At 60.4% G+C, this 57,130-nt stretch carries 50 protein-coding genes, 1 tRNA gene and 2 pseudogenes (1 of these 53 cut by a window edge); 21 read left to right on the top strand and 32 right to left on the bottom strand.

What is annotated here, in order from left to right:
* The 4 genes in view from Q355_RS0103795 to Q355_RS0103780 are tightly spaced (at most 26 nt apart) and all read left to right on the top strand, a layout consistent with a single transcriptional unit that may run on beyond the window.
* Positions 1-137, top strand: the end of a protein-coding gene (locus tag Q355_RS0103795) for an aldose 1-epimerase (RefSeq protein ID WP_027876566.1). 778 nt of this gene lie to the left of the window's left edge; 137 of the gene's 915 nt are visible here — the last part of the coding sequence; the start codon falls outside the window, past its left edge; it ends in the stop codon at positions 135-137.
* A gap of 26 nt (positions 138-163) precedes the next feature.
* Positions 164-925: a 50S ribosomal protein L11 methyltransferase gene (locus tag Q355_RS0103790; RefSeq protein ID WP_027876565.1), complete on the top strand. Its 762-nt coding sequence runs from the start codon at positions 164-166 to the stop codon at positions 923-925.
* A gap of 6 nt (positions 926-931) precedes the next feature.
* On the top strand, positions 932-1,630 hold the full coding sequence (locus Q355_RS0103785) for a 16S rRNA (uracil(1498)-N(3))-methyltransferase (protein WP_027876564.1): 699 nt from the start codon (positions 932-934) through the stop codon (positions 1,628-1,630).
* Positions 1,627-2,016 (top strand): hypothetical protein, encoded by a 390-nt coding sequence (locus Q355_RS0103780; RefSeq protein WP_027876563.1) that lies wholly within the window; start codon positions 1,627-1,629, stop codon positions 2,014-2,016. Before Q355_RS0103785 ends, Q355_RS0103780 begins: the two co-directional genes overlap by 4 nt.
* 5 nt (positions 2,017-2,021) lie before the next feature.
* Here the strand turns inward: Q355_RS0103780 and Q355_RS0103775 are convergent, their stop codons facing one another.
* The 3 genes from Q355_RS0103775 to Q355_RS0103760 form a co-directional block, all read right to left on the bottom strand.
* Positions 2,022-2,915, bottom strand: a complete 894-nt coding sequence (locus tag Q355_RS0103775) for an AEC family transporter (protein WP_027876562.1) — start codon at positions 2,913-2,915, stop codon at positions 2,022-2,024.
* Between the two features lie 287 nt (positions 2,916-3,202).
* Entirely contained in the window at positions 3,203-3,631 is a 429-nt protein-coding gene (locus Q355_RS0103765; RefSeq protein WP_084496047.1) for a DUF4864 domain-containing protein, read from the bottom strand.
* A gap of 220 nt (positions 3,632-3,851) precedes the next feature.
* Positions 3,852-5,021, bottom strand: a complete 1,170-nt coding sequence (locus Q355_RS0103760) for a M20 metallopeptidase family protein (protein ID WP_027876560.1) — start codon at positions 5,019-5,021, stop codon at positions 3,852-3,854.
* A 299-nt stretch (positions 5,022-5,320) separates the two neighbouring features.
* On the opposite strand from Q355_RS0103760, the gene Q355_RS0103755 reads away from it, so the two are divergent.
* Positions 5,321-7,006, top strand: a complete 1,686-nt coding sequence (locus Q355_RS0103755; RefSeq protein WP_027876559.1) for a long-chain-fatty-acid--CoA ligase — start codon at positions 5,321-5,323, stop codon at positions 7,004-7,006.
* Here Q355_RS0103755 and Q355_RS0103750 read toward each other — a convergent pair.
* From Q355_RS0103750 to Q355_RS0103670, 15 genes are all read right to left on the bottom strand, one after another.
* Entirely contained in the window at positions 7,003-8,127 is a 1,125-nt protein-coding gene (locus tag Q355_RS0103750) for a cysteine desulfurase family protein (RefSeq protein WP_027876558.1), read from the bottom strand. The two genes, Q355_RS0103755 and Q355_RS0103750, sit on opposite strands and share 4 nt — an antisense overlap.
* Entirely contained in the window at positions 8,124-8,603 is a 480-nt protein-coding gene (locus Q355_RS0103745; protein ID WP_027876557.1) for an RrF2 family transcriptional regulator, read from the bottom strand. Before Q355_RS0103745 ends, Q355_RS0103750 begins: the two co-directional genes overlap by 4 nt.
* Positions 8,604-8,660: 57 nt before the next feature.
* Entirely contained in the window at positions 8,661-9,452 is a 792-nt protein-coding gene (locus Q355_RS0103740) for a metal ABC transporter permease (RefSeq protein ID WP_027876556.1), read from the bottom strand.
* Positions 9,452-10,222, bottom strand: coding sequence for a metal ABC transporter ATP-binding protein (locus Q355_RS0103735; RefSeq protein WP_027876555.1), 771 nt, complete (start codon positions 10,220-10,222; stop codon positions 9,452-9,454). The genes Q355_RS0103740 and Q355_RS0103735 overlap by 1 nt, the downstream gene beginning before the upstream one ends.
* 45 nt (positions 10,223-10,267) lie before the next feature.
* Positions 10,268-11,668, bottom strand: coding sequence for a M16 family metallopeptidase (locus Q355_RS0103730; protein WP_027876554.1), 1,401 nt, complete (start codon positions 11,666-11,668; stop codon positions 10,268-10,270).
* Positions 11,665-13,137 (bottom strand): M16 family metallopeptidase, encoded by a 1,473-nt coding sequence (locus Q355_RS0103725; protein ID WP_036258618.1) that lies wholly within the window; start codon positions 13,135-13,137, stop codon positions 11,665-11,667. Before Q355_RS0103725 ends, Q355_RS0103730 begins: the two co-directional genes overlap by 4 nt.
* A gap of 354 nt (positions 13,138-13,491) precedes the next feature.
* Positions 13,492-13,914, bottom strand: coding sequence for a hypothetical protein (locus Q355_RS0103715; RefSeq protein ID WP_027876552.1), 423 nt, complete (start codon positions 13,912-13,914; stop codon positions 13,492-13,494).
* Positions 13,911-14,984, bottom strand: a complete 1,074-nt coding sequence (locus tag Q355_RS15340; RefSeq protein WP_036258616.1) for a cytochrome-c peroxidase — start codon at positions 14,982-14,984, stop codon at positions 13,911-13,913. Before Q355_RS15340 ends, Q355_RS0103715 begins: the two co-directional genes overlap by 4 nt.
* A gap of 13 nt (positions 14,985-14,997) precedes the next feature.
* Entirely contained in the window at positions 14,998-15,741 is a 744-nt protein-coding gene (locus Q355_RS0103705) for an MbnP family protein (RefSeq protein ID WP_027876551.1), read from the bottom strand.
* 56 nt (positions 15,742-15,797) lie between these two features.
* The gene (locus Q355_RS0103700; RefSeq protein ID WP_245597478.1) at positions 15,798-17,009 is read right to left on the bottom strand and encodes a copper resistance D family protein; all 1,212 of its coding nucleotides are present in this window, start codon (positions 17,007-17,009) and stop codon (positions 15,798-15,800) included.
* 50 nt (positions 17,010-17,059) lie between these two features.
* Positions 17,060-17,497, bottom strand: a complete 438-nt coding sequence (locus Q355_RS15335; RefSeq protein WP_156941865.1) for a copper resistance CopC family protein — start codon at positions 17,495-17,497, stop codon at positions 17,060-17,062.
* A gap of 651 nt (positions 17,498-18,148) precedes the next feature.
* Complete coding sequence (locus tag Q355_RS0103685; RefSeq protein WP_027876549.1) at positions 18,149-18,847, bottom strand: gamma carbonic anhydrase family protein; 699 nt, start codon at positions 18,845-18,847, stop codon at positions 18,149-18,151.
* 2 nt (positions 18,848-18,849) lie between these two features.
* On the bottom strand, positions 18,850-19,275 hold the full coding sequence (locus tag Q355_RS0103680) for an NUDIX hydrolase (protein ID WP_027876548.1): 426 nt from the start codon (positions 19,273-19,275) through the stop codon (positions 18,850-18,852).
* Positions 19,272-20,138, bottom strand: coding sequence for a DUF1028 domain-containing protein (locus Q355_RS0103675; protein WP_027876547.1), 867 nt, complete (start codon positions 20,136-20,138; stop codon positions 19,272-19,274). Before Q355_RS0103675 ends, Q355_RS0103680 begins: the two co-directional genes overlap by 4 nt.
* A gap of 60 nt (positions 20,139-20,198) precedes the next feature.
* Positions 20,199-20,678: a DUF456 domain-containing protein gene (locus tag Q355_RS0103670; protein ID WP_027876546.1), complete on the bottom strand. Its 480-nt coding sequence runs from the start codon at positions 20,676-20,678 to the stop codon at positions 20,199-20,201.
* A gap of 101 nt (positions 20,679-20,779) precedes the next feature.
* Here Q355_RS0103670 and Q355_RS0103665 point away from each other — a divergent pair, with 101 nt between their 5' ends.
* Entirely contained in the window at positions 20,780-21,439 is a 660-nt protein-coding gene (locus tag Q355_RS0103665; RefSeq protein ID WP_027876545.1) for a DUF502 domain-containing protein, read from the top strand.
* Here the strand turns inward: Q355_RS0103665 and Q355_RS0103660 are convergent.
* Entirely contained in the window at positions 21,436-21,642 is a 207-nt protein-coding gene (locus Q355_RS0103660) for a hypothetical protein (RefSeq protein ID WP_027876544.1), read from the bottom strand. The genes Q355_RS0103665 and Q355_RS0103660 overlap by 4 nt on opposite strands.
* 283 nt (positions 21,643-21,925) lie before the next feature.
* Here Q355_RS0103660 and Q355_RS0103655 point away from each other — a divergent pair, with 283 nt between their 5' ends.
* The 3 genes from Q355_RS0103655 to Q355_RS0103645 all read left to right on the top strand — a co-directional run bounded on the left by Q355_RS0103655 (position 21,926) and on the right by Q355_RS0103645 (position 26,779).
* A complete protein-coding gene (locus Q355_RS0103655) occupies positions 21,926-23,296 on the top strand; it encodes an acetyl-CoA hydrolase/transferase family protein (RefSeq protein ID WP_051529293.1) in 1,371 nt (456 codons plus the stop codon).
* Positions 23,297-23,766: 470 nt separating this feature from the next.
* Positions 23,767-26,514, top strand: a complete 2,748-nt coding sequence (gene topA, locus Q355_RS0103650) for a type I DNA topoisomerase (protein ID WP_027876542.1) — start codon at positions 23,767-23,769, stop codon at positions 26,512-26,514.
* Positions 26,515-26,518: 4 nt separating this feature from the next.
* Positions 26,519-26,779: a cupin domain-containing protein gene (locus Q355_RS0103645; protein WP_027876541.1), complete on the top strand. Its 261-nt coding sequence runs from the start codon at positions 26,519-26,521 to the stop codon at positions 26,777-26,779.
* 123 nt (positions 26,780-26,902) lie between these two features.
* Here the strand turns inward: Q355_RS0103645 and mfd are convergent, their stop codons facing one another.
* Positions 26,903-29,866, bottom strand: coding sequence for a transcription-repair coupling factor (mfd, locus tag Q355_RS0103640; RefSeq protein ID WP_027876540.1), 2,964 nt, complete (start codon positions 29,864-29,866; stop codon positions 26,903-26,905).
* A gap of 167 nt (positions 29,867-30,033) precedes the next feature.
* Here mfd and Q355_RS0103635 point away from each other — a divergent pair, with 167 nt between their 5' ends.
* The 6 genes from Q355_RS0103635 to Q355_RS0103610 all read left to right on the top strand — a co-directional run bounded on the left by Q355_RS0103635 (position 30,034) and on the right by Q355_RS0103610 (position 36,418).
* Positions 30,034-30,642, top strand: coding sequence for a pyroglutamyl-peptidase I (locus tag Q355_RS0103635; protein ID WP_027876539.1), 609 nt, complete (start codon positions 30,034-30,036; stop codon positions 30,640-30,642).
* Positions 30,639-31,814: a lipid-A-disaccharide synthase-related protein gene (locus Q355_RS0103630; protein WP_027876538.1), complete on the top strand. Its 1,176-nt coding sequence runs from the start codon at positions 30,639-30,641 to the stop codon at positions 31,812-31,814. Before Q355_RS0103635 ends, Q355_RS0103630 begins: the two co-directional genes overlap by 4 nt.
* On the top strand, positions 31,811-32,692 hold the full coding sequence (locus tag Q355_RS0103625; RefSeq protein WP_027876537.1) for a glycosyltransferase: 882 nt from the start codon (positions 31,811-31,813) through the stop codon (positions 32,690-32,692). The genes Q355_RS0103630 and Q355_RS0103625 overlap by 4 nt, the downstream gene beginning before the upstream one ends.
* A gap of 246 nt (positions 32,693-32,938) precedes the next feature.
* Positions 32,939-34,117, top strand: a complete 1,179-nt coding sequence (locus tag Q355_RS0103620; RefSeq protein ID WP_027876536.1) for an MFS transporter — start codon at positions 32,939-32,941, stop codon at positions 34,115-34,117.
* Between the two features lie 145 nt (positions 34,118-34,262).
* Positions 34,263-35,654 carry a class II fumarate hydratase gene (fumC, locus tag Q355_RS0103615; RefSeq protein WP_027876535.1) on the top strand — a complete coding sequence of 464 codons (1,392 nt, stop codon included), beginning with the start codon at positions 34,263-34,265 and terminating at the stop codon, positions 35,652-35,654.
* A 158-nt stretch (positions 35,655-35,812) separates the two neighbouring features.
* A complete protein-coding gene (locus Q355_RS0103610; RefSeq protein ID WP_027876534.1) occupies positions 35,813-36,418 on the top strand; it encodes a superoxide dismutase in 606 nt (201 codons plus the stop codon).
* A gap of 69 nt (positions 36,419-36,487) precedes the next feature.
* On the opposite strand, the gene Q355_RS16360 is transcribed toward Q355_RS0103610, so the two are convergent.
* The 3 genes from Q355_RS16360 to trpC form a co-directional block, all read right to left on the bottom strand.
* Positions 36,488-37,735 carry a carboxypeptidase regulatory-like domain-containing protein gene (locus tag Q355_RS16360; RefSeq protein WP_245597477.1) on the bottom strand — a complete coding sequence of 416 codons (1,248 nt, stop codon included), beginning with the start codon at positions 37,733-37,735 and terminating at the stop codon, positions 36,488-36,490.
* 445 nt (positions 37,736-38,180) lie between these two features.
* Entirely contained in the window at positions 38,181-41,450 is a 3,270-nt protein-coding gene (locus Q355_RS0103605) for an ATP-binding protein (protein ID WP_027876533.1), read from the bottom strand.
* A 147-nt stretch (positions 41,451-41,597) separates the two neighbouring features.
* A complete protein-coding gene (trpC, locus tag Q355_RS0103595) occupies positions 41,598-42,377 on the bottom strand; it encodes an indole-3-glycerol phosphate synthase TrpC (protein ID WP_027876532.1) in 780 nt (259 codons plus the stop codon).
* Between the two features lie 321 nt (positions 42,378-42,698).
* Between trpC and Q355_RS0103585 the strand changes: the two genes are divergently transcribed.
* Entirely contained in the window at positions 42,699-43,616 is a 918-nt protein-coding gene (locus Q355_RS0103585) for a patatin-like phospholipase family protein (RefSeq protein WP_027876531.1), read from the top strand.
* On the opposite strand, the gene Q355_RS0103580 is transcribed toward Q355_RS0103585, so the two are convergent.
* From Q355_RS0103580 to Q355_RS0103570, 3 genes are all read right to left on the bottom strand, one after another.
* Entirely contained in the window at positions 43,530-43,952 is a 423-nt protein-coding gene (locus Q355_RS0103580) for a hypothetical protein (RefSeq protein ID WP_027876530.1), read from the bottom strand. The two genes, Q355_RS0103585 and Q355_RS0103580, sit on opposite strands and share 87 nt — an antisense overlap.
* A gap of 18 nt (positions 43,953-43,970) precedes the next feature.
* Positions 43,971-46,016, bottom strand: coding sequence for a TRAP transporter permease (locus tag Q355_RS0103575; protein WP_027876529.1), 2,046 nt, complete (start codon positions 46,014-46,016; stop codon positions 43,971-43,973).
* Positions 46,017-46,264: 248 nt separating this feature from the next.
* Positions 46,265-47,212, bottom strand: coding sequence for a TAXI family TRAP transporter solute-binding subunit (locus tag Q355_RS0103570; RefSeq protein WP_027876528.1), 948 nt, complete (start codon positions 47,210-47,212; stop codon positions 46,265-46,267).
* Positions 47,213-47,309: 97 nt separating this feature from the next.
* Between Q355_RS0103570 and Q355_RS0103565 the strand changes: the two genes are divergently transcribed.
* The 4 genes from Q355_RS0103565 to glpX all read left to right on the top strand — a co-directional run bounded on the left by Q355_RS0103565 (position 47,310) and on the right by glpX (position 51,130).
* Positions 47,310-48,548 carry a class I SAM-dependent RNA methyltransferase gene (locus Q355_RS0103565; RefSeq protein ID WP_027876527.1) on the top strand — a complete coding sequence of 413 codons (1,239 nt, stop codon included), beginning with the start codon at positions 47,310-47,312 and terminating at the stop codon, positions 48,546-48,548.
* Between the two features lie 75 nt (positions 48,549-48,623).
* On the top strand, positions 48,624-49,400 hold the full coding sequence (hisF, locus tag Q355_RS0103560) for an imidazole glycerol phosphate synthase subunit HisF (RefSeq protein ID WP_027876526.1): 777 nt from the start codon (positions 48,624-48,626) through the stop codon (positions 49,398-49,400).
* A gap of 62 nt (positions 49,401-49,462) precedes the next feature.
* Positions 49,463-50,080: a bifunctional phosphoribosyl-AMP cyclohydrolase/phosphoribosyl-ATP diphosphatase HisIE gene (hisIE, locus tag Q355_RS0103555; protein WP_027876525.1), complete on the top strand. Its 618-nt coding sequence runs from the start codon at positions 49,463-49,465 to the stop codon at positions 50,078-50,080.
* Between the two features lie 81 nt (positions 50,081-50,161).
* Complete coding sequence (gene glpX / locus Q355_RS0103550) at positions 50,162-51,130, top strand: class II fructose-bisphosphatase (RefSeq protein WP_027876524.1); 969 nt, start codon at positions 50,162-50,164, stop codon at positions 51,128-51,130.
* A gap of 72 nt (positions 51,131-51,202) precedes the next feature.
* Here the strand turns inward: glpX and Q355_RS0103545 are convergent, their stop codons facing one another.
* On the bottom strand, positions 51,203-51,652 hold the full coding sequence (locus tag Q355_RS0103545) for a hypothetical protein (RefSeq protein WP_027876523.1): 450 nt from the start codon (positions 51,650-51,652) through the stop codon (positions 51,203-51,205).
* A 140-nt stretch (positions 51,653-51,792) separates the two neighbouring features.
* Here Q355_RS0103545 and Q355_RS0103540 point away from each other — a divergent pair.
* Positions 51,793-52,044 (top strand): annotated as a pseudogene (locus Q355_RS0103540) (IS4 family transposase); the annotation flags it as partial.
* Between the two features lie 299 nt (positions 52,045-52,343).
* Here the strand turns inward: Q355_RS0103540 and Q355_RS0103535 are convergent.
* The 5 genes and pseudogenes from Q355_RS0103535 to Q355_RS16850 all read right to left on the bottom strand — a co-directional run.
* Positions 52,344-53,342 (bottom strand): aspartate-semialdehyde dehydrogenase, encoded by a 999-nt coding sequence (locus tag Q355_RS0103535; protein ID WP_027876521.1) that lies wholly within the window; start codon positions 53,340-53,342, stop codon positions 52,344-52,346.
* Positions 53,343-53,646: 304 nt separating this feature from the next.
* Positions 53,647-55,893, bottom strand: coding sequence for a transglycosylase domain-containing protein (locus Q355_RS0103530; RefSeq protein ID WP_027876520.1), 2,247 nt, complete (start codon positions 55,891-55,893; stop codon positions 53,647-53,649).
* 89 nt (positions 55,894-55,982) lie between these two features.
* Positions 55,983-56,375, bottom strand: coding sequence for a response regulator (locus Q355_RS0103525; RefSeq protein ID WP_027876519.1), 393 nt, complete (start codon positions 56,373-56,375; stop codon positions 55,983-55,985).
* Between the two features lie 225 nt (positions 56,376-56,600).
* Positions 56,601-56,674: transfer RNA gene (locus Q355_RS0103520), tRNA-Gln, on the bottom strand.
* 118 nt (positions 56,675-56,792) lie between these two features.
* Positions 56,793-57,130 (bottom strand): annotated as a pseudogene (locus tag Q355_RS16850) (hypothetical protein); the annotation flags it as partial.

The following is a 57,130-nucleotide window of genomic DNA, read 5'->3' as shown; positions in this document are numbered from 1 at the left end:
CCCTCGAGCCCGTCACTCACGCCACCGATGGCTTCAACCTGTTGAGCCAGGGCTGGGAAAATACGGGGGTGCGGGTGCTGGAACCGGGCGAAAAGCTTGCGGGAAGCCTGCGCCTGACCTTAGTGCCCAGCGGTTGAAGAGCCTTCAGCAGGTAAACTATGGTATGCACGTTTTTCGTTTACGTGGAGACTTTCAAACCCTCGACCTATACTCGGCCTTTTTGTTCGAGCAAGGGGCCAGGGGCCTCGAGGAGAAGCCCGGCGAGGTCTGGGCTTATTTTCCCGAGCGGGTTGAACTGCCCCTGCCGGGGGAGTGGCTCGAGCTGCCCGATACCGACTGGCTCGAGGCCTACAAGCGCGACCTGAAGCCGGTACGGGCCGGGCCTTTTGTGGTGCTGGCCCCCTGGCATGAGTGGGAAGGCCAGGAAAAACGCATTGTCATCGAGCCGGGCATGGCCTTTGGCACCGGCCATCACGAGACTACCCGTATGGCCCTGGAAACCCTGGCCCAGCGAACCGAGCCCGGGATGCGGGTGCTCGACCTAGGCACGGGTTCGGGCATTCTGGCCATTGGGGCGGCCCTGCTGGGAGCGGAGGCGCTGGGAATAGACATCGACCCAACTGTCATCCCCCAGGCCGTCGAAAATGCCCGGTACAACCAGGTCGAGGCCTCGTTTAAGCAGGGCAGCCTGGACGACATAGAAGGCCCCTTCGACCTGGTAGTAGCCAACCTCTTTGCCGAGCTGCACGCCTATTTTGCCCAAAAGTACCGCGAATTGTTTGGGGTTTGTGGAACCCTGATCCTCTCCGGCATCCTGGCCGAACGTGAGCCCATCGTTCGCAGCGCCCTCGAGGCCAACCGCTTCGAGCTGCTGTCACGCAGGCAGGAAGGCGAGTGGGTCTGCCTGACCTATGCCGCCTGCTAAAGAGCTATGCGTCCCCACCGTGCTTTTGTTCCCATCATCCAGCCCGAAGTCGAGCTGGGCGGACGGGAGGCCCACCACCTGCTGGATGTGCTGCGGGCCCGGGTGGGCGACACGCTCACGGTATTCGACGGCAAGGGCACAGAAGGCCGCGCCCGGGTGGTGCAAACCGAGCCAGGCTGGGTGCGCCTGCAGGTGGAAGAAACCTGGCCGGCCAGCAAAGAGCCCCCACACCCTGTCAGCCTGTATGTGGCCCTGCTCAAGGGCGACCACCTGGCCGAGGTGGTGCGGGCCGCCACCGAGCTGGGAGCCAGCACCATTGTGCCCATCCTGACCCAGCACTGTGTGGTGCGGGAGATAAGCGAGAACAAGCTGCTGCGCCTGCGCCGGATTGCCCTCGAGGCGGCCAAGCAGTGCGAGCGCAGCGTGGTTCCCGAAGTAAAGCCACTCCTGCCGCTCAAACTGCTTCCCCCAGTGTCGCAGGGGCTGGTAGCCCAGCCCAGAACCTCGGCCCGGGTGCGGGAGGTGTGGGACCCCCAGAAGCCCACCGCCCTGCTGACCGGCCCAGAAGGGGGCCTCAGCGACGATGAGATACAGCTACTGGAAGAGCGGGGTTTCACCCCCATCACACTGGGGCCACGTATCCTGAGGGCCGAAACCGCGCCGGTGGCCCTTTTGAGCCTGGTCACAGCCGGTGAAGGACTATGAAGCTCCTACATTGGCTTTTACTAGTTGGCCTGCTGTTACCGGCTTGCCGCTACACCTTTGTGCCGCTCGACCCGGGTCGCGCCACCCTGCCCAACCGCACCAGCCTCAGCGGAACCCTGGAACCCGCTGAAAGCGCAGCGGTAGCCCGGCTGACGGTGCGGCACCTGGCCGAGCCGGTGTACCTCGAGCTGCGCTGGTACAAAGGCGATCAGCTATTTCAGGAGCGCTCCATCTGGGTTGAAAAGCCGGGCACCTACCAGGCCCGCTTCGAACGCCTGGATGATGGTTATTACCGCCTGGTGGTGCTGGTGCAGAATAGCCCCTTGCTGCAGCTCGAGGTGGGTTCGCCGTTTTTTCCGCCCCCTCCAGCCCCTCCTTCCGGCTAAAAGAGCTAGCCCACCCCAATCAACAGCAGCACCACTGGAATCGTTACAAATGAAAGCACCGACGAAGCCACCACCGCCCGGGCGGCCCGGACACCGTCGCCACCAAATTCCCCTGCCATCAAAAAGGCGTTGACGGCAATGGGCATGGCGCTTTGCAGCACCAGAACCTGAATGTCGAGCCGCTCTAGCCCCAAAACCCACCCTGCCAGGGCCGCCAGCAGGGGGGCGGCCACCAGGCGCAAAGCGCTGGCCTGAAGCTCAAAACCGCCCCACTCCGGTTTGGAGCGAGCGATCTGAATGCCCAGGGTCAGGAGCATCACCGGGATGCAGGCCTGGCCTAAGAGGTGCACCCCTTCGCCCAACCCCAGCGGCAGGGGAATGCTCAACCCCCGCACCAGCAACCCCCCAGCCAGGGCCCAGAACAGAGGCAGCTTCAGGGTGAACCAGAGGCTTTGCAAAAAACCGCCCCCGCGCAAAAACGCAGGCCCCAGGCCAAACATCAACACGCTGCTGGCGATAAAAAAAACAATGGCCCGATCCAGGCCCGGCTGCCCCAGGGCGAAAAAGGTCAGCGATAGGCCCATGTTGCCCGAGTTGGGAAAGGTGGCCGAAGCGATCATAGCCTTGGCTGTACCCTGCTCAAAGCGCAGCCAACGGCTCAGGCCCAGCGCCAGCAAGTAAAGCCCGAGCGATGCCAGAAAAAAGCCGGCGGTAATACCAAGCACGCTGGCGCCAGTCAGCTTGGCCCGGAGCATTGCGTCAAATATCAGCACCGGAACCAGCACATATATCGACAGCTTGGAAAGGGTTTGCAGGTCGAAGTCGATCCGCTTTCCCACCAGGTAGCCCGTCAGGACAATAAAGGCCACCGGAACCACCGTATTGAGCAGGGCTTCCATACCTGGGGTAGCTTACCTGATGATGGGTTTCCAGGCCATTCAAGTAGGGTTCGTTCTGGGCTGGGCCTTTGGCGGAAGCGGCGGCCAGCACTTTGCCCGCCTGATGTAGAAGATCAGGGGTTTTCCTGTTATACCAGATTCGGTTAGTTCGTCACCGAACGGTGACGAACTAACCCGACCGAAGGGATACGCTTTCTTCGCCGAGCGCAGCGAGGGGTGTGCTCTAGGATTCAAAAAGATAGCCTCTTAGCGCTTTTTGTTTGAAGATTATCTTTTTGAATCCGGTATTAGATGGTCTGGTCGTCAGTGACGAGCTCGAGGTACACGCCAGCAATCACCCAGCTTCCGTCCTCCAGGCGCTCCATCAGGTAATAGGCCACCGCCTTTTGACCATCGAGGCCCACCAGGTTGACCACCTGCCGCACCTGCATGAGCGCGCCAACCGACCGCTGTGCCGAACCAAATGTCACCTTGAGGGGACGGTAAATCTGGGCATACGACGACCTGACCATCTCCAAAAAGCGCGCCGGGGTCTGAAAGGCCTGGCGAATACCAGGTGAGGCAAAGGAAAAAGCCCTCGCAGCATCGTCCCGTTTAAAGGCTTCCATCTGGGCCAGGATTACAGCCCGGATTGCCGCCTGATCCCGGGCCGGGACATCCTGTAAGCGCTGCGCCCCTGCCCAGGACAAAAGCAAAACCAGCAGCAATAATGGCATATCCTAGTGTGCCCGTCTGTAGAGCCGCTTTTTGTGGTAGCTCCCACTATCGCGGTCTTGACCATTCTTACTGCTCCGAGAAAACAAGGGGGCGCCTACCAGGAAATGCCGCGATGTGGCCTACCTAGCCCAGGCACATGTTTTCGAGCTTCTCAGCAGCAAAAACGAACCCACAGCCCTTCTCCCGATTGGGGTCGGGCCATTCTTTCCGAAGACCACCCTATGCCAGGAAATCTAGCACGGTACGGGTAATGAGTTCTACCCCCAGTGGTAGCGCGCGCGTATCGTCGATCCAAAAGCCAGGGTGGTGGTGGGGCCGGTTTTTGCCCAGGTCGGGGTCGCCAGCCCCCAGCCAGAAGTACACGCCCGGCCGGCGGTTCAAAAACTCGGACATATCATCGCCGCCCATTACCGGAGGCACTTCCAGCACTGCGCTCTCCCCCACCACCTCACGGGCTACCCGCCGAAAGCGCTCTACCATCTGGGGGTCGTTGACCACCGCCGGAGAACCCGGTAACCAGTTCACAGAGGCACGCCCGCCCATCGCGGCAGCTATGCCTTGCGAAAGCTCGTTAATGCGCCGTATAAGCTTTTCCCGCAAAGTCGGGTCGAAGGTACGCAAGGTGCCTTTGAGGATGGCAGTCTCGGGAATAATGTTGTGTGCTCCCTCGCCAGCAGAAACCGTGGCAATGGTGATTACGGCTGTTTGGATGGGGTCGGTCTCGCGGCTGACCAGGCTTTGCAGCGCCACGATGAGTTGTGCGGCCATCAGCACCGTGTCCACACCCTCGTGGGGCATGGCCGCATGGGCCCCCTTGCCGGTCAGCTCGATGGTAAAAGCATCGGCGGCAGCCATGGAGGGCCCCGGCCGCACGCCCACCTTGCCTGTCGGCATCAGGCTATAGAGGTGCAGACCCACCACCGAGTCCACCCCTTCCAGCACGCCCGCCTCCACCATGGGCTTTGCCCCAGAAACAATTTCTTCGGCTGGCTGAAAGGCAAATCGCACCTCACCGGCAATCTGGTCTTTGAAGCGAACCAGCACGGCTGCCACGTGGGCGGCAATTGCGGCGTGGCCGTCGTGGCCGCAGGCGTGCATTACACCGGGCGTCTGGGAGCTGTACTCCACCCCGGAGGCCTCCTGTATCGGCAGGGCGTCAATGTCGGCCCGCACCAGCACGGTTTTACCCGGCCTCGCACCTTTAAGCCGTGCCACCACACCCGTCTGGGCTACCCCTCGAGTAACCTCGAGGCCCAGCCCCTGCAAAAAATCGGCCAACCTGGCGCTCGTTCGCACCTCTTGAAAAGCAAGCTCGGGATGGCGGTGAAAGTCCCGGCGCATCTCAATCAGACTGGGGGTAATTGCGGCGATGGCTTCTTGAAGGTTCATACGCCATAGTCAAACACCGCAGGGGCAGCCCGTCAACTGCGGGCGCTGGACACCGTTCCCCAAAGGCCAGGGCCGAGCCTGTTTGCCCCGATGACTTCGCACGTGCCCTTCAGCGCAGCGAGCCAGGCAGCACTGCCAATCTCCTTGCCGGATACCTGCCACAAAAGGCTGTGCTGGGCCGGTTGGCTACCTGGCCCAAAGTCTGTTCAGGACACAAATAGCAGCCGCAGCTTGAACTCGGTATAGGTTTTGCTAGACTTGGAGCAAACCAAGCAGGACTCCAACGCAGGAGCGTGATGATGATGAAACCCTGGCTAAAACACTACGATAAAGGCGTCCCGGCGGATGTTCAGTTCCCCGAGGCGCCGCTTTGGAAACTGCTGGCCGATAGTGCGCAAAAGTACCCCGATAACGTAGCCCTCGAGTTCATGGGTAAAGTCATCGGCTACCGTCAGCTCTGGGAATCGGTGCTGAAGTTTGCTGGGGCCCTAAGGGCCCAGGGCGTGCAGCCGGGTGATAGGGTCGCCATCATGCTGCCCAACTCCCCCCAGTTTGTGATTGCTTTTTACGGAACGCTGGCGGCTGGGGGCATTTGTGTAAACGTCAACCCCCTGTATACGCCCCGCGAGCTACGCCACCAGCTTTCCGATGCCGGGGCCGAGACCCTGATCATCCTGGATATGCTCTGGCCCCGCTACGCCGAAATTGAGGAGGACGTGCCGGTCAAGCGGGTCTTTACCACCGGCATCCAGGACTACCTGCCCTTCCCCAAAAACCTTCTCTTCCCCCTCAAAGCCCGGCGGGAAAAGCGCTGGGTCACACTTCCCCAGCATCCAAAGCGTTTGGACTTTAGCAAAGCCCTGCGCAGCGCAACCCCGGTTGCCGAGCCCTACCCTGCCAAACCCGACGATGTAGCCCTGCTGCAGTACACCGGGGGAACCACCGGCCTTTCCAAGGGGGCCATGCTCACCCACCGCAACCTGGTGGCCAACACCTACCAGGTTATTGCCTGGGGTGGCGAGGAGGTAAAGGAATTCGAAGGCAAGGGGGTCATGCTGGGGGCCATTCCCTTCTTCCACGTCTACGGCATGACTGTGGGCATGAACTACGGCCTGGCAGGTGGGTACAAGATCGTGCTGCTGCCCCGCCCCGAGGTCAAGCCCTGCATCGAGGCCATCGAGAAGCATGGGGTTACGCACTTTCCTGGGGTGCCCACACTCTACATTGGCTTCATCAACTTCCCTGGCATAGAAAAGCGCAAGGTGGGCACGGTGAGGGTCTGCATCTCCGGTTCAGCGGCTTTACCGGTGGAGGTAGCCAAAAAATTTGAAGCCCTCACCGGAGGCAAGCTGGTGGAGGGCTACGGCCTTACCGAAGCGGCACCCTGCACCCACTGCAACCCCCTTTCGGGCCTGCGCAAGATGGGCAGCATTGGTATTCCCATGCCGGGCATCGATGCCAAAGTTCTGGACGAGAACCTGCACGAGCTGCCACCGGGCGAGGTGGGCGAGCTGGCCGTGCGGGGGCCCAACATCATGCTGGGCTACTGGCAGCGCCCCGATGAGACCGCCAAGACCATCAAAATCGACTGGCTCCTCACAGGCGACATGGCCCGCATGGATGAGGACGGTTACTTTTACATTGTCGATCGCAAGAAAGACATGATTATCGCCGGGGGCTACAACATCTACCCGCGTGAGGTGGAGGAGGTGCTGTTTGCCCATCCCGGCGTGGCCGAGGCCGCCGTGGTGGGGCTTCCCGATGAGTACCGGGGTGAAACAGTGGCGGCTTTTGTGGTGCCCAAGCCCGGCATTACCCTCTCCAGCGAAGAGCTGGACAAATACTGCCGTGAGAACCTGGCCGCCTACAAAGTGCCACGCATCTACGAGATTCGCAGCGAGCTGCCTAAAACTGCCGTGGGCAAAGTTTTACGGCGTGAGCTGCGCGAAGCCGCCCTCAAGCAACGGCAAAAAGTAGGGGGTTAGGTGTAGACCCTCGAGCGCCCCACGGCCTCGGCAAAGGCCCGGGCGGCCTGATCCACCTCGGCCTCGGTGGTGAAGCGCCCCAGGCTAAAGCGCACCGAGGCCCTGGCCTCTTCCCTGCTGCGTCCAATGGCCAGCAGCACATGGGAGGGCTCGAGGCTCCCGCTGCTGCAGGCTGAGCCCGAGGAAGCGGCCACGCCCAGCAGGTCGAGGTTGAGCAAAAGCCCTTCACCGTCGGCCTCTTTGACCGTGACGTTTACATGCCGGGGGCTGCGTAGCGTGGGGTGGCCGTTGAGCTCCACTCCAGGCAGGGCCAGCAGCCGGGCCTCGAGCCGCTGCCGCAAGGCCAAAAGCCGCTGGGATTCCTCGGCCAAAAGCGCCACCGCCTTTTCGGCAGCCAGGCCCATCCCATACACCGCCGGCAGGTTCTCGGTACCGCCCCGGTAGCCCTGCTCCTGCTTGCCCGGCACAATCGGGAAAAGCTCCACCCCCTTGCGCACATAGAGGGCCCCAGCGCCTTTGGGGCCGTAAAACTTGTGGGCCGCCAGCGAGAGCAGGTCGGCCCCCAGATGCTCGAGGTGGCAGGGTACGCTCCCCAGCGCCTGCACCGCATCGGTATGAAAAAGTACACCCCGGGCCTGGCAGACCTGGGCAATCTCTTGAATGGGGTACAGGGTGCCAATCTCGTTGTTCACCGCCATAACCGAGACCAGCACGGTATCGGCGCGGATGACCTCGGCCACCTGTTCGGGGTAGACCAGACCGTGCTGGTCGGGCTGAAGCAAGGTAACCGCAAAGCCCAGGCGCTCGAGGTTCTTCAGGGCCAGCAGTACCGCAGAATGCTCTACCGCAGTGCTTACCAGATGCCCCCGCCCCCGGGCCAGGGCGACCCCATACAGAGCCAGGGCGTCGGCCTCGGTGCCCCCACTGGTCAGCACGAGTTCTCGAGGCTTAGCCCCTATCGCCCGGGCCAGCCGCTCGCGCCCTTCCTCAAGCAGGCTTCGGGCCTCCCGCCCTGGACTATGCACCGAGCTGGGGTTGCCGTATACCCCCAGTACCCCCTCCACCATGGCCTTTACCTCGGGGTCGAGGGGCGTGGTCGCGGCGTAGTCGAGGTAAATCATGGCTGGAGCGGCGTGCCGCCCTGCGTCAGGGACATGGTTGGCTCGAGCTGCACCAGCTTGCGGGACTCGATCAGCCGTCGCTCTTCGATTAAGTCCTTCAGGGTGGTGCTGCGCAAAACCCCCCGCATGGCCTCATCCACTCGCTTCCAGAGGTTCTCGGTGGAACAGTGCCCGGTCTGCCAGCACAGCTCGGGGTCATCCAGGCAGATCACCGGCGCCAGGCTTCCTTCCAGCGCCTCCACCACCTCGAGGGCATCGATTTTCTCACTGGGGCGGCCCAGCTTATAGCCGCCACGGGCCCCCCGCACGCTACGGATAAACCCCGCCCGGCGAAGCTGGGCCGCGATCTGCTCGAGGTAGTGTTGGCTAATGCCCTGGGCCTCAGCGACGTCCTTGAGGGGTACGGCCTGCGGCTGGCGCAGGCCAATTTCCACCAGCGCCCTCAGACCATACTGCGCCTTCGTCGAAACCCACATGCCCACAGTATAATTTCCTAAAACCCGTATGGAATAGGGGGGTTTTCACCTTTGCCCCTATCGGCGCAGCAACAGGGCCAGCACAAACAGCAAGGCCTGGATCAACACAATGGCGCTGCCGGCAGGCAGATCAAACAGGTAGGCCGCCGCCAGGCCCGGCAGCACCGATAGCGTGCCAATCAGAACAGAAACCAGGGTCATGGCCGCAAAGGTCTGGCTGAGCAAGCGGGCTGTGGCCGCTGGAATCACCACAAAAGCCGCAATGAGCACGATTCCCACCACTTTCACCGAGACCACCACCACCAGCGCAATCAAAGCCGAGAGCAGGTAGTCGTGCCGGATCACCGGCAGCCGGTCGGCCAGGGCCAGCTCCCGGTCGAAGGTGGCATAGGCCCAGTAGCGCCACAAGGGGGCCAGGAGCACCACCCCCAGGGCGATCAGGCCCATCAGCCCCAGGTCGGTGGAGGTAACGGTCAGGATGGAGCCAAACAGGTAGGCCACCGCATCGGGGGCAAAGCCCTGCCGCAGGGACATGAACAGCACCCCCAGCGCGACCGAGACGGCAAAAAATATCCCGATGGCGGTGTCGTCACCCAGGCTGCTCTTTTCCCGTACCCAGGTGATGAGCAGCGAGACCCCCACCGCAAAGGGGATGGCTACCCACAGGGGATCCTGCTGAAGCAGAAGGCCCAGGGCCACCCCCGCAAAGGCGGCGTGGGCCAGGCCATCCCCCAGAAAGGAAAGGCGACGCTGCACCACCAGCACCCCCAGGTAGCTGGCCAAAGCCCCCACCAGCAAACCGGCCAGCAGGGCCCGCTGCATAAAGGGAAGTTGCAGGGCCTCGAGCACTAGCGTCCCCCCAAAATCACCTGGTGTGCATGGCCCACGTGTCCGAAAGCCTGGCTCAGGCACTCGTGGCACAGCACCTTTTCGGGCGGACCATAGCCAATCACCCGCCGGTTGAGCACCAGCACCGCCGAGGCGTGGTGCTGGGCTGCTTCCCAGTCGTGCGTGATCATCAGGATGGTAGCCCCGCTCTCGGCCTGGTAGGCCTCGAGGTGGCGGTACAGATCGGCCTCCCCTACCACGTCCACACCGGTAGCGGGCTCGTCCAGGAGCAAAAGCCGGGGACGGCGGATCAGGCTACGGGCCAGGTAAACCCGCTGAAGCTCACCCCCAGAAAGCCTGCCCAGGCGGCGGTTTGCTAAGTGCAAAGCACCCACCTTTTCTAGCACTTCGCTGGCGCGTCTACGCTCTTCTCGGCTAACAACGAAAGGCCAGTGCCGCCGCAACCCCGATACCACCACCTCGAGGGCCAGGGCGGGAAAACTGCGGTCGAAGCCCTTGACCTGTGGCACATAGCCCACCCAGCCGGGCGGAACCTCCCGGGGGGGGTGGCCCAAAACCCGTACGCTGCCAGCAATCCGGGTAGGGCCGTCGCGCAGCAAGCCCTGCTCTAAGCCAAGAAGGGCCTTAAGCAAGGTGCTCTTGCCGGCTCCGTTGGGGCCTACAATAGCTACGAAGGCCCCCTCGGGCACGCTCAGGCTCACATCGTGCAGCGCCTGGAACTCACCAAAGCGCACCGAATACCGCTCAATCTCCACCGCAGGTGCGGTCATACCTACTGATAATATGCTATCAATAGGGCTTTGGATAGGGGCCTGCTATTCCAGCGGAACTTCGACCACGTTGCCCAGGCTTTGCAACGGCTTGTCGAACTGGCGTTTATCCCCCACCACCACAATCACAAACTGCTCCGGACGCACATACTGCTGCACCACCCGTTGCAGGTCGACAGGGGTGGCGGCCTGAATCTGGCGGATGTACTGCTCGTAGTAGTCGGGCGGGAGACCCAGCATCTGGGTACGGGCGATGCGCTCGGCCACGGCCTGCTTGGAGGTGAAGCGAAAAACCTCGGCGTTGAGGATGTTGTTGCGGAAGAGCTCGAGCTCTTCCTGGCTCACCGGACGTTCGCGCAGGTCGCGGAATTGGGCCAGCATCAACTCAATGACTTCAGCGGTTTTCTCCACCCTGGAGATAGACGCACCGTAGAAAAAACCGGGCCAGCCAAAGCCCTGCGACTGGGCCCCCCCGGTGGCATAGGCCAGACCCCGCCTGGTGCGCACCTCCACAAACAGGCGGCTGTTGAAACCATCGCCCAGCACCCGGCTGGCCAGGTCAAGTTCGCTGTAGCCCGGGGCAAAAGCCGTGACGGTGGGGTTGCCCATGTAGATTACACTCTGGTTGGTCTCTTTTTGCAAAAAGTAGATGCCGGGCTTGGGGCTGGGGGGTGCGAAGGTAGGCAGGCTCACTGGGCCCTGCTGCCAGCCTTGCAGCACACGCTCGAGCCGGGCCACCATCTCCTGGGTGTTGAAGTCGCCGGTGATGGCCAGCACCGCCCCGTTGGGTTTAAAGAAGCGCTGGTGGAAAGCTAGCAGGTCGTCGCGGGTGATGGACTGCACCGAGGCTGCGCTGCTAATGCGCCCTGCGGGGTGGCCCTCGTTGATGCGGCGCACGAACTCCCGCACCGCAATCTGGGTGGGCTGGTCGTTGCGGCGGCGGATGGCTTCCAGGGCCCGCCCCTTCTCCAGATCCAGCCGTTCCTGGGCAAAGCGCGGGTGCACCAGCACATCGGCCCAAATTTGCAAAACCTGGTCCAGGTTCTCGGTCAGGGTGTTGAAGGCCACCGAGGTGAAGAGGTTGTCAATGCTCACGCTCACCGAAGCCGCCAGGGTCTCCAGGGTTTCGTCCACCTGATCGGGGGTGCGCTCGCCCGCTCCACCGGTACGCAGGACGCTAGAGAAAATCCCACTCAGGCCCACCTTGTCGTCCGGTTCATAGATGGCCCCCGCCCGCAGGTAGACCCGACCGCTTACGAACGGCAGCGCACGGTCTTCAATCAGCAACACCGTCAGCCCGTTGGAAAGCTGAACGCGGGTGGGCTGAATGGCCGCAGGCTGCAGCCGCTGGAACTGCATCTTGAAGGGGTCGGGCCAGTCGGCGGGCACCCCCTGGGCCAGACCCAGGGTCAGAAGGCCTACAAGCAGACTCCAAATCGCTTTCATCGGCTACCTCCACGGGTGATGAGGGTGGCCACGGTGCGGTTTTGCGGGGTGAAGTATTTGCGGGCGGCCTGCTGAATTTCCTCGGCGGTGATGGTGTTGTAGATGGCTTCCTCCTCGAAGATGCGCTGATAGCCGCCGAAGAATAGCTCGTAAAAGGCCAGGGCCTGGGCCAGGCCGGGCCCCCCCTGCAAGACCCGCAAATAGGCCGCTCGGGTCTGGTTACGCACCTTTTGCAGTTCTTGCGGGCTCACCGGCTCGTTTTTGAGGCGTTCCAGTTCCTCGTAGATGAGACGCTCGAGGTCCTGGGTGGTGCGGGGGGCGCGGGGCTGGGCCGAGATGGTAAACAGGTTGGGGTAGCGGAAGCCCGGCGAGGCCGAACTGGCGCTCACGTTCAGGGCGGCCTGCTCCTGGATCACCAGGCGGCGGAACAGCCGGCTGGTGCGGCCCTCGGTCAGGATCGAATCAATCATGTCCATCACGTAGGCCTCGCGGTTGGGGTAGGTGGGCTTGTGAAAGCCAATGAGCAGGCTGGGCTGGGCGTTGTACTCGATGCTTGTGCGGCGTTCGGCAGTCTGGGGCGGCTCGGCGGGAATGTTCAGGCTGGGACGCTCCGGGCCTCTGGGAATGGCCCCCATGTAACGGCGCACCAGCTGGATATCCCGCTCGGGTTCGACATCCCCCACCAGCACCAGCACCGCCCGGTTGGGGTGGTAGTGGGTCTTCCAGAACTCCAGGGCTTTGTCGACCCGGTAGCCCTGAATTTCCTCGCGGCTGCCAATCAGGGGACGGCCATAGGGGTGCACCTGAAAAGCAGCCCGCAAAAAGGCCTCGCTCAAAGCCCCGTTGGGATCGTTTTCGGAGCGCTGGCGGCGCTCCTCCAGCACCACATCGGCCTCTTCATAAAAGCTGCGAAAAACAGCGTTCATCAGCACATCGGCATAGACCCGTAGGTAGAGCTCGAGCCGGTTGGAGGGCAGCGAAACCCGGTAATCGGTGCGGTCGTAGCCCGTCGAGGCGTTGAGCCCCTGCTCGCCGTTGTTGGTAAAGAGCTGGTCAATGGCGTTGGGCAAGGCCAGTTTCTTGGCTTCTTCGCGGGCTTCGTTGAACCTCGCTGTAAGGCGCTGGATCTCTTCTTGCGATGCCCGGTTGGCGATGGCCCGATCCAGCTCGGCGCGGGCTTTGTCTATGGCCTCGAGGGCGGCTTTTTCCTTAGGCCAGTCCAGGCTGCCGATGCTCTGCGTACCCTTGAAGGCCATGTGCTCGACCATGTGGGCAATCCCCCCCAGGCCCGGCGCCTCGTCCACACCCCCCACATCGAACATAAGGTTGAAGTGGATGACCGGGGCGGTTTTGTCCGGCACCATAAGCACCCGCAGGCCATTGTCCAGGGTGTACTTGCGTATCTGCTCGCGGAGCTGCTGGGCCATGGCCCCGGGCAACAGCAGCACCAGTAAAAGCAACCAGACCATTCGTCTCACCGTGTACCTCCTCCTTTTATCCCAGCTACAAACCATTACGCCGCAAATTCTGGGGTCAGACTGAAGGAAGGTCTACAGTTCGGCAAACCGCACCCCATGCCGATGCCCATCCTGCAGGGGCAGCCCCTTAAGAAAGGCTTTCGCTTCGCTCATCCCTCTCCCACAGGGAGAGAAGACTTAATCGGATTGGAACGGCACTCTTTTGTTCCCTTCTCCCAGTGGGAGAAGGGTTGGGATGAGGAGCGTTTAGGCAACAAAAAAGCTTACTGTCTATGTATTACGGCACGCCAGCAACAACCAGGGCCAGTCTGTTATTCGCAGACCTCGAGGTTCCAGACCCTACCCTCAGCGCGGCAGAACCTGGATGATGCTTTGCATAATAAAGGGCGGAATCTGCTTGCCTGGCATAGGCCGCCCCATCAGCACCAGGAAATAAGGGCCCGGCTTGGGAAACTTCACCACCCCCTCCACCCGCCCGGTGCGCGGGTTGAGTTGCATGCGCACCTGGGCATCGGGCTGGGCGGTGGCGCTGACCCGGCCCTGATAAAACAAGAGCGTGCAGAAGCAGTCCTGCGGGTTGATGGGCAGGCTGCCCACCCGAATGTACTCAATCCAGGCCACCGTGGCCCTCCCGGCCACCGGCGGCGCGTCGTTGGGCTCAAAGTCTACCTGTCCCTGAACGTAACCCCCGTTTCCTTCAAAAGGATGCCCCCAGACCCATCCCGCGCTGAGCAGCAGAACAATCCAGCCAATCCACACGTACCTCATGGCGTACTCCCCTTTCCCCTGGGCGGCAGCAAGGCCGGGTTGGTAGTAAAGCTCCTATCGGTCAGGGACTCCAGAAACGCCACCAGATCCTCTACCTCCGGGTCGGTCAGGCCCAATGGCCGAATCAGGGCGTCGGCGTTCAGGTTGGGCTCGCCGCCCCGGTTGTAGTGTTGCACCGCCTCCCGCAAGGTTTGGATGGAGCCGTCGTGCATGTAGGGTGCGGTCAGGGCCACGTTGCGTAAGGTGGGGGTTTTGAATTTGCCCACGTCCTCGTCTTTGCCCGTTGCGCGGGCCAGCCCGATGTCTTTGTAGACCGTGTAGAGGGCGGTGTTGCGGGGTTCGTCGTCGGTGAAGTCGGGGCCGACGTGGCAGTGGAAGCAGTCGCCCTTCTCGCCGAAGAAAAGCTCCATCCCGCGCAGGGCCGCCTGGCTCATGGCCGAGTCGTCGCCGGCCTGGTAGCGGTCGAAGGGGCTGTTATAAGACACCAGGGTACGCTCGAAGGCCGCAATGGCGTAGGTAACGGTTTTGAGGCTGGGGGCCTCGCCGAAGACCTCCTGAAAGGCCCTGGCATACTCGGGAATGGCCCCTAGCTTTTGCGCGAGCTCCTCGGGCTCGAGGCCCATCTCGTCGTGGGCCGTGAGGGGGCCAACCGCCTGCAGCTCGAGCCGCGGCGAACGCCCTTCCCAGAACAGGTGGCGGCGGAAGGCCACGTTGGTCAGGGTGGGTGCGTTGCGGAGACCTTTTCGGCCAAAGATGCCGGTGCTTACTGGCTTTCCCCCATCGCTAAAAGCGAACTCGGGCTTGTGGCAGCTTGCACAGGCCACGGTGCCGTCCTTGGAAAGCCTTGTGTCGTAAAACAGCCGCCGCCCCAGCTCCACTTTGGCCGGGGTCTGGGGGTTGTCCTCTGGGATGGGCACGGTGCGTTCGGCAAAAAGAATGGGGGGGCTGGCCTGGTGAGGGGGGGGTGGCGCTGCTTCGGGGGCTGGTGGCGTTGGCCTGGGCCAGAGAGAGTAGCCCAGCACCCCCACCCCCAGAAGGAGCAGGCCCGCCCATACCCATCGCCGTCGCACCTTACCTCCCTTGCTACGGGGCCAGCGAGAAGGCCGACTGCATGTTGAAGTACACCACCGACATCAGCAGGCTGGTTTCGGGGCTGAGACCGTGCAGCTGGCGCAGTGACTGCTTACGCCAGTCCACAAAAGCCCCGCCTGGCCCCGACTCAAAGGCCTTGGCTACATCCAGGTTGAGCGAGATGACCCCCCCACCGGGCGGGATGTTGATCTGCACCCGCCGGGTCTGGAGGTCGTGCAGGCGCACCGGTAGGCGGAAGGTGTCGGTTCCCATGTGAATCACCCATTTTTGGTTGCCTTCCGGGAGTAAAGCGGTGCCCTCGAGGCGGTAGAAGATATAGCCGGGGTTCCAGGCCCAGTACATGCCGGAGTTGACGCCCAGGGGTAGCTGCTGGGTACCCGCGTCGAGGTGGTTGAGCTCGCGCGGCACACCCACATTAAAGCGCAGCCCGCGGTATTGGCCCGGCGGCACGTCCATCATCATGACGCGCACCCCCTGGGTGGGGCCATCCCGTTTGAATTCGGCCAGGGATAGACCGTCTAAGCGCACCTCGCGGCCATCCGGGCGCACCAGGGCCACTTCCGAGATGTAAAACTTCAGGAGGTCAATCTGGTAGCGCAGCCCCTGGGGGGTCTGGTAGGTCTGGCCCCACTGCAAGGGCTGACTGCCCACCCGCAGGTTCACTTTCAGCTCGACGGGGGCAGAGAGCGCATAGGCACTTATACTGAGCAAAAAGACCAGCCAGCATTTTCTCATAGCCACTCCTTCTTAGAGGTTAGCAGAACCCCTGCGGTTTTCGCGTGAACCGGCGCTCAAGGGGCCACGCTTAGGGTGTACTCGAGGGTCTTGTCCGGCAGATCTAACGTCACCAGCCATTCGCCGGGCGTCTCGGCAATGAGCACAATGTGGTACTGCGACTTGTAAAAGGGGCCCTTGGCGTCCTGCAAAAGCTGCGTTCCCTGCAGGGCCTCTAGCCGCAGGCTGGGGCCGGTTGGCAGCAGGTTGCCCTCAGCATCGCGCAAGTCGAGGTAGAGGTGAATTAGACCACCCTGGCTGAACAATTGACCCGTGTAGCGCTTATCGCCCTCGGTCTCAGCGATGTTTATCACGCGGGGTGCAGATTGGCTGGCCGGCGGAGGTGGTTCGGTGGTAGCCAGAAAACCGCTGGCTAAAAGCACACCCAGAATCAAAGCGGCCTCGAGGCTCACCGTCTGTAATCCCTTAGCCTGCTTGGCCTGTAAACGCGGCAAAAGCCACAGCCGGTTCACCGCCGCCACCCCTACCACCAGCCCCACCAGCCCCAGCTTTAGAAGCAGGCGTTGACCGTAAACAGCGTTCCATAGGTTCGAGAACTCGCCCAGGCGAACCCAGGACAGGTACACACCCATCAGCGACAAAAGTATGACCGCAGCAAGGCCCAGACTCGAAAGACGTTGAATGGCCCGCAGCACTGCGTCGTACTTTGTGCCGGGCCAGACCACCGCCAGCGCCAGCACACTTCCCCCCCAAACCACTGCAAAAGCCAAGTGGGCCAGGCCAGTGGCCAACTGCCCCGGCCCGCCCCCGGCAGCATGCGAGGTGAGGGTAAGGGTAAACAGAAGCCCCAGAACCAGCGGGGGGTACAGCCAGCGGTCCAGGCGAAACCAGCCCATAGACATAAACAGCAAACCCACCAGCAAACCCATCCGCAGCAACAACCAGTTCCCTTGCGAGGTCTCGAGCAGGTAGCTCCCCACAAGGGCGGTGTCGCCGAGCATCCAGGTCAGGTGATACACCCCGTAGAGGGTAGCCCCCAGGGCCAGCAGAAAGCCCCCCGAAAGCAGGTACCATAGCCGCCAGCGCTGGGTACGCGCAGCCTCCGGCCCCACGTAGCGGACAAACACCCCGGCTCCCAGCAACAAAAAAACACCCACATAAAGGAGTGCCCGCAGGACGGGCTGGGTACTGTCGTGTTCGTGCGGCATGGTCGCAAGCGGATTTAGGTTCGACAGGCTAAAAACCGTCGGCTCTTTACAAATGGGCATAACCCCTCAAGCAAGGCTGCTTTGACCACTGCTTACGCCCGATCAAAAACCTATGGCCTGTAGACGAATACAAAGAAATCACTCTCGGTGTGGCCGTCCACAGCCAGATTCTTCCACATCACCACATAGGCCCCCGGATTCAGGCCCGGCTTGAGCGCCAGGGTTACGGTTCGGCTGGTACGGGCAGTGGTGGCAAGGCCTGCGTCTGCCCGCCGGGCGGCATCGTTTTTGAGCAGCAACACCCGGCGCACCAGGGGCTGGGCCAGCCGGCGCAGGCGGGTCGAGCTACCCCAGGCCTCCGGGGGGGCCTCGAGGGGATAGACCTTGAAGGTCGAGAGCCGCACCTCCACAGCCTCGGTAAAGTTGATAACCACGGTCTGGGGCATGCTTTTGACGGTCGAGTTGGATGCTGGGGTGGAGCTTTTGTACTCGGCATGGGCCAGCACAGGCCCTAGCAGCACCAGCATGAAGAAAAAAAACCTGTCCACTACAACTCCCGAGCACGAGGCAAAACCGAGGGCTTTGCCAAAATCGTCCTGATTCGATTTGCCTGCTGAGGCCCCTACCCAAAACACCCGCAGGTGGAGCGCTCCTTTTCAGCCAGTTATACCCGGCCTTCGCGTAGCCTCAGGAAGGGTTCGGATATCCGGGCAGTCTGGCTTGCTGGGGGCCCCCTGGCCGCAATAGCTTTCAGAAACTCGTCTTTGGCCCGGGGCGCTCCCATCCACAGCCAAATAACGATAGATGGCGACCAAACCCCATTCAGCGCTGGCGTCAGGTGAGGGGCCAGCAACAGCAAAAAGCAAAGGGGACAGTGCCCCTGGTGCGATTCGTCGGTGTCGCTCGAGCCTGGGTGGTGATGTTCCACACCGATGGTCTGCGAAGGGTACATCAGCATCCCCCGCAACCCAAACAGCAGTGAGGTAAGCAATACCATACATATCAACCCTGAAACTGCGATGGGTTGGTATGCTGACAGGTCACGCGCTGCCATCCCGCAAAGCTTAATCTACGGCGAGGTTTTGCCTTTGCAGCTTATCGCACTCTTCACAGACATTGCTTACCATCCGGGAGGCAACTATGCTGTGCCGAACTCGGCAATTCAAGTTGTGGGTGGTTCAGAGGCTGTGAAGAGCGCTCTATATAGGTCGGATTAGCCCCTCACGAACCAGCTCATGCAGCACCTCGGGCTTGGCCTCCTGGGCCCGCCCCTCCACAATGGCCTTCAGGGCCGAAAGGGCTTCGGGCTCCCCCCGCTTGAGCTGCAGGTGCAGGTCGCTAAAGGGGTTCAGGGCGTCCTGCCCGCGCAGGGTAATCTGGTAGCGGCCAATCGGGGCAATGGGTGCAAGGTGTGCCAGGTAGCGGCGCGATAGCTCCACGTAGCGCTCGGCATTCTGGGTAGGTTCCACCGGGCCGCGGATCTTGGCCGGGATGCCAATCGCCAGCATGCCCGCCGGAATTTCCATCCCCGGCGGCACCACCGCACCAGCCCCCACCATGGCCCCCTTCCCTACCCTGGCCTGGTTGAGCACCACTGCGCCAATCCCGATCAGCGCTCCATCCTCCACCAACGCACCGTGAACCACCGCCCGGTGGCCCACCGTCACGTTTTGCCCCAGTATGCAGGGGTCGCCGGGGTCGGCGTGCAAAATCGCGCCGTCCTGCACGTTGCTACCCGCACCTATTACCACCTTCTCGGTATCCGAGCGCACCACCGCACCAAACCAGACCGAAGCGTTCTCGCCGATTTCGGCCTGCCCAACAATAAGCGCGGTGGGGGCAATAAAGGCGCTGGGGTGAATCTGCGGTACGTGTTCATCCAGCCGATAGACTGCCATACTCACTCCTTGGGTCTGCCTAAGTCTATGCCCAAATCTGGCGCTTGAACATGCGCAGAGGCTTCGTGCAGCAGCCGCACATCCTCGGGAAAGGCCAGAAGCCGTTTTGCTTCTGCCAGGTCGAAGAAGCCAGCACCGCAGAGGCCTTTTTCGAGACGTATATTGCCTTGGCCCTCCAGCAAAAACCAGTGAATCTCCCTCAAGACCCCTTTATTGTTGCGGTAGCGCGTAGTCGAAAGCTTTTGCTTCACAGCTCCTTTGATACCCGTTTCTTCCTCTACTTCACGTAAAGCAGCCTGCTCGAGGCTCTCCCCGGGGTCTAAATGCCCCTTGGGGAAACACCAGAAACCCTGCCGGTCGCGAATCAGCAAAACCTGTCCTTCGGGGTTGAAAAGCACCCCGCCTGCACCCAGTACCGGCTGGCTCATGCAAACTTCTCCTGCAAATAGCGTAGGGTGGCTTCGTCCAAGACCGGGCCGCCCCGGTAACGCTCCTCCAGGTTTTCCATGCCGATAAGCGCTGCAAAAGCGCTCTCGGTAGCCTCGTCCCACACGCCGTTGACCAGGCCAGCATAGAGGCCCTGGCGGTAAAGCAGGGTCTGAAGCCAGGCAATCTCAGCCGGCTGCAAGGGGCGACCAGGCTCACCAGTACCAAAAAGCAGCCGGTGAATACCCAGCAACCGCTGCAACTCCACCACCGGGTCGGGGTGGTCGTCTACCCGCAGGTCAATCCAGCGCTCCATGCCGCCGTAGCCCTTCCCCTCGCCCACCACCAGCAGGGCCGCCGACTGCCGTCCGCGCCGGTCGCCCCCGGCCCGGTCGGCCTGAAACAACGCCTCCAAAAGCCGTTCAGGAAAGGGCAGCTCGCTCTTTAGAAAGGTGCGCTCGAGCGCCTCCAGCACCTCGGGGCCTGTCAGCAGATTGCCCTGGGCCGCATAGTTGGGCCCCCAGCGGCTGCCCGCCCAGGCATGGCAGGCCTGGCCGGTGTAGCTCAGGCTCTCGCCGCTGGCCAGCACAAAACCAAACTGGCGCTTGGCAAGATCGGGGTCGTTGCGGGCGAACACCGACAGGATGTCTTCCGGACCTGCCCCGGCTTTCATCAGGGCCAGGCCCATTGGGCCAAAATGGGGATTCGCGTAAGACTGAGTGGCTAGAGCCCCCACCTTAGCCCTGGCCCAGGGCACCACCGACCCCACAGCCAAAAACTTGCTGGCCACAGCAATTCCCAGGTCTTTGGTATCGGGGTCGCGGGCCACCAGTGAGAAGGTGCTGATGGGTAGATTCGCATTCATGGGCCATATCCTACGCTGTAAAAAGGTTGGCGAGTACCCTGCCCGGCCGTTGCTCTGGGTCTAAAAAATGGCCTGAATGACCAGAATGCCCATCAGCAAGTGGATTAGAAACTTGCCTGCCAAACCTCCCAACAAACCCAGCACAGCCCCCCAGGCCCCCCGCAGCGCATTCTCTGGCGAACGCCCTGCCACAAGTTCCCCCACATAAGCCCCGACAAATGGCATCAGGAACAGGCCCAGTGGAGGCAAAACAAAAATACCCAGAATGCCGCCCAAAAATGCCCCCCACACCCCCTGCCGGCTACCACCAAAGTGCCTGGCACCCATTGCCCCGGCGATGTTATCAACCAGCGACGACAGCAGGGTCAAAACCGCCAGGGCAATCCAGATGGGTAGGGAAATTTCGCCGAACCCCACCAGCAGCTCGTGCAGGAAAGCCATCCCAACGATAACAAACCCAGCCGGGACCACCGGAATAAAAGTGGCAACCAGCGCCACTGCCCACACCACCACAAACAGCCAGTCTGCAAAAGCATTCACAGGCTCTTAGTGTAGCAATGCGCAAGGCAAAAGCGCAGACCAGGCATCGGTCAGGAAAGTCTCTTTTCAAAGCCACCCGGGCCAGTACACTCTTGAGATATATGGCTGCTCGACTCCGCCGCTACTTCCTGACCGGATTGTTGTCCACGCTGCCCATTGCGGTAACGTTTTACTTTTTGTGGTGGGTATACAACTGGTCGAACAACATCATCGGAAGCATCCTGCGGGCCATAGACGCTGAACCTTCGCGCTGGCTTTTGCCGTTTCTGCCTATTTTAGGTATCCTGGCCACCCTTGGCCTGGTGGTTCTGGTGGGTGCACTGGCTAATAACTACGTAGGGCGGCTAATTTTGGGTGCCATTGACCGCAGCATCAAAACCATCCCCCTGGTGCGCGAGGTCTACAATGCTGTGCAGCAAATCGCGCACACCCTGCTGGGCCAGCCCGAGGTGCAGTTTCAGCGTGCTGCACTTATTGAGTATCCCCGCAAAGGCCTGTACACCCTCTGTTTTATAGCCACCCCCAAGGTTGGTAAAAACCTATCACCGCTACCCGAAGGCTACACGGTGGTACTGGTACCTACCAGCCCGGTTCCGGCCTCCGGAATGGCCATTATTGTGCCAACTGCGGACATCATTCCCCTGGATATTAGCATTGAAGAAGCCCTCAAGTACGTGGTGTCGGCCGGTTTTATTTTGCCCAACAACCGGGCCAAGCAGTTAATTGAAGCCAGCGCAGTTCCACCCAAACCCAGTAACTAGCGCAAGCCCTGGGACGGCAGGGGGATCTCCTCGATTTTTTCCTGGGCCTGCTCGAGGTAATGCAATAGCGCCACGAGGTTGGGGAAGTAGCGGGTTGGCCCACCCTCGGCAGCCTTGACCGAAGCTTTGACGGCGCCATCGGAACCTCGCCACATGCGAACAATTAGAGTCACCGCCTTTGGGCGCACAACACCCCCTTTCATGTCGCCAGGGTAGCGGCCATAGCGTTACATTTGCGTTATATGCAGCCTACTTCCCTGGCTAGCGGTACCAGGGTCAGCTCATAAGAAATGTCTTTTTCTGGGGCCCCCGCCTGAAGCGTGGGCAGCAACAACCTGAAGAACGATGGTGCTCAAGCCTGTCCCTAGCGGACGATTCAGGCGGGGTTCATATCATCTATCAACCCGGCTTGCATGGCATCCAGTACTTTTTCCTGCTAGCGCTTACGGGCATCTGTCCTGTTTGCGCCGCGTTAGTATGGAGGCTATGGAAGCGATTTCACGTACCGGAAAAGCCCTTGGGCGCAGCGAGGCAGAAAAGGTTTACCAGAGCAAGCTAGCTAGCCTGGAAGCGGCTGCAGGCATGATCAAAAGCCACTCGAGGGTTTTCGTTTCGGGCAACGCTGCTACACCCACGCCCCTTCTAGAGGCTCTGGCCCAGCGCAAAAATGAACTGGAGGATGTCGAGCTGGTTCACGTGCTACAGCTTGGCTCCGACCCCTTCCTGGCCCCCGAGATGGAGGGGCATTTCCGCAGACGCTCCTTGTTTGTGGGCCCTGCCGACCGTGAGGCGGTCAACTCAGGTCGGGCCGATTACGTACCCATTTCCCTCCACCAGGTGCCTTGGTTGTTCAAGCGCGGTGTGCTGCCCCTGGACTATGCCCTGGTACAGGTTTCACCCCCAGATGAGTTTGGCTTTGTGAGTCTGGGTGTGGAGGTTATTGCAACCAAGGCCGCAGTAGAGACCGCCCGGCGGGTTATCGCCCTGGTCAACCCCCAGATGCCGCGTACCCTGGGCGATACCTTCGTGCATGTTTCCAAGTTTGCAGCCTTCGTGGAAATAGATTTTCCGCTACCGATGCTGCCTCGAGACAAGTATGGAGAGGTAGAGGCCAAAATTGGCAAATACGTGGCCGATCTCATCGACGACGGATGCACTTTGCAGCTGGGCATTGGGGCTATCCCCGATGCAGTTCTGGCCAATCTGACGGGACGGCAAGACCTGGGCATTCATACCGAAATGGTTTCCGATGGGGTGATGGAAGCTCTGGAAAGAGGCATCGTGACCGGCCAGCGCAAGACCCTGCTGCCCGGCAAGGTAGTAGGCACTTTTGTACTGGGCTCCGAGCGGCTGTATCGGTTTGTGCACAACAACCCCCTCTTCGAGATGCGGCCCGCCGACTGGATCAACAACCCCTTCAACGTGGCCCGCAACGACAACATGATCGCTATTAACTCGGCCCTCGAGGTAGATCTCACCGGCCAGGTCTGTGCCGACTCGATCGGGACTCGAATCTATTCGGGCTTTGGTGGCCAGCTCGACTTTATCCGCGGAGCCGCAGCCAGCAACGGCGGCAAGCCCATCATCGCCCTGCCCAGCAGCGGCAAGAACGGCGCATTTAGCCGCATTGTCTCCCTGCTCAAAACCGGCGCTGGCGTGGTGACCACCCGGGCCGATGTGCACTACGTGGTAACCGAATACGGCGTGGCCGAACTCTTCGGCAAGAGCCTGCGCGAGCGGGCCCAGGCCCTCATCGGCATTGCCCACCCCAATTTCCGCGAAGAACTCAGCCAGGCTGCTTTCGAGCGCGGTCTCCTGCCCAAAAGCTACCCTGGGTTCTCCCCTCCTCGCCAGTAAGGCCGGGTTTGGCTGAACAGTTGCCGTTTGCTCTTCACAGATATTGAGCTGCTCACAGCTTGATTGCTTTGTCCTGCACAGCACAGTGGCCTCCCGCATGGGAGGCCACGTCTGTGAAGGGTGCCATAAAATAGCCGAAATTGCCCCACGCATGGCGTAGGCCAGCTAATTATTTGGCGTAGCCCCGGGAATACCTCATAAGAGATGTCTTTGATTTGTTCTTTTTCTGGGGCTCCCACCTGAAGCGTGGGCAGCATCAGCTCGAATAACCAGGGTGCTCTGACAATCCCTAATGAAACGATTCAGGCGGGGTTCATATCAGACTTTTCTCACAGTTTACTTCGACTGCCAGGGTGGGTGGGTTTGTCAAAAAAACCCGTTTAGCACTTGCTTTTTTATAGTGGGCTCGAGGCCTTGTGTCAGGTACGCCCTTGACAAACCACCCGCGCCTCGTCCATATACTTAGCCGTATGCCGGATTCAACGTTAATTGTAGTGGAATCTCCCGCCAAGGCGAAAAGCATTCAAAAAATGCTGGGTGCCGGGTACGAGGTGCGGGCCAGTAAAGGACATGTGGCCGACCTACCCGAACGCGAACTGGGCGTGGACACCCAGGCCGACTTTACCCCGCAGTATGAAGTCAAAAAAGACAAGCAGCCCGTGGTGAATGAGCTCAAGCGGGCTGCTAAGGGAAAACGGGTACTGATCGCCACCGACCCCGACCGTGAAGGCGAGGCCATTGGCTGGCATGTGGCCCGCCTGCTGGGGCTCAACCCACAAACCCCCCTGCGGGTGGAGTTTCACGAAATCACCCCCAAGGTGGTGCGTGCGGCCGTGCAGAATCCCCGACCCATAGACCAGAGCCTGGTGGACGCCCAGCAAGCCCGAAGGGTGCTGGATCGGCTGGTGGGCTACCAGCTTTCGCCGGTACTCAGCATGGAGTTTCGGCGCAGGGCGCTATCGGCAGGCCGGGTGCAGTCGGTTGCGCTAAGGCTGCTGGTAGAGCGCGAACAAGAGATAGAGGCTTTTGTTCCACAGGAATACTGGACGGTTGAGGGGCAGTTTGAGTCGGAGGGCCAGCAGTTCAGGGCCATGCTCTATAGTGTGGGCCAGGAGCGGGTTCAGACCAGCGAGAGGTTTCTCATTACCAGTGAAGGCCAGGCCAAAGACATCACCCGCCGGGCCGAAGGCATACAAAACTACCGCATCAGCAGCATCGAGCGCCGCGAACGCCGCCGCAACGCCCCCCCGCCCTTCATCACCTCTACCCTGCAACAGGCCGCCAGCAGCCGCCTGGGCTGGACAGCCAGCCGCACCATGCGAATCGCCCAGAAGCTCTACGAAGGCATAGACCTGCCCGAAGGTGCAGTGGGCCTCATCACCTACATGCGAACCGACTCCACCAGGGTCTCACAGGAGGCCCTGGCCGAAGTGCGCGAGTTTATTCCGAGCCACTTTGGCCCGGCTTACCTGCCGGAGAAACCCAACTTTTTTGCCAGCAAAAAAGCCGCCAATGCCCAGGATGCCCACGAGGCCATCCGCCCGACTTCCACCCTGCGCACCCCCGAGGCCCTGCGCAAACACCTGACCGACGAGGAGTACAGGCTTTACCAGCTTATCTGGCAGCGTTTTGTGGCCTCCCAGATGGCCCCCGCCGTCTTTGACCAGACCACCGTGAACATCGCTGGCGGTGAGATGGTCTTCCGGGCGGTGGGCTCAGTGCTGAAGTTCGATGGCTATTTGCGAGTGTATGGGCGCGAAGAGGGCGACGATGCCGAGAACCAGCTACCCTCCCTACGTGAAAATGCCACGGCCCGACTGCTTAAGGTTACGCCCGAACAGCACTTTACCGAGCCACCCCCACGCTATACCGATGCCAGCCTGGTCAAGACCCTCGAGGAGATGGGCATCGGAAGGCCCTCCACCTACGCCCCCACCATAGACACCCTCGAGCGCCGGGGTTATCTGGAGCGGGCTGGTAAAGCGCTAAAGCCCACCCCACTGGGCCGCGAAGTGACCGGGTATCTGGTCAAGAGCTTCCCCGATGTGGTGGCCTACGACTTTACTGCCCAGCTCGAGTCCCGCCTCGACGAAATAGAGGAAGGCAAGGCGGCCTGGCCCAGGGTTGTGCGCGAGTTTTACGAGCCTTTCCTCAAGGACTTTGCCCGGCTTCCCCAAAAAACGTGTCCCCAGTGCGGGCGGCCCATGGAGCTAAAGGTTTCCAGGTTCGGGCAGTTTCTGGGTTGTACCGGCTACCCTGAGTGCAAATACACCGAGCGGCTCGAGCAGAAAAAAGAACCCGAGCCAATCGGTGAAGCCTGCCCGGCCTGCCAGGAGGGCCAGCTGGTACGGCGGCACGGACGCTATGGCACCTTCATCAGCTGTAACCGCTATCCTCTGTGCAAGTACACCCGCGACGAAGCCCCTTCTACCGGAATCGAATGCCCCAGGTGTCACGCTGGCGAGGTGGTGCAAAAAACCAGCAAGCGGGGCAAACCCTACTACCGCTGCAACAATCAGAGCTGCGACTTCCTGTCCTTCGACCCGCTGGTACCTGAGAAATGCCCCCTGTGTGGCTGGAACGAAGTAGCCAAGGGCCGCTCCGGCAAACGGGCCTGTTCCAACCCCGGCTGCTCTCGCTATGGTGGGCCCGACCTACAAGCCCTTAGCGAGCGCCGCAACAAGAGCCAAGCCAAGGCCAAAGGCAATAGCACCTCCAGCTCGGGTGCAACCTGGGCCGACCTCGAGCCCCTCATCGCCCAGGTGGGCCTGACCCCCGAACAGGCCGAGGTGGCCAGGCGCACCCAGGGCCAGCAAAAAGCCGTTCCAGAGGTAGCCAAGGCCCTCAACCAGCCGGAAGAGGCTGTGCTCAAGCTCTTCCGTCAGGCCATGTTCAAGCTACGAATGGAGTACGGAAGACACAAAGCTAGGGGCGAGCAGGACAAATCGCCAAGCAAGGCCAAGCGCAAGACCACAAAAGCCAAACAAAGCGAGAAAAGCGCAACCTGGGCCGACCTCGAGCCCCTCATCGCCCAGGTGGGCCTGACCCCCGAACAGGCCGAGGTGGCCAGGCGCACCCAGGGCCAGCAAAAAGCCGTTCCAGAGGTAGCTAAGGCCCTCAACCAGCCGGAAGAGGCTGTGCTCAAGCTCTTCCGTCAGGCCATGTTCAAGCTACGCATGGAGTATGGCAAATCCCGCAAGGAAGCGGTTGGGGCCTAGCACCATGAAACTTCACCTCCTGCGGCTCGCCAAGCGTCAGGGACAGGCCCGCTTCCCTGGCCTGGAGGGTTTCTTTACCTACCTGCTAACCCAGCCGGAGCAGGTAGAGGAGCCACGCCTGTACATTGTGCTCGAGGGTGAGGTGGTCGTAGACCTTCCCGACCACAGCTACCTGCACTTGCGCAAGGGCGAGGCCGCTTATCTCCAAAGCCCACACCAGATCACCCCCATCGACCCCAGTGTGCTGGCGGTCTGGAAGGTGTAGTGTAAACCCCGCCTGAATCGTTCCGTTAGGGATTGTCAGAGCACCCTGGTTATTCGAGCTAAAGCTGCCCACGCTTCAGGCAGGGCCCCAGAAAAAGACCAAATCAAAGACATTTCCTATGAGTCAGCCCACCAGGTACAGCACATCGCTAAGGGCCTGAATATACTCCTCGGCCCGCAAGCCTTTTTTTGAGATGCGGAAGCCGAGGGGATACTGGGTGGCCTCGACCCGGAAGGGCAGGGCCCGCAGGGCTTTGGCATCGTAGTCCAGGCTGGGCTTGGCAAAGGCCAGCTGCAGATACATCAGGTCTTCCGTAATCGATATCACTCCCCGCCCCTCGGCTAAAAGGCGCAGGCGGGTCAGGGACAAAAAGTTTTCTACCTCCTGCGGGGCCGGGCCGTAGCGCTCCTTGAGTTCTTTAGCCAGGTGGGAGAGCTGGGCCAGGTTTCTGCATTCGGCCAGGCGGCCATAATAGCGGCTGCGGGCAGCAGGGCTGGGAATATATTCCGGGGTCAGGCGGGCCGAGAGTTGCAGGTCGATGGTGACGTGGCGTTCGGGTTCGGTTTGCTCGCCCTTGAGCTTGCGGATGGCCTCGGACAAGAGTTCGGTGTAGATTTCCAGGCTTACCGCACGAATATGGCCGTGCTGCTCGGGGCCCAGGAGGTTGCCCACGCCTCGTATTTCCATGTCCTTCTCGGCCAGCAGGTGGCCCGAGCCGAGGTCCGAGAGGTCGGCAATCGCCGCCAGACGACGCTCGGCGCCTTCGGTCAGGCGCAGGGGGTGAAAAAGGTAGGCCCAGGCCTCCTGGTCGCGCCGACCCACCCGGCCCCGAAGCTGGTAGAGCGCGGCCAGGCCCAGTTTGTCGGCCCGTTCAACCAGGATGGTGTTGGCCTCGGGGATGTCCAGGCCGGACTCGATGATGGTGGTAGCCAGCAGCACATCAAAAGCCCCCTCGGCAAAGGCCAGCATGGTCTCCTCCACCTCGGCCTCCCCCATCTGCCCGTGCACCACCCCAAAGCGGGCCTCGGGCACCAGGGCTTCCAGGTATTTGCGTCGGGCCAGGATGGTAGCCACCCGGTCGTGGACGTAAAAGGCCTTTCCGCCGCGCTCGAGTTCGTCCATGATGCCCTGCCGCACCAGGGCCGGGTCGTAGGGGGCCAGCAGGGTGCGGATGGGCTTGCGCCCGGGGGGTGGGGTCTGGATGCTGGAGAGGTCGCGCAGGCCCACCAGGGCGCTGTAAAGGCTACGAGGGATGGGGGTCGCGGAAAGGTAAAGCGTGTCCACAGCCTCTTTTAGCTCGCGGATGCGTTCCTTCTGGCCCACCCCAAAGCGGTGCTCCTCATCTACCACCAGAAGGCCCAGGTTCTTGAAGCGCACGTCGCTGGAGAGCAGGCGGTGGGTGCCTATTACGATGTCTACAGTACCCTGCTCCAACCCCCCCAGGATCTCCCTCGCCGCTCGCTCGGAGGTAAAGCGCGAGAGCGCGGCCACCCGCACCGGCAGACCTGCCAAGCGCTTCTGAAAGGTTTCTTTGTGTTGTTCGGCCAGAAGCGTGGTGGGCACCAAAACCGCCACCTGGGCCCCGTGCCCCACCACCCGGAAGGCAGCACGGAGGGCCACCTCGGTCTTGCCAAAACCCACATCGCCTGAGATGAGGCGCTCCATAGGGCGGGGCGCCTCGAGGTCGCGCAGGGTCTCCTCGAGAGCCTTCTGCTGGTCGGGGGTCAGGGCAAAAGGAAAGTTCTGCTCGATGAGCGCATCCCAGTCCGGCAACGGCCCAAAAGCCCGACCGGGTGTGGCCTCGCGCTTAGCGTGTAGCACCAGCAGACGCTGCGCTAGCTCTTCGGCATCTTTGGCGGCTTTGTCACGGCTTCTTTTCCACTCGCCTTTACCCAGCGAGGAGAGCGCGGGAGGGTCGTCGGTAGTACCCGGGTGGCGCTTCAAGAGAGGGAGCTGCTCAACCGGCAGGTACATGCGGGCCTCGCCGGCGTAACGCAGCACCAGATAGTCCCGCTTCGCACCCAGCACTTCACGGGTCTCGAGCCCCAGGTACTGACCAATGCCGTGCTCGGGATGAATCAGGTAGTCGCCCACCGCCAGGGTTCCCGGGTCGGCCTCACCCAGCAAAAGTTTTCGGCTGCGCAGCAGCTCGGCCCCAGCAAATGCGTACAGATGGGCTTCGCTTAGGTATGCGGTGCGGCCTTCGGTGTCCAGAAAGGCCCCTTCAAAGGGCGCTGGAACCAGGTTCAGGGTGCCCGGCTGGGGGGCCAGGGTTGGGGTAGAGCGCAGGGCCTTGGGGTTGAGTGAGGAGGCCTCGAGCTTTTGCAACAGGTAGCTGCGGCTTTTTGCGTGACGGTAAAAGAAGACCGCCGCATAGCCCTGGGCCAGCCAGGCCTGCACATCTTCTACAAACTGCGAGATGCGGGCCCGGTAGGGGGGCAGGGGCTGGTAAGGCAGGTGCAACGGGGGCAGCTCCGGGCCCCCCAGCCCAAAGCTCACCTGGGCCCGCCCCGCAAGCAGGGGCCAAAGCTCAGCTGGGGCCAGTGAGGGGGTGTCGAGGAAAACCACTCCAGGGAAGTGCAGGATTTTATGGGAGGTCCAGGCCTCGGCCTTGCCAGCCTTGGCCGTGAGTACATGGCGTGGCTGGGGGGCGCCCTGAAACCAGATTGCTTCTAGCACATCGCCAAAAAACTCCAGCCGAAGCTCCTCGAGCTCGAGGGTGTCCCCCCGCACTGCCAAATCCTCACCCCGAACATAACCCATGCGGGTGAGCAACTCCAAAAGCGGGTCGCGCAAGTACTGCTGGCCTGGCATAAGCACCAGGCGCCACTCCTCGGGCCACTCGGGGAAGGGGGCCAGGGCCTCCTCGTAGCTCATCACCACGGCCTGGGCCTGCCCAAAGACCTCGAGGCCCGGATTCAAGTAGGCCGTCACACCCAGCGCGGCCAGGTCGGCATACTGGGCCAGCCGCTCTGCTGGACAGAGCAGCACCCGGGGGCCAGCGGTCTGGGCGAAAAGCAGCGCCCGGGCTACCTGGGGCAGGCCGGGTAAGTAGTGGTTCAGGATAGATTCTGCGTTTAGGTTCATGGTCTGGGTTGCCTGGGGAGTCAGATTGCTGCACGCTGGCTATTTTTGCCATCTTGAAGCAAGCCGAGCACTAATCGTCAAAAAACCCTCCACCAGAAGCGCCTGGGGGGGCAAGTTAGTTTACTCCCAGGCTGGAGGCTCACATAAGGTCTTGTTACACTAACGAGGTGAAGGTTTTAGTCACCGGCTTTGAGCCCTTTGCTGGGCTGCCGCATAACCCCAGCAGTGCCCTCCTGGCACATTTACCCGAAACCTTAGGTAAGGCCCAGCTCATCCGGGCCACCCTGCCGGTTGACACCCAGCAGGCCCCGGTCGAGTTGCAGCGGCTATACAAAGCGCATCAGCCCGTGGTTGCCCTGCACCTGGGGCTGGCAACGGGGCGGGCCTTGCTTGCGCTCGAGCGCCTGGCAGTAAACCTGCTCGACTTTGAGCTGCCTGACAACGCGGGCCTGCGTTTGCAGGACACCCCCATCCTGCCCGGGGCCCCTTTGGCGCTGGCTACCCGGCTGCCTATGCAGGCCATAAAAAAGCGCTGGGCCGAGGCCGGAATCCCAGGGGTCATCAGCAATAGCGCTGGGCTTTACCTGTGCAACCAGGTGATGTATCTGGCCTTATCCTGGCTGCCTGTCGAAGTACCGGTGGGTTTTATCCACCTGCCCCCGGACGAAACCCTGGCCCTGCAAAAGCCCCAGGCCTACCTGCCCTTAGAGCTACAGGCGCGAGCAGTTAAGCTGGCCTTGGAAGAAGCCCTGAAGTCTGCCGTGGTAGCCATATGACCGACGTGCTCATCATCTCGGGCGGTAACGCCGAAGACCTGATTGGGGCCACGCTCTGCCAGCAGCTCGAGGGCCTGCACCTAGCTGCACTGCCGCTGGTAGGCCCGGGCAAGCGCTACGAAGGCCGCGTAGAGCGCATCCTGGGGCCACGCAAACAGATGCCCTCAGGGGGGTTTCCTTTCAACAGCCTGGAGAACCTGCTGGCCGACCTACGGGCAGGGTTTTTGCAGGAAATTTACTTGCAGATTCGCGCTGCCCAGCTTGCTCGGCGCGAGGTGCGGGCCGTAGCGGCAGTGGGCGATGCCTACGCCCTGGCGGTGGGGGTGCTGGCCTCCAACTGGGGACATCTGCCCCTTTTTCACCTTCAGCCCCAGATTTCACACTACTACTGGGCAGGGCGAAGCGTCTGGGAGCGGTTGCGCCAGCCCAACCAGTTCGGCGCTGAGGACTATATGTTCTACGAGCGCTGGATGCATCGCTTTGTGCGGGCGGTTTACGTGCGCGACAAAGTCAGCGAACAGCGGGCCCATCAACTCGGCATGTACAAGGCCAGATTTGTAGGCAGCATGGCCATGGACACCCTGGGCCCCCCCGAACGCAACCTGAGCGGGCTGCTGGACGGGCGCAAGGTGCTGGTGCTGCTGCCTGGCACACGGGCCGATGTGCGCTTCAGCCTACCCCTGATGCTGCAAAGTTCAGCGCTGCTGCCCGACTTGCAGCCCCTGGTGGCCTGGGCCGCCGACTTTTCCGAGGTACCGCTGGCCGAGGGTTGGGAGCTCGAAATCGAAGATGAACAGACCGCCATTGCCCGCAAAGACACGCAGCGGGTATGGCTATTGCGCGGGGCCTTCTCGGCTATACTGCATACGGGCTATGTGGCTATTGGTACCGCCGGCACCGCCAACGAGCAGGCCGCCGGAATGGGTATTCCGGTGGTGGCCTTCCCCACCCCAGGGCCCCAGTACATCTATCCCAATGCCCTCAGGCAAAGTCGCTTGTTGGGTAAAGCCATGCGCCTAGTTGAAGCGAGTCCCCAGGTGGTAGCGGGCGCTGTTCGGCAGTTTGTTGATGACCCCGTAGCCCGTGAGGAAGCCCGTCGGGATGGCCTCGAGCGCAATGGGCCGCCAGGGGCTCTGTCCAAAATCGCTACAGAAATCCAATCCGCGCTATGAACGAAAAAGTGCTGGCCCTGGTCGTAACCCACAACCGCAAGCCCCTACTGGCCGAGTGTCTGGACTTGCTGTCCTCGCAAGTTCGCCCACCCGACCATGTTTTAGTTGTCGACAACGCCTCAACTGATGGTACCGCAGCTCTGCTGGCACAGCGCCAGGTTGAGCATTTGCGCCTAGAGGCCAACACCGGCGCCGCGGGGGGATTCCACACGGGTCTGGCCGAGGCATGCCAGCGGGACTTCGACTGGGTCTGGCTCCTGGACGACGATGCCCACCCCCACCCTGACAGCCTGCAAAAATTGCTAATGGGTCTCCAGCAAGCACGTACCATCGGGCCTGAGCCCAGCCTGCTGCTCAGCCGCTTGCTCTGGCTGGACGGACGCACCCACCCCATGGGTATACCGTGGCCCGATATTCGCAGGCCAGGGCTTTTTCTCAAAGCACTTCCGCTTGGCCTGCTGCCCGTACGGTTTGGCACTTATGCTTCCATGCTGGTCAACCTGCGTATCGCACGTGAATATCCCCTTCCGACCAAAGCCTATTTTCTGTATAACGATGACCTCGAGTACAGCGGAAGGCTGTTGCGGCGAGGGGTTGGCTACCTGGTTAAAGACAGCCTTACAGTTCATAAAACCCGCAACCCCTACAGCTCAGCCATTACCGCATCGGATGAGATGTTTTTCCTCGAGGCCCGCAACCGGGCTTGGCTGGTTCGCTCAGATGCCTTTGGGCCTCTTGGTAAAACCTACTGGCTGCTGAACAGCCTGGGAGTTTTTCTAGCCCGCCTGAAGGAGAAGGGACTAAAAGGCGGCACCCCCATTTGGAAAGGCTGGCTCGAGGGCTTTCGCACCTCCCCGGATACAAAAATCGATTTCTAGTGATAACTATTCAAACCCAGCCAAAAACCACTAGCCGGGAGAATGTCTCGAGGAGGCATGGATTATATTTATTGAGGATTGCCCGGGCTGTTAGAATCGCACCATGACTTTTCTCAGGGCAAAGCCCTCTTGCCGAGTCTGTGCAGCTCACCAAAACATTCATGGAACTCACCATGTATTTTCAGGTGTAAGAGATTCACATATCTCCACGCTGCTTTTTGCAGACAAATCCCCAAGGAGGGCTAAATGAAAGCCCTGGACAAACTTCCTTGGCAGAAGCAAAACTTCCCACAGTTCCTGGCAATGCTTTCCACGCTGGGGCTTTTAGAGTTCACCCGCTCGGCTTTCTTCTGGGTATACATGCCCTTTTCATCCAATGAACTGGGTCTCAGCCTAAGTTTGGTTGGCCTGGCCTGGGTCGTGCACTCCCTTACCGAAGCTTTGAGTCGAGGGATCGGCGGGTTTTTGGTTCAGCGCATCGGCTTTGGTGCTGTGGGCGTTCTATCGGGCCTGGTGGGTCTGCTGGCATTATCCGGCACAATTCTCCACCCCAACGGCTGGTTTTTACTGGCCAGCATGCTGCTGTGGGGCATCAGTATCTCGGGCTTGCAACCGGGTTATCTATCCTTTGCCAGCCGAATTGCAGTTCCGGGAAGAGAAGGCAGGGCCATTGCGTATTCCCAGTTTCTGGTGATGCCCTGGATTGGTTTGGGCTGGGTTCTGGGAACCTTCTTCATCAAAAATCTGCCAGAAAACACGCCCATTGTTTTTTTTGTGGCGCTGGGACTGGTCACCCTGTTAGGTCTTATAAGCCTGGGCGTGCGCGAGCCTTTGCCCAAGCAAAGCCTGAGCTTAAAGCAACTACTGCCAGTGCTGATCATCGTTCCAACCGCCTTTGCTCAGCTCTTTTTGCAAAACCTTTTTAATCTGGTCATCCTCAAATTCACCCTAACCCAGCTCAAGTTCACCGAGTGGCAGCTTTACCTGGCCATTGGCCTGGCTGCGGTGGTGGTCTTTCTGGGAGCAGGCATTTTTGGTCGCTTGCCCGATCGAAAAGGGGTCTGGCTGCCCCTAATCACCAGCCTGGGCGCTTTGGCGGCCATCTTCTTGCTTATCGCCCAGCAGCCTTCTTACCCTTACTTCCTGCTGTTGTGTCTGCTGGGTGGCGTGGCCTTTGCCACTTTTGTACCTAGCTGGAATGCGCTTCTGGTACGCCTGTTGCCCATCGAAAACCGCGCGGCCATCTGGGGCTCGCTGATGGTGGTCGAAGGGCTTGGGGCAGCCACCGGCCCTGCTGTGGGTGGTTTTTTGTGGGACTGGCTGGGTCCCAGCGGCCCATTTTGGGGTGGTGCGGTGGTGTGTGGCCTGCTGATTATCTTTTACGGTTACGTGTACTGGAGGATTCGGGGAAAAGTTACGGTTTAGACCCGCACACCTCGAGGCTGCCGCAACCCCAAAGTGCTGTACAGCCAAGCCCGCTCACTCGCACCGCTTCAGGCAAGGTCTGTGGTCGCTTTGGGCAGACCGTCCCTATACCCGAGTCCCAGAAGCCCAATAGAATATAGCCGCTATGGGATACCGCATCGAAACCGACACCATGGGCGAAGTTCAGGTCGAAGAAAGCCGCTACTGGGGTGCCCAAACCCAGCGTTCGCTACAGAATTTCCCAATTGGGCAGGAGCGCTTCAAAATGCCCCGCTCCATCATCCGGGCCATGGGCATACTGAAGAAAGGAGCCGCCCTGGCCAATGCCGATCTGGGCGAACTACCCCGCGACAAGGCCGACCTGATTGTGCGGGCCGCCGACGAGGTGATCGCGGGTAAGCTTGACGATCACTTCCCGCTGGTGGTCTTCCAGACCGGCTCGGGTACCCAGACCAACATGAACGCCAACGAAGTTATTGCCAACCGGGCCATCGAGCTGGCCGGTGGCGTGCTGGGTTCCAAAAAACCCATTCACCCCAACGACGATGTTAACCGTGGTCAGTCCTCCAACGACACCTTCCCCACAGCCATGCACATCGCCGTGGTGGAGGAGCTACACCGCCACCTTTACCCCAATGTGCAGAAGCTCCGCGACACTCTGGCCGCCAAGGCCGAGGCCTTCAAAGACGTGGTAAAAGTGGGGCGCACCCACCTGCAAGACGCCACCCCCATCACCCTGGGACAAGAAATTGGGAGCTGGGTAGCCCAGATTGATTACTGCCTGGGCGAGGTTCGCCACGCCGAGCAAGGCCTGTACGAGTTGGCCATCGGCGGGACGGCTGTGGGCACCGGGCTCAACGCCCACCCCAAGTTTGGCGACCTGGCTGCTTCCTACTTTGCTAGGGAAACGGGCTTCCCTTTTGTTTCGGCCAAGAACAAGTTTGCCGCCCTCTCGGCCCACGATGCCCTGGTCACCACCAGTGCTGCCCTACGCACCCTGGCCGGGGCCTTGATGAAGATGGCCAACGACGTGCACTGGCTGGCCTCTGGCCCCCGCAACGGAATTGGGGAGATTATCATCCCCGAAAACGAACCCGGCAGCTCCATCATGCCGGGAAAAGTCAACCCCACCCAGAGTGAGGCCATGACCATGGTCTGTGTGCAGGTTTTTGGCAACGACACAGCAGTGGCTTTTGCAGGCAGCCAGGGCAACTTTCAGCTTAACGTGTTCAAGCCGGTGATGGTTTACAACGTCCTGACCAGCATCCAGCTCTTAGGCGATGCCTGTTCATCTTTCAACGACCACTGCGCCGTAGGGATCGAACCCAACCTGCCGCGCATCCGGGAGAACCTCGAGAAAAACCTGATGCTGGTTACTGCCCTCAACCGTCATATTGGCTACGATAAGGCCGCAGCCATTGCCAAGAAGGCCCACAAAGAAGGTACCAGCCTTAAAGAAGCCGCCTTGGCGTTGGGCTACCTGACCGAGGAAGAGTTCGACAAGTGGGTGGTGCCGCTCGAGATGACACACAACTAGTCCATCACAGGTGTGTAGGTCTGTGTTTTTTAGCAGCCCGTCTATGTGAGCAGACATGGCCTTGGGGCCATCCGGTAAAGGCCGCAAGGCCAATTTGCAAACTCAATCACAGCATGTATTAGACTTTGGGGCGTAGAGTACACCTGGGAGGTTCAACTATGAGTTATCCGTTCAAACTACCCGACCTCGGTTATCCCAAAGATGCCCTCGAGCCTTACATTGACGCCCAGACCATGGAAATCCACCATGGCAAGCACCACGCCGCCTACGTGAATAACCTCAATGCGGCCCTGGAGAAACACCCCGAGCTGCATGGCTGGAGCCTCGAGGACCTGCTTACCAAAATCGCCCAAGTACCCGAAGACATCCGCACCGCCGTACGCAACAACGGCGGCGGCCACCACAACCACACCCTGTTCTGGGACATCCTGGCCCCCGGTGGCGCCAAAGAACCCAGCGGCAAGCTGGCCGAAGCCATCGCCGCCACCTTTGGCTCCTTTGATGAGCTCAAGGCCAAGATGACCCAGGCCGGCCTGACCCGTTTTGGTTCGGGCTGGAGCTGGCTGGTGAAGGATGCCTCGGGCAAGCTTTTGGTCTACAGCACCGCCAACCAGGACTCTCCCCTCATGGAAGGCCACACCCCGCTGCTGGGCATTGATGTGTGGGAGCACGCCTACTACCTCAAATACCAGAACCGCCGCCCGGACTACCTGGCCGCCATCTGGAACGTCATCAACTGGGACAGGGTAGCCAGCCGGTTCTAGCTGAACTGTAGCAAAAGGCCGGGGAGTTCCCCGGCCTTGATGGCTGGACAACCTTTAGCAAAGACCGCTCTAGGGTGCGGTGGTAAATGTGCGGCTTGTAGATTGAGTCCGACTGCCTTCAGCAGTGCCTAAAAAGACAGCCAGCCAACCCCCAGGCCCCGCAGCAGCGTCTACAGTTGCGAATGGTGCAGCCCCCACAACGCTCCAGGAATAGACCGTGGATGCAGGCAACCCAAGCCCAACCGAGCTGAGATTGGGAATGGTGGTGCTGCTGGCAGTAGTTACCACGACATAATCGGGGCTGGCTCCTGGACCATTAAACACCACGAAATGCACACCGCCTGAGAAGGGTGTATACGAAAAGGTGGTGCTGTTACTGACGCCGGTAGCGGCGTTTGGCGGCAGGCTAAGCTCCGAGCCTGCAGGCAGGGGAATCGAAACACTGGTAGCATTGATCGCAAGACCGGGTTTGGTTGTGATTACGCTGGTTCCTGTGGCATTATTTGCCGTAACTTGCATTTGTATGGTAGCACCGGTGATATTGGGCGTGGTGTAGGCAAAGCTGACACTTGCACCAGAGTCGCTAAGCACATTGATAAGCGAGCGGTCTGCAAAGCCCACGGACATGCGCTTGTTTGCGAGGGTGTAACCAGCCGGAAGAGTGACTGAACCCGATATCGTGGCTTCGCTTACCCCAGACATGGTTACATTCTGACTAGCAAACGCTCCGCCATCCGAGAGCGCCACACCCAGCTTCTCCCCATACCCTTTGTAGTCGGTGGGAAGGTTCGTACCATCAAACAACCATTGAAGCGCATGGATATTTCCGGTAGTGGTGGTGGGACCAAACCAGCTGATCGTACCCATGTTGTAGGCTCCGGTAGTGGTGTTGGCCGTTGCATTGTCCAATGCCTCGGGCGATCCAAAAGCAACTCGAGTCAGGTGGTTTGCCGGTTGAGGGAAGCCCGCACCTCCCAGGACAGTCCCGCTCAGAGAGGCCGATCGGGAAACACCTGGAGAAACCCCTAAAAACACCAGGGTTGGATCGGTGCGGGTCAAACCTTTGTAAATAAGCGACTGGTTCCCAGTAACCACAGTTGCGTCGTATGGAGTTGTTACACCACTTACACTAAACACGCCGCTGGCATTGGTGGTAGTGCTGAAATTGGTGCCGCCAGAAGTAATGACCACCGGCGCACTGGCAACCGGTTGCAGATTGATACCGATTACCGTACCAGAAACATTGATGTTAGCCGGCGGATTGACTGTTATGCTCGCAGTGGCCGTTAGCGAGCCCGAGGTTGCAGTGAGCTGCACTGTGGTGGAGCTGGTTACCGTAGCTGGGGGCGTGTAGGTTACTGAGGCACCTGTGGTTGCCGAGAGTGTGCCCACATTCGGACTGAGCGCCCAGTTGATGGTGCCGGTTGCATTGCTTAGAGTCGCATTAAAGACCTGGTTTCCCGTCCCAGCAGTTAGCGTAGCTGTGGTGGGGGAAACCGTTAGGGCGGGCGAGGTTCCACCTCCACCAGGACAAGCCGTTAGCAATGGAATCAGACCCGTGCTCAGGAGCCACAATAGACGTTTCATACAAACCTCCGTGCTCAACCGAATGTTGGGTTTCGGGTTGTAGCCAGCAAGAGGCTAGCAGTGTCGGCGTTATATTGGCGTTACACAAGCTGAACTCGAGCCATTCACGCATACCGGCCACAGCCTGTCGGCGGTTCAGAAGCCAGGTCACTGGTTTGATATGTGAAGACTCGAGTCAGACACCTGCTGTTTTACTCAAAGCCCAGGCCACATAGCGGTTCTTCAGAAGCCGCTCGGCAAGGGGGGGCGGTAGCTGCTGGGCCAGATTGTGCAGCAGTTGCTGGGTTTCGCGCAGGTAGGCACTGCCCTGGGGGTCTCCCAGGGCCCGTGCCCGGATGTAGAGCACCAGGGGAAGGTCGTAGATGCCCAGCGCCCACGAAGCCCGCAGTTCGAAAGCTTCTGCAGAGATTTGCTGGGCTTCCTTGCGTTTGCCCGCCCGCAGGTGGTTCAGGGCCAGGGCCGCCAGCGAGCGGGCGGTGTGGCGGTATTCCTTGCGATTGCGCCAAAGCCGCACCGATTCCTCGAGGGTTAGCTGGCTGTACTCGAGATCGCCCAGCTCGAGCAGGGTAAAGCCCAGGTTGAACAGCACATGGCCCAGGCGGGCACGCTCACCCATCTCACGCAGATTGTGCAGGGTGGCCTCGAGTTCGCGCTTGGCGTCCTCCAGACGGCCCGCGACCATCAAAGCATTGCCGTAGTCGGAACGCAGCAGGGCCAGGTCGCGCCAGGCTCCCACCTCGGCGGCCTCGAGCATGGCCTGCTGGACGGTGGCCTCGAGCTCGGGTTCCAGGCCAAATACGGCAGCATTGAGCAGCAAACCCTGCAAGGCATCCCACACCGCCCACCAGTCGCCCCGCTCGCGGGCTTCCTGATACAGCAGCTCGGCCACCCGAAGGCTGGCGGCATAGTCACCCTTAACCCAGTCCACCACCAGCTTATCGGCCCGCAAACGTCGCAGCAGCAGGTCATCGCGCAGTTGGACAGCCAGCATAAACGCCTGGGCATAAACCTGGTCGAACTTTTCCAGGTCGCCCAGGCGAAACCAGTAGCCCGACAAATTGCGCAAGGCCAGGGCTTCCATGACCTGGTCGCCAATATCGTGGAAAGCCCGGATGGCCGCCAGCAAGGGCTCGAGCTGCACATCGGGGTCGCCACCGCGGTACTCCAGCCAGGCCAGCTTAAACTGGGCATGGCCACGCTGCCAGGGGGTCTGGGCCAGGCGCATAGCTTCGTATGCTGCCTCGATACCCTCGGCCACCTGGCCAGAGGCCAGCGCGGCATCGGTGTTAAGCAACAAAACACGAAAGCGCTCGTGGTCGCCCAGCTGTTCGGCCAGCCGGGCTATTTCCCGGCGCTCAGGAATTTGCATCTGCCCCAACGAGACCCGGGTTTCGGCTGCTTCAATCAACATGCGAAACCGCTCGAGCTCGGGTTCCAGGGGTGGGCACAGTACCTGAGCCCGCTGGTAGTGTTCCAGGGCTTGCCGGGCCAGTGGCCCCCGACGAAGGCCGCGCGCTGCCATCAGGTGAGCCACATAAGCCTCCGCGCGCTGGCCGGCAGCCTCGAGATGCGCTGCCAGCAGGGGTAGGGGGCCGGACACCTCTCGCAGGGCATCGGCAATCCGGGCGTGCAACCAGCGCTTTCGCGACTCAGTCATCTCGGCCAGCACGGTCTGTCGCACCAGCTCATGGCGCAGGCTATAGCCGGTGGAACCCAGACGCAGAAAACCCCCCTGGGTCAGGCTTTCCAGCCGGGTGATGGAGGCCTCGAGCTGACGCAGCAGGCAGGCCACCAGCTCTGGGGATAAGGGAAAATCGGCCAGAGCAAAGGCCTGTACGATGAGCAGGGCGTCCTCGCCAATACGCTGCAAACGCTCCAGCAGCGCATCACGCACGCTGGGGGGCAATGGCAGTTCGCGGTAATCCTCGGTAAAGCTGTCGAAAGGGGTGTGCCAGGCCCCGCCCTCGGCCCGCAACAAGCCCTGGTCGAAAAGATAGCGCAGGGTCTCGAGGACATAAAACATGTTGCCCTCGGTAGCCCGATACAGGTGCTCAGCGAAACGTTCGCCCCCCTCGTGCTGGCCCGACATCTGGCGCAGTAGCTGTACCAGTGCGGGCAGCTCGATGGGCTCGAGCAACCGTTGCTGTATGTACCCCTCCTGGGCCAGCTCGTGCAGCGCACGCCGCACGGGCAGGTTCTTCTGAAGCGCTTCAGGCCTCGAGGTGCCAAGCACAACAATACCCAGCGCCCCCGCCCGGCGTACCAGGTAAGGCAAAAACTCCAAACTCGCCCAGTCCAGCCAGTGCAGATCGTCCCACAGCACCACCCCACCCGGGCGGACAATGGCTTGAAGCCCTCGGCAGAGGGCTTCAAAAAAGCGGGTCTTATGTGAGTTGGTAGGTGGGAAACCCAGTTCGGGCAGAAGCTGGGCCAGCTCTTCCCGCCAGGGCGACTCCAGCTGGGTCAGTTTTTGTTCTTCGTAAGCCTGGCGCAAGACTTCCAGAATTGCGCTAAACCCGATCTCCTGGCCGCTCTCGCGCTGGCGAATGCGAAGTAGTTCGGCTGGCCCCGCGCCCACCCGACGCTTGGCGTACTCCAGGGCCAGGCGGGTTTTACCCACCCCCGCTTCACCCAGCAGCAGCAACAGCCCCTGGCCGCAACTGGCCTCGAGCCACAACATGGCCTCATCGCGGCCCACCAGGGGCGGCTCGCCCAGGGCCAAACCCCTGCCTTGCTGGCTTGGGATAGGCCGACCTGCCCGCAGCTGTGCGCCAAAGGCCTGCATTTCTGGGCTCATATCCAGGCCGAGTTGCTCCCTTAGCAAAACCCCGAACTGCTCAAACTGGCGCAGGGCCGCCCCCCGGTCACCCATCTGCAAGTACAGCCGCATCACGGCCATTTGCTCGGGTTCCTGAAGGGGATCCTCGCCCAGAATCCGCGTGTATACCTTTAGGGCCTCCGGGTAGTTGGCCGCCGCCTCGAAGCTCCGGGCCAGCCCTAGCAGGGCCTCGCGGTAGAGGGCAGCCCAGCGTTCACGCTCGGGAATCAGCCAGTCCAGGTAGCTTTCCGAGGCCCTGGGCTCCACTTCTGCTAAAAACCCTCCCCGCCATAGGGCCGCAGCCTCGGACCAAGCCCCTTTGGCCATGCGGGCCAGAAAGGCCTCGAGGTCGGTTTGCACTGGCCCCAGTCCAATGCTTGTGGGCGTCTGTATAAATACCTGCTCCCAGGGAGTATTCTTCAGACGGAATAGTTCCTGGCGCAAGTTTCTGCGAACTGCCGCCTCGTCGCCGTCCCACAGCATATCGGCCAGACGGCCCCGCTCGACCGAATGGCCCATCACGGCCAAAAAAGCTGCCATGGCCACAGCTTTGCGGGGCAGCACCATGACCAGCTTGCCGTCCTGCCAGAGCTGGGGCGGGCCAAGCAAGCTGAGATAGAGGGCCATGCAATACCTCTCGATATTTTCGCCTACTGCTCCTGCGGCCAGGCCAAAAAAATCTGTATTTTGGCTGCCATCGAGCCCGGTGTTTTGTCCACTGCGGCCCTGGGCTTTGCCGGCACGGTATATCCCTAGTCTAGCCTGGTGGGGCTGTTATGGGCGGTTCATCTGGGCCGCCGCCATCTGCCAGTTGTTGCTGCGGGCTAGGCTGGTTCCTATCAGCACGGCGTCAAAAAGCCCCTCCAGCTCGGCCAGCTGCGCTGCATCGCTGTAGCCCGACTCCGCAACCAGCAACCCCCTGAACCCCGCCGCACGAGCCAGGCGCCCCAGGCGCGGCGCGGTGCTGCGGTCTATGCTCAAATCGGTCAGGTTGCGGTTGTTGACGCCAATAATCGAGGCCCCCGCCGATAGGGCGAGCTCGAGCTCGGTTTCGTCGTGCACCTCCACCAGTGCGTCCAGGCCCTCCTGCTGGGCCAGCTGCAGATAAGACCCGGTCAGGCGTCCCAGCGCCGCCACAATCAGCAGCACCGCCGAGGCCCCCAGGGCCCTGGACTCGGCAATCTGAACCGGGTGCACGGTGAAATCCTTTCGCAGAATGGGCACCTCCACTGCCGCGCGCACCTCCTGCAGGTCCTGATCCGAGCCGGCAAAGTAGTGCGGTTCGGTCAGCACGCTGATGGCTCGAGCACCACCCGCCACATAGGCCCGGGCTACCTCGGCAGCCTCGAGCTGCAGGGCAATCTCGCCCTGTGAGGGGCTCTTGCGTTTGACTTCGGCGATCAGCGATAGGCCGGGCAAACGCAAAGCCTGGCTAAACGAGGGCGGGGCCACCGGCTTCGGCCACGCCCGCCCCTCCAGCCCCATCACATCATAAAGACGCCGCCGTGAAATCTGCCCCAACACACCCGGTACTTTTGCTAGCTCTGGAACCATATTTCCTATGCTACCGCTTTATTCCTCATCCCCACATGACAATTTTCTAATGTCGGGCTGGGCTCGGCTTCGTCCTTACATACTGGGGTTCTAAAGCTGTCTGTTTAGGGCAGGTCAAAAACCACCCGATGCATGGGCAGCTCTTGGCGCAGCTTCAGGTGGGAGCCCATGCAAAAAGCGTAGATCAAAAACCTTTCTTATCAGCAGCCCAAAAGCCGCCAAGCCCGGCTCTCGAGTTTGGTGCATACTGCTCAAGCTTTTTATCTAAAGCTTAATCAAAATCACTGCACCTGGTTCAAATTTTCTGCTAGCATGGCAGTCATGAATGGCATCGTGCTGGCACTGGGAGGTGGTGGTGTACGGGGCAGCGCACACACAGCACTGCTCGATGTGCTAACCGAGGCCAACATTCCTATTGCCGGGCTGGCCGGCAGTTCTGCTGGTGCGCTGGCAGCTGCTTTATACGCCTTTGGTATTTCCGTGCACCACAGTGAGCTGAGTGAGTGGCTCAAAGAGCCCGAGCTCGAGCGCCTGCAAAAAAATGGTGCCCTGCACCAGGTAAGCCGTCTGGTCGATTTTGTGCGGCGGCCCTACCTGGCCGAAGGCATCAAGATTCGCCAGGGCTACAGTGCTTTGTTTGGCAAGCGCCGCATCGAAGAGAGCCCGATTCCCCTGGTGATCCAGGCCTGCGACTTCAACACCGGAGAGCTCATTATGCTGCGGGCTGGGCCTGTTGCCGAGGCCCTGGCTGCCAGCAGCGCAGTACCCAGCATTTTCCCTCCGGTACAGTGGCACGGAAGGCTTTTGGTAGATGGTGATGTGGCCGAAAAAGTACCGGTTACCGCTGCCAAAGCCCTGCAAGCGGGGCCAGTGGTGGCCGTGGACATATCCAATCGGACGGTGCCCAGCGAGCCCAAAAGCGCACTGGAAGCGGCCCTCCAGGCGGGTGAGGCTTCGCGCCGCCGACTCTTGAGCATGGCGCTTTCTCAGGCCGACCTGGTGATTGCGCTGGAGGCCGACCCCCCCATCGAAACCTTCGATTACACCAAGGCCCAGCTGGCCTACGAACTGGGTCGAAAGCGGGCCGAAGAAGCCCTGCCCAAAATTAGACAATTGCTGGCAAAGCCCGCCCCTGCCAGCAAACCCTGGTGGTCACGCTTTATTCAGCCCAAACCACAGGTCTCCAAAGGCAGCCCCATATCCCACCAGTCCCAGAGCCAAAAACAACGCCACTCCTAAATCAAAGCCCATCCGCGCTGCGAATATCGCAGCCAGACAGGCCACCCCAAGCCAGAGTGCGCTCAAAAAAGCCTTTCTTGCGGGCTCGAGCCGGGGCTTGCGGACTTCTGGGCGAAAATAAAGCACCCCGATAACCAGCAGCAGCAAGGCAAAAAAACTGCTCACAGCCCAGACCAACCACAGCGGCAATCCGGCCATTTCCGGCAAGGCCAGCCAGGCCAGACCCAGGTGGAACAACTGAACCACCAGGGCCAGCCCACTCAGCTGCAGCAAGCCGCGCCGCCGCAAGGCTAGGGGTACCTGGCTATCCAACAGTTCTATCCAGTAGAGCTTCATGTACGACAGAGCCCTGGATCAGGCAATCGCACGACGGATCCACCACTGCCAGCCCAGGGTTAAGGCCATCACCCCAAGCCCAATGATTTCGCTGTTGGGGTTGTTGGGCATTAGCAGGAAGGCTGCAGCCAGATAGAGCAAGCGCTGAAGCCAGTTGGCGTTGCCCAGCAAGTACCCCAGTGTGGCCGCCGAGAAGGCCGTAAGGCCTACCAGGGCCGTCCCGATGATGCGCCCGCCCTCGAGCGCACCACCCACCCCAATCAAGAGCAGGCCGGGGTTGAAGAAGACCATGTAGGCCAGCAAGGCCGTTCGCAATTCGTAGATAAAGCCCTGGACACCCGTCTTGAAAGGGTCGCCTTTGGCAATGGCCGAAGCCGCATAGGCCGCCAGCGCCACGGGCGGGGTGGAGTCGGCCATAATGCCAAAGTAAAAGGCAAACATATGGGCCACAATTTTCAAAATGGGCACTTCCTGGCCCGAAAAGGTGAGCGTGCCGTAGTCTATACCGCTTTGTGAGGCAATCTTGGTAATCACCGGCACCACCAGGCTGGCCATCACCACATAATTGGCGGTGGTGGGGAGGCCCATTCCCAAAACCAGGCTGATCAGCTGTGCCAGCAACAGGGCAACCAATAAGTTGCCTCCAGAAATGGTCTGGAGCAGGTCGGTAAGGCCAAAGCCAATGTTGGTGATCAGCACTACCGCAATAATGATGCCAGCCAAAGCGGTTGCAATGGCAATACCCACCATGTTGCGGGCCCCATTGGCAAAACCCTCGATTACAATCTGGGCAAACGAGCGCAATCCGCTGCCTATCCCCCGCCCCGAGCGTGTAGCAAGGTAAAGCTCTTGCAGCAGTGCAACCCCAATCATCAGAAAAATGGTATTGAGGGCTGCCCGTTCGGGTGATAGCTCGATGATGAGCAGGGCATACAGCAGGTAGGCCAGGGGAAATACATAGTGCAAACCGGCCCGCAAGGTGGGCCAGAACCTGGGCAGCTCGGCCCTGGGCAACCCCTTCAGGCCAAGTTTGACGGCCTCGAGGTCTACCAGAATAAACAGGGTGGTATAAGCCAGCAATGCGGGCACGATGGCCATCAAAACCAGGGCCGAGTAGGGTACCCCCAAAAAATCGGCCATGATAAAGGCCGCCGCCCCCATCACCGGGGGCATCAACTGCCCATTGGAGCTGGCCGCCACCTCGACTGCGCCCGCCTTCTCGGCAGAATAGCCTGCCCGGCGCATGGCCGGAATGGTAAAGGTTCCACTAGTAACCACGTTGGAAATCGAGGAGCCCGAGACCACCCCGGTGAGCGCCGAGGAAACGATGGAAGCCTTGGCCGGCCCCCCACGCACCCCCCCCAACAGGCTAAAGGCCAGGTCGGTGAACCATTTTCCCGCCCCGGCCCGCTCGAGGATGGCCCCAAACAGCACGAACACAAATACCGTGCGGGCCGCTACCCCAATGGGGGTTCCCCAGATGCTATCCGAAGCGTTCATGAACAGCTGGCTGACCAGGGAGCGCCACTGCACCCCGGCGTGCAGCTGGCCCAGGGCCCCTGGCAGCTGCCACTGAAACATGCCCTGTGGCCCGGTGAGGGCAAACAGCATAAACACCAGGGAGATGATGGGCATGGCTGGCCCCAAAGCGCGCCAACCGGCCAGCAGCAGCATCAAAATGGTCACGCTACCAACAATCAGGTCGGTCTGGTTGGCCAGCCCACCCCGGATCTCGATCATCTCTTTGTACTGCCACATTACATAGCCCGCCGAGAGGGTTGCGGTAATTCCCAGAACCCAGTCGAACAGCGGAATCCGGTCGCGGCGGCTGCGGCGATTAAAGGGGTATACCAAAAATACCAGGGCAAAAGCAAAGGCCAGGTGGGCTGCCCGGAAAAACAGCTGATCCAGCGAACCTATCCAGGTAGCCCAGACCTGAAACACGCTCCACCCTACCGCCAGCCCCAGAATGAGCCAGCGTGACCAGTCGCTGGGTTTTCGACCCCCCAGCTCTACCTCTTCAACCAGATCTGTCGCTTTAGCCTCCGGCTTATCTTTATGCATTCACCACCTCCTGCGCGTTATCCCCTTCGTGCGATTTAACTGCACCCCACCGGTTTATGAGGCTTCTGGACCTTTCAGCAAGCTGCACAGTCGGTCATGCAGTTTCCGGGGACGCATCAAAGATGCCTCAGAAAACCTCAGAGCTTGCATAGTTTTACACCCAAAGGCCATTTGCGTCCATTTTTTGCTCGCCTCTACCAGCAAAAAGGAAGGCCGACTCGAGGGTCGGCCCTGGTGTCCAGAAGTGCCTAGCGTATGATGCGCTTTTCGCGATAGTAGCGCTCAGCACCGGGATGCAGCGGAATCGGAAGGTTGCGGGCCGCCGAGTTGACGTTGAAGAAACGCTGCAGGTTGGGGTGGATGGACTTAAACTCGGGGTTATCGAAGGTTGCCTTCATCATGTTGTAAACCACATCAGCGCTTAAGCTCTCAGCAGCGAGCCACATCGAAAGCACCGCCACTGAAGGGGTGGTTACATCCACGCCCCGATAAATCCCGCCGTCGATGTTGAAAGCTCGGTAGAAGGGGTACTTCTTGGCCAGCTCCTGCACCCGGCGGTACTCTACTTCAACCAACTGGATGCGGATGGTTTGGGCCGCCTGGCTCACCACCGCCGCCCCCAGGCCCCCGGTAAAAAAGAAGGCATCGGCCCGACCATCCTGCATGAGGGCTAAGGCGTTGTTGGGGTTGACCCGGATGGCCTCGCGCAGGTCGCCAAGGCCCAGTCCGTAGGCCTCGAGCACCTGGCGTGCGTTTTGTTCGGTTCCGGAACCCACATCGCCAATCACCACCCGCTTGCCCTTGAGGTCGGAAATGGTGTTGATGCCAGCCCCAGCACGGGCCACCACATGCACCACTTCGGGGTAGAGGATGCCCACCGCCCGGATGTTCTTCACCGGCTTGCCGTCGAAGGCGGGAATGCCCGTACCGTTGTAGGCATAATAGGCAATGTCGTTTTGGGCCAGGCCCATCTGAAGCTCGCCCGAGGCAATGGCGTTGATATTGAAGACCGACCCGCCGGTGGAGCGGGCGTTGGCCCGCACCCCAATGTTGGCGTCGTTCACCAGCTTGGCAATGCCGGTAGCGACGGGGAAATAAACCCCGGTGGTGCCACCCGAACCGATGGTCACAAAAGTTTGAGCAAGGGCGGAGCCTGCTAGTGCAAGCGCAGCCAATAGCAACGGCATCTTTTTCATTTCTCTCCTCCTTAAGCTAACCGGGTTGATTATTCCTCACCGTCGGCGCCACGTCAACCTCCACAACCAACCTGCCTCAGGTAGGGTATGGTGAGGTGTGGCACGGATTGAAATTGAAAAAGTGGTTGTGGGTGGAATGGGTCTTGCACGAACCCCTCAAGGAACTGCCCTGGTGCGTGGAGGACTGCCCGGCGAAGTGGTTGAAGCAGAGCTCACAGCCCGTAAGAACCACCTCGAGGGTTGGGTTACCCAGGTCTTAAAACCCCACCCTGCGCGCTACCAGGGGCCCCTGCCGCCCTCCGCCGACCTACCCCTGGAATACCAGGCCCAGCTGCCGATCAAGCAGATCTTTGTGCAGGAGTCGCTTGAGCGCATCGCCAAGCTAAACTTCGAGGTGGCCCCCATAGCGCCCTCCCCCAGCTATGGCCAGCCTGGCCTCTACTACCGCACCGCAGCCCAGTATGCCCTGCACCCCCTGGGCGGCCTGGCCTACCGCCTGCCCCAGAGCAACGAACTGGCGCGCATCCTGCACGACCCCCTCATCGCCACACCACTTCAGCCAGCCTTCGAACTCCTCAGCAACTGGCCGCTCGCCAACCTCGAGGAGGTGGTGCTCAGGGGCTCAATCTACGAGCAAAAGGTGCAGGTGGGGTTCATTGGGGGGACCGCCCGGTATTTCAAAAAAACCGCCCAGGCCCTGGTGCAAGAGGGCATTGCCGGCGTGGTCTGGGGTGAGTCTAGCCCCAAGGGCCGCTTCCGGGGCCAGGTTCGACACCTGGCCGGGGCCACCCATCTGCTCGAGGACTTTGGCGGCGTGCTCTCTACGGTCAATGTGCAGAGCTTCGCACAGGTCAACCCCAAAGCCGCCGGACTGATGTTTCAGGAGGCCGCTTCAGTGGTGGAGCCAGGGCACAAAGCCGTGGAGCTTTATGCCGGCAGCGGCGTATTGAGCCTGCACCTGGCCCCACTTTTTAGCGAGATGGTGGCCATTGAGATCAACCGCAGTGCGGTCAGGCGGGGGGAGGCCGATCGGGACAGGCTGGGGGTGCAGAACCTGGTTTTCAAGCAGGACGACGCCAGGGTTCTCGCCAGGCACCTGCCCGCCGATCTGGTGATGGTAGACCCGCCCCGTTCGGGCCTGGCACCCGAAGTGCTGGCCAGCCTGCTGCAAGAAAAGCCCCGGCAAATCCTGTACATTGCCTGCGACCCGGCCACCTGGGCTCGAGACCTCGGTCGGCTTGTGCAGGGGGGGTACCGCCTGCGCTTTGTACGCCCCTACGACTTTTACCCCTTTACCCACCATATCGAAGTGCTGAGCCTTCTGTCACGCGAATAATCACAGAACAAGCCGCCTACGCCCCCCCTTCAGATGCCCTTGCACTTTGAGCGGCCATCTCCGAGAATCGTCTTTGTGTTGGCTAAACGCATCATCCCCTGTCTCGATGTCCACCAGGGGCGGGTGGTCAAGGGTATTAACTTTGTAAACCTGCGTGATGCGGGTGACCCCGTAGAGGCGGCCAAAGCCTACAACCTGGCCGGGGCCGATGAACTGGTTTTTCTAGACATCAGCGCCACCCACGAAGAGCGGGGCATCCTGCTGGAGATTGCCACCCAGGTGGCCGAGCAGGTATTTATTCCCTTTACGGTAGGCGGGGGTGTGCGCAGCCTCGAGGACGCCCGGGCCTTGCTGCTGGCCGGAGCCGATAAAGTGTCAGTCAATTCGGCGGCCGTCAAGCGGCCTGAGCTAATCCAGGAGCTTTCCGATCACTTTGGCAACCAGGCCGTGGTGCTGGCCATTGATGCCCGGCGAAGAGGGGCCTCCTGGGAAGTGTATGTGGCTGGAGGCCGCACGCCCACGGGACTCGATGCGCTGAAGTGGGCCGAGCAGGGGGCAGCTCTGGGCGCAGGCGAAATCTTGCTTACCAGCATGGACGCCGACGGAACCAAAGCGGGGTTCGAAGTGGCTTTGTGCCGGGCGGTCTCGCAGGTGGTGGGAATTCCGGTGATTGCCTCGGGCGGGGCGGGTAGCATGGAACACTTTGCAGAAGTTTTGCAGGATGGCGTTGCCGATGCAGCCCTAGCCGCCAGCGTTTTTCACTTTGGCGAGATTCCCATTCCAGAACTCAAGTCCTATCTGGCACAACAAGGCATCCCCGTGCGCATTGAATCTCCCCTGCCCTGGGCATGATGGTGTGTTCGTGCAGGTTGCAATCTAGGGTTCCCTCGCCCAGAATGGGCCTCGGGTAGTTTATGGATCTCGCCAATGTTCGTTTTGATGCCAGCAGCCTGGTTCCAGTTATTGTGCAGGACGCACGCACGGGACAGGTATTAACCCTGGCCTACGCCAACCTCGAGGCCCTAAAGCAGACCCTACAAACCCGCCAGAGCACTTTTTTTAGCCGCAGCCGGGGTGAGCTTTGGGTCAAGGGCCTGACCTCGGGCCATACCCAGGAGGTGCTCGAGGTGCTACTAGACTGCGACCAGGACGCTGTGCTGTACAAAGTCATCCCACATGGCCCAGCCTGCCACACCGGGGCCGAGAGCTGCTTTCATCAGCCTCTATCCGGTTCTAACGAGCCCTCGTTGGGTGAAGTGTTGGAAAAGGTTTATCAGACCATCGAACAGCGGATTGCTACGCTGCCGGAAGGCTCTTACGTGGCCAAGATGCACCAGGCTGGCCTGGATCGAATACTCAAGAAAATTGGTGAGGAAGCGGGCGAGGTCATCATTGCTGCTAAAAACCAAAGCCGCGAGGAGCTGGTTTGGGAGGCTTCGGATCTACTGTTTCATTTGTTGTTTCTGTTGGCCGAACAAGGTGTTAGCCCTACTGACCTGGCCCATACCCTGTGGGGAAGACACAAACCTTAGAAGCATACTGTTTGGAAATGCTACCAAGGCCATAATCCCTACCGACCTTGGTAAGCTTAAAGCATGCGATTTGACTCCGACATGGATATTGAGCGCTTGCTGGTGCTCGAGGTCGCCCGTGTTACTGAACAGGCCGCGCTAGCAGCCAGCCGATTAGCTGGAATGGGTAAAAAAGACGAAGTAGACGCTGTTGGAACCGACGCTATGCGTCGGGTACTCTCTGAGCTACCCATCGTTGGTCGGGTAGTGATTGGGGAGGGGGAAATGGACGAGGCCCCCATGCTCTACATTGGAGAGGTTCTCGGCCGTGGGGGCCCCGAGGTGGATATCGCAGTAGACCCTGTAGAAGGCACTAACATTACTGCCAAAGGGCTCCCCAACGCCATCACGGTCATCGCTATTAGCGAAAAGGGTGGCCTGGTGGGCGCGCCCGATATGTACATGCAAAAACTGGTGGTGGGCCCTCCGGCCGCCGGCAAGGTGAGCCTGGATTTTCCGGTTGAGGCCAACCTGCGCATCGTTGCCGATGCCCTCCAGCGCAAAGTAGAAGACCTGGTAGTGGTCATCCTGGATCGCCCGCGACATGAGCAGCTTATCCGCGAGGTACGCGAAGCTGGCGCAAGGGTCAAGCTCATCACCGACGGCGACGTGGTAGCTGCCGTGTCGGTTGCCATTCGAGGAACCGGCGCTCACGTGATGATGGGCAGCGGTGGCGCACCCGAAGGGGTGCTGGCTGCGGCCGCTCTGAAGTGCATGGGCGGTGAAATTCAAGGCCGTTTTTTGCCCAGCAACGAGGCCGAACTTCAGCGGCTGCACGCGATGGGCGTAGACGAAAAGAAAGTCTACCACACCAATGACCTTGCCCCTGGCCGCCAAATTGTGTTTGCTGCCACCGGCATTACCCACGGGGAGTTGCTCGAGGGGGTACGCTACTTTGGTGGCGGAGCCCGCACCCACTCCATCGTGATGGGGTATCAGACCAAAGTAGTGCGCTTTATCGACGCAATACATTTGTTTGAAAGTGGCGCAAGAGTCAATATCCGCGTATAGGACTTTGCCCTTGCAAGCAAGAAAACCCGGGGTTTTTAACAGCCCCCAGGTTGATATTCAGTATTCTAGAAGCTAGAAGCCGATGTTCGCACCCACAGCCGCACCCAAACCAAAGGTGCTCGAGCCTCCAAAGAACAGCATGGGGTGTACCTCAACGAAAAAACCAATGAGCGGCAAGCCCACGTTCAGATAGGTTCCAACAACCCCCCGGGCCCCCAGGCCCCCGCTGCTGGAACCCTGCGCAACGAGCGAGACAGTGGTTCCAGTGGCATAAAACAGGCCCGCCCCGGCGTAAAGGTCGGTCAGGGGTACCGAAACCAGCACATCCGCACCACCGCCCAGCGAAGCAGGGCCACCGGTCAAGAGGTTGGCGCCGCCATAAACCCGCCCATCCACCAGGAAAGGCACCAGCGGAAAGCGCACACCCGCATTGATGCCAAAAGGGCTACCGGCAGTTACCTGTACACTCTGAGCGAAAGCCGGACTGAGCAACAAAACCAACAAGATGAGCCATTTGTGCATAAAAACCTCCGCGCCAAGTATACGGGCCAGCGTGGTCCATTTGCTGTGATGAATGGCCAGGGTCTAGGTACACGACAAAACTTGCCAGAAGCACGTAGGAGCTGATAAAAATAGGGACTGCCCCGCCAAGAGGTAGTCCCATGAATCATCATAGTGAACTCAGCGAAGTTTTTCGACCCCACCTGCAGTGGCATCGAGCCCGACTGGACTTTCTGGCCGCATTTGTGCTGGCCTTGATCCGCGTCCGCAGTGTCAACCTGGCCCAGATCGCCGTAGCATTGAACCCCTGGGTGCACATCGCCTCCAACTACCGCCGCTGCCAAAGGTTCCTGGCCGGGTTCAGCTTCGACCAGGAAACCATCGGACGGCTGATCCTGCAGCTCTTATACCAGATTCGGTTAGTTCGTCACCGAACGGTGACGAACTAACCCGACCGAAGGGATACGCTTTCTTCGCCGAGCGCAGCGAGGGGTGTGCTCTAGGATTCAAAAAGATAGCCTCTTAGCGCTTTTTGTTTGAAGATTATCTTTTTGAATCCGGTATTATATGAACCCCGCCTGAATCGTTTCGCTAGGGATTGTTGGAGCACCATCGTTTTTCGAGCTGTTGCCCGCGCTTCAGGCGGGGGCCCCAAAAAAGAACCAATCAAAGCTAGCCAGGTCAAACCCACTCCAAAGGGGGTTGGGAAGGCTCAGGTTGTTATCGGCTTTTGTAGCAACTCCGCAATTTGCACCGCATTTAAAGCAGCCCCTTTGAGCAACTGGTCACCCGCCACAAAGAAATCCAGCCCGTTATCAAAAGCCAGGCTTTTGCGGATCCGCCCCACCTCTACGTTGAACTTGCCCGTCGCGGTAAGTGGCATGGGATAGCGCCTGCCGATCGGATCATCGACCAGATCTACCCCAGGGGCCACACGCAACACCTCTCGAGCGGCTTCAGGACTGACCGGATGCTCAAATTCAACCGTTACGGCCTCGGAATGAACCCGCAAGGTAGGAACCCTTACTGCCGTGCAGGAGACCCTGATCTGCGGATCTTCCATTATCTTTTGGGTTTCCCACAAAACCTTCATTTCTTCTTTGGTATAGCCGTTTTCCTGGAAGGCATCTATTTGTGGGATCACGTTGAAGGGCAACGGGTAGGCAAAGGTTTTGTGTTCAACTGGATGCCCTGCCAGAAACTCCTTGGTGCCATGAAGCAGCTCCTCCATTCCGCTTGCGCCAGCCCCTGAGGCGCTTTGGTAGGTGCTCACGATCACCCGCCTGGCCTTGAAGGCTTTGTGTAGCGGATAAAGGGCCATCAGCAGGATGGCCGTGGTGCAGTTGGGGTTGGCAATAATGTTCTTGTGGTGGCGCATGGCATGTGCGTTAATCTCGGGCACAATCAGCGGTACGTCTGGTTCGTAGCGGAATGCTGAAGAGTTATCTATCACCACCGATTGCATAGCCCAGATAGGAGCGTAGCGTTTGGAGATGCCCCCCCCCGCACTCGCCAGCACCACATCTACCGGCAAGGGGGTCTCGGGCAGGACTTCCACAGGGATTTCCTTCCCCCGAAAGAGCAGGCTTCGACCAGCAGAGCGCGCCGAGGCATAGAGCCGCAACTCCGAAACCGGGAAGTTGCGCTTCTCCAGCACATTCAACAACTCTTTTCCAACCGCTCCGGTAGCCCCTACAATCCCAATTCTCATAGCACTCTCCTTTCTTCAACAAAAAACCTGCCACAACTGGCAGGTAGCGGCAACTCGAGCGAGCTGCCGCTTAGGTAGTGGTGGTATACCAAACCATCTGCGAACAACGATAATGGCAACTCGAGCAAAAGTCAAATCTGGGCGCTGCGTCGAACAAAACCCAATTTCTGGGGGACGAGGTTCATATGGCGCATCCCTCTAGCTCACTTTGGTGCTATCGCTCAGGCTCGCTGCATCAAGGGAACAATCCAGCGAGATTTCAAAATTACTTCGCACGCGGTGCGGTGTAATTGTGGGGCCACGATCAGTTGCACTGGAATTCGCTAAGACGAGCTTCCGGCACCTGTAGCCAGGCCACCCGTTCAGTAGGGGTCTGAGGCGACGCCAGACAGTTGGTCAGACGGTCTACGGCAATGGTCAGGTAGACCCGGCTAGTAGCCACCGCAGGGCCTGGCCGGGCAATATAGGTGGGTTGTGGCAGGGTATCGAGCACGGCGGGTTGGCTTCTAGCGGCCTCGAGGCGTTGCACTTGATGGGCAGGGAAAAGCGCTGTAACCCCACTGGAACTAATGTTGCCGGTCAGCAGATCGAAGGTGGCCTGAACCAGCCCAGAAGGCTGCGGGAAATCGCCCGCAGGACGGCCCCGCAGGGCCTGCTCCACAAAGTCGCGCCATATAGGGGGGTTCACCATCGAGCTGCTCGGCTCCACACCACCCATACGCTGCGGCTTATGGTCGTCGCGGCCTATCCAGAGGGTAGCCACCAGGCCCCGTGTGGCCCCTGCAAACCACAGGTCGATGGCATCGTCGCTGGTTCCGGTCTTGCCTCCCACGATACGCCCAGGAATGCGTGCCTCAGAAGCCAGGCTCGAGCGGAAGCCAGGCGGTACATCGTAGACGTAACCTTTGAGCATGTCCCAGATTTGATAGGCCACCTGCGGTGTCCAGAGCAAGACTTTTTTAGGTTCGGGCTGAAAGATGATGCGGCCATTGCTGTCCTCTACCCTAAGCACAAGCTGTGGCTCGACCCGGTAGCCGCCGTTGACAAAGCTGGCATAAGCCGCCGCCAGGCCCATGGGGGTAATCTCGGCGCCCCCGCCAATTGAGTTGGCCAGCACCGCCATATTCCCAGTCAGGCGGAAACCTGCAGCCCGCAGCTTATCACCTAAGCGCTGCACCCCAATGGCCTCTGCAGTACGGATGGCAGGCAGGTTCAAAGACCTGTCCAGGGCATACCGGATGCTGACCGGGCGGTCGAGGTAGCGGCCATCAAAGTTTTTTGGCCGCCACACACCCCTGGGTGTGCGGTACTCCACCGGCGAGTCGCGCACGGTGGTGGCCTGCGTCCAGCCAGCCTCTAAAGCCACACCATAGGTAAATGGCTTAATGGCCGAGCCAGGGCTACGCCAGGCCTGGGTGGCCCGGTTAAACTCCCCCTCGGTGCCCGGGCGCGCTCCCACCATGGCCAGCACCTCACCCGAGTTGGGCTCGAGGCCCACCAGGGCTAGCTGTGCCTGGTCTGGCAGGCGACGGCCCACCACCGCCTTTTCAGCAGCAGTCTGCATCTTGAGGTCAAGGGTAGTGATGATTCGCAACCCCCCCTGGTCGCGCAGTTTTTCAGCGCCAATTTTTTCTTTAAGGTAGCGCTGTACTTCATATACGAAATAAGGGGCCAGGCGCACGTTCCGCTCGGGCACAATGCGCACGCTGGGGTCAACCAGCCTGGCCGTTTTCAGGTTGCCGTTCTCGTCGTAGGCCACTTCCCAGCCTTTGGGTACCAGCTTGTAGCGCCAGGCTGCGTCGGCTTCGGCCTGGCTTACCCACCCCTCCGAGACCATATTGCCCAGCAAAACATTCATGCGGCGGCGGGTCGAGGCGTAGTCCAGGTAGCGGGTGTTGGGCGCAGGAATCAGAACCGCCAGGTAAGCCCCTTCGGCCAAGTTTAGCTCGGAAGGCTCTTTGCCAAAATAGGCCTGGGCCGCCGCCCAGATTCCCTGGGCGTTGCCGCCCCAGGGAACCACGTTGAGGTACATCTCCAAAATTTCTTCTTTGGAGTAGCGGCGTTCAATCTGGATGGCTAGAGGGAACTCTTTTAGCTTGCGCTCGAGGCCGCTAATACCACGGCGCTCGAGCGCCAGGTCGCGCAGCAAGGTGTTCTTAACCACCTGGGTGGTGATGGTGGAACCGCCCTGCAGGTCGCCGCGCAGGGAGTAGTACAGGCCCCCCACCAGCCGGATAAAGTCGATGCCGTAATGCCTGAAAAAACGCTGATCCTCCGAGACCACCACCGCCACCACTGCCGCTGGCGATACCTCGGAAAGCCGCACCAGTTGCCGGGCAATGGCCCGCCCATCCTCCACCGAGGCCAGGTCTGCGATGGGTATTCCATCGCGGGTAAAAAATGTCGAGGTTGCCGTAAAGCGCAAGTCCTCGAGGGTCTCGAGGCTAGGCAGGTCGCGCAGCAGCAACCAGGACACATACCCTGCTGCCCCCAGCGCTCCCAGGAACCCCGCAAACAGCACCACCCGCAAAATCTGGAGCAATCTATGCACGTGCTTCAGTCTAGCAGTATTGATTAGAGGGTTTGTAAGAGCAAGAAACCTGGCCCAAGGCCCCACCCTGGGCATTCGTGGGAACCGATCTAAGCGCTGGCTTGCTGCTGTGGCAGATTACGCAGAATATTGGAGAAAACCTTGCGGTCCACCGGCTTGGAGAGTACATGCTCCACCCTGGCAAACTCGGCAGTTAGCTTGGCTCGTTCATCATTATCTGCGATGAAGAGTACAACCGGCACTTCCCGCAGTCGGCGGCTCATTTTCAGGCGGGAAGCAATGGAAAAGGGGTCAATCTCTATTGCATCGTCTAGCACAATCGCACGCGGGGTATGGGCTTTGAGATAATCCAGGCCGTCCTTGGCTTTTTCGAAAAATTGGGCCTCAATACCCTGCTCTTCGATTGCCATTTCCAGCAAAGCTCGCAGAGTCTGGCTCGAGGTAACTACCAACACCTTATTATTGGGCACTGCTTCCGCCATACAGCCTAGATAGTACCAGACCAAAAGCCAGCCCCAAGCTCAAATGTCACAGCGATGCCAGAAAACCCCAGAAGGCTTGTGTTGCGCTGTCCAGCACAATAATACAGTAACCAAATCTAAACCACACACCCACCGCGCACCAATGCCTAAATCCACCAACTGTAAAATCACCGCAAAACGAGTAAGCCGAGGGTAACACACCCTCGGCTTTTCTCGTGCTGGGCTTGGCTGGGGCACGTGGACTCGAACCACGACCGACGGTTCCAAAGACCGTTGTCCTGCCATTAGACGATGCCCCAGCGTGGAGCGGTCATTTGGATTTGCACACCAATGGCACTGCGAAACCCGCAGGACAGCAATCGGTATTTTAGGGGTCTGGCCGCCTTGTGTCAAACCCATGTAATCGGTGGGTGCATCTCAGCAATTCCGTACAGGGAAAGCCCTCCACCTCAGGGCCTCGAAGGCCACCAGCGGATGGGAACTACATAGCTGGGCGCGGTGGGCTGCTGTGCGCGAAGCCCCAGGGCGACTCCACTGCATCCCCGAGCGTTTCATGCGGGCACCGATGACATGCTTGTTCATCCCCTCCACCTGGCCTGAACCGATGGGCCAGCCCCGGGCTTTATAGGCCGGGTAGTCCATCCGATCGGCCCGTTGCTCCAGGTACTGGATTGCGCTGCGGGCCTCTTCCGACCAGCCCAGCTCCAGCATGACCTGTTCGAGATACTGACTGGCATGGAACACGTCTATCACCT

The sequence above is a fragment of the Meiothermus cerbereus DSM 11376 genome (genome assembly GCF_000620065.1).
Taxonomy (GTDB): Bacteria; Deinococcota; Deinococci; order Deinococcales; family Thermaceae; genus Meiothermus; species Meiothermus cerbereus.
This window is presented reverse-complemented; position numbering and strand designations above follow the sequence as displayed.

Excerpts from the sequence above, each read along its gene's own strand:
- Q355_RS0103790 (WP_027876565.1), top strand. The coding sequence starts at position 164 with ATGCACGTTTTTCGTTTACGTGGAGACTTTCAAACCCTCGACCTATAC.
- Q355_RS0103785 (WP_027876564.1), top strand. The coding sequence starts at position 932 with ATGCGTCCCCACCGTGCTTTTGTTCCCATCATCCAGCCCGAAGTCGAG.
- Q355_RS0103780 (WP_027876563.1), top strand. The coding sequence starts at position 1,627 with ATGAAGCTCCTACATTGGCTTTTACTAGTTGGCCTGCTGTTACCGGCT.
- Q355_RS0103775 (WP_027876562.1), bottom strand. The coding sequence starts at position 2,915 with ATGGAAGCCCTGCTCAATACGGTGGTTCCGGTGGCCTTTATTGTCCTG.
- Q355_RS0103765 (WP_084496047.1), bottom strand. The coding sequence starts at position 3,631 with ATGCCATTATTGCTGCTGGTTTTGCTTTTGTCCTGGGCAGGGGCGCAG.
- Q355_RS0103760 (WP_027876560.1), bottom strand. The coding sequence starts at position 5,021 with ATGAACCTTCAAGAAGCCATCGCCGCAATTACCCCCAGTCTGATTGAG.
- Q355_RS0103755 (WP_027876559.1), top strand. The coding sequence starts at position 5,321 with ATGATGAAACCCTGGCTAAAACACTACGATAAAGGCGTCCCGGCGGAT.
- Q355_RS0103750 (WP_027876558.1), bottom strand. The coding sequence starts at position 8,127 with ATGATTTACCTCGACTACGCCGCGACCACGCCCCTCGACCCCGAGGTA.
- Q355_RS0103745 (WP_027876557.1), bottom strand. The coding sequence starts at position 8,603 with ATGTGGGTTTCGACGAAGGCGCAGTATGGTCTGAGGGCGCTGGTGGAA.
- Q355_RS0103735 (WP_027876555.1), bottom strand. The coding sequence starts at position 10,222 with ATGACCGCACCTGCGGTGGAGATTGAGCGGTATTCGGTGCGCTTTGGT.
- Q355_RS0103730 (WP_027876554.1), bottom strand. The coding sequence starts at position 11,668 with ATGAAAGCGATTTGGAGTCTGCTTGTAGGCCTTCTGACCCTGGGTCTG.
- Q355_RS0103725 (WP_036258618.1), bottom strand. The coding sequence starts at position 13,137 with ATGGTCTGGTTGCTTTTACTGGTGCTGCTGTTGCCCGGGGCCATGGCC.
- Q355_RS0103715 (WP_027876552.1), bottom strand. The coding sequence starts at position 13,914 with ATGAGGTACGTGTGGATTGGCTGGATTGTTCTGCTGCTCAGCGCGGGA.
- Q355_RS0103705 (WP_027876551.1), bottom strand. The coding sequence starts at position 15,741 with ATGAGAAAATGCTGGCTGGTCTTTTTGCTCAGTATAAGTGCCTATGCG.
- Q355_RS0103700 (WP_245597478.1), bottom strand. The coding sequence starts at position 17,009 with ATGCCCATTTGTAAAGAGCCGACGGTTTTTAGCCTGTCGAACCTAAAT.
- Q355_RS0103685 (WP_027876549.1), bottom strand. The coding sequence starts at position 18,847 with ATGGCAGTCTATCGGCTGGATGAACACGTACCGCAGATTCACCCCAGC.
- Q355_RS0103680 (WP_027876548.1), bottom strand. The coding sequence starts at position 19,275 with ATGAGCCAGCCGGTACTGGGTGCAGGCGGGGTGCTTTTCAACCCCGAA.
- Q355_RS0103675 (WP_027876547.1), bottom strand. The coding sequence starts at position 20,138 with ATGAATGCGAATCTACCCATCAGCACCTTCTCACTGGTGGCCCGCGAC.
- Q355_RS0103665 (WP_027876545.1), top strand. The coding sequence starts at position 20,780 with ATGGCTGCTCGACTCCGCCGCTACTTCCTGACCGGATTGTTGTCCACG.
- Q355_RS0103660 (WP_027876544.1), bottom strand. The coding sequence starts at position 21,642 with ATGAAAGGGGGTGTTGTGCGCCCAAAGGCGGTGACTCTAATTGTTCGC.
- Q355_RS0103655 (WP_051529293.1), top strand. The coding sequence starts at position 21,926 with ATGGAAGCGATTTCACGTACCGGAAAAGCCCTTGGGCGCAGCGAGGCA.
- topA (WP_027876542.1), top strand. The coding sequence starts at position 23,767 with ATGCCGGATTCAACGTTAATTGTAGTGGAATCTCCCGCCAAGGCGAAA.
- Q355_RS0103645 (WP_027876541.1), top strand. The coding sequence starts at position 26,519 with ATGAAACTTCACCTCCTGCGGCTCGCCAAGCGTCAGGGACAGGCCCGC.
- mfd (WP_027876540.1), bottom strand. The coding sequence starts at position 29,866 with ATGAACCTAAACGCAGAATCTATCCTGAACCACTACTTACCCGGCCTG.
- Q355_RS0103630 (WP_027876538.1), top strand. The coding sequence starts at position 30,639 with ATGACCGACGTGCTCATCATCTCGGGCGGTAACGCCGAAGACCTGATT.
- Q355_RS0103625 (WP_027876537.1), top strand. The coding sequence starts at position 31,811 with ATGAACGAAAAAGTGCTGGCCCTGGTCGTAACCCACAACCGCAAGCCC.
- Q355_RS0103620 (WP_027876536.1), top strand. The coding sequence starts at position 32,939 with ATGAAAGCCCTGGACAAACTTCCTTGGCAGAAGCAAAACTTCCCACAG.
- fumC (WP_027876535.1), top strand. The coding sequence starts at position 34,263 with ATGGGATACCGCATCGAAACCGACACCATGGGCGAAGTTCAGGTCGAA.
- Q355_RS0103610 (WP_027876534.1), top strand. The coding sequence starts at position 35,813 with ATGAGTTATCCGTTCAAACTACCCGACCTCGGTTATCCCAAAGATGCC.
- Q355_RS0103605 (WP_027876533.1), bottom strand. The coding sequence starts at position 41,450 with ATGGCCCTCTATCTCAGCTTGCTTGGCCCGCCCCAGCTCTGGCAGGAC.
- trpC (WP_027876532.1), bottom strand. The coding sequence starts at position 42,377 with ATGGTTCCAGAGCTAGCAAAAGTACCGGGTGTGTTGGGGCAGATTTCA.
- Q355_RS0103585 (WP_027876531.1), top strand. The coding sequence starts at position 42,699 with ATGAATGGCATCGTGCTGGCACTGGGAGGTGGTGGTGTACGGGGCAGC.
- Q355_RS0103580 (WP_027876530.1), bottom strand. The coding sequence starts at position 43,952 with ATGAAGCTCTACTGGATAGAACTGTTGGATAGCCAGGTACCCCTAGCC.
- Q355_RS0103575 (WP_027876529.1), bottom strand. The coding sequence starts at position 46,016 with ATGCATAAAGATAAGCCGGAGGCTAAAGCGACAGATCTGGTTGAAGAG.
- Q355_RS0103570 (WP_027876528.1), bottom strand. The coding sequence starts at position 47,212 with ATGAAAAAGATGCCGTTGCTATTGGCTGCGCTTGCACTAGCAGGCTCC.
- hisIE (WP_027876525.1), top strand. The coding sequence starts at position 49,463 with ATGGATCTCGCCAATGTTCGTTTTGATGCCAGCAGCCTGGTTCCAGTT.
- glpX (WP_027876524.1), top strand. The coding sequence starts at position 50,162 with ATGGATATTGAGCGCTTGCTGGTGCTCGAGGTCGCCCGTGTTACTGAA.
- Q355_RS0103545 (WP_027876523.1), bottom strand. The coding sequence starts at position 51,652 with ATGCACAAATGGCTCATCTTGTTGGTTTTGTTGCTCAGTCCGGCTTTC.
- Q355_RS0103535 (WP_027876521.1), bottom strand. The coding sequence starts at position 53,342 with ATGAGAATTGGGATTGTAGGGGCTACCGGAGCGGTTGGAAAAGAGTTG.
- Q355_RS0103525 (WP_027876519.1), bottom strand. The coding sequence starts at position 56,375 with ATGGCGGAAGCAGTGCCCAATAATAAGGTGTTGGTAGTTACCTCGAGC.